Here is a 57671-nt window from a genome sequence, read left to right on the forward strand (position 1 = left end):
CCGCGCTGTGATTGGGTTTTTTACCTCATATACACTTACTTTCTTTTGTAGATATATTTCCAGCGGTGAAGCACACCCTGGCAGGACGTCCGTGGACGTCTTGTCGGGGTGTTTTGTTTTGCCCGGGCGAGGAGGACTGGATTCGGCGGTAAACCCGCTATGTTATAATACGGCTGATCATGCTATCGGAGGTGTCCGACATGCGATGGAATGAGGTTCAAGAGCGCTTCCCCAATGAATGGGTCGTGCTTGAGGCAACGAAGGCCTATTCCAAGGAAGGACAGCGCTATATTGAAGAAATGACCGTTATTGATGTCTTCGAAGACTCAACCAAGGCGCTAAAGCGGTACAGCGAACTTCATCAGGAAGCCCCGCATCGCGAATATTGTTTTTTTCATACCTCTCGTCCGGAGGTTGTGGCGCGAGAGCGATACTTGGGGATTCGTGGTCCAAAATGAAGATAACCGAAAGATACGGACTTCCTTTTGTCAGTATGACGGTTATGTTCAGGGAAAGGCCGTTAACTTTGACCAGGGTATTGCTTGACACCGGCTCCGCCGGTACGCTTTTGAACGCGGATGCCGTGCAACAAATAGGTATGGTTCCTGAAGAAAACGATCTTGTAGATATGATTCGCGGAGTTGGCGGCGTGGAGTATGTTTACACGAAAAGCATTGACGCCGTTAGGGTAGGCGAATCGACAATAAAAGACTTCCAAGTCGAGATCGGGAGCATGGACTACGGTTTGGAATTAGACGGTATTTTAGGCTTTGACTTTTTAAAGCAAGCAGGGGCAGTGCTTAATGTTCGAAAAATGGCGTTATGTGTTAACGACGCGTAAGCAATCTATAACCCAGCGGTGAAGCACACCCTGGCAGGACGTCATTGGACGTCTTGTCGGGGTGTTTTATTTTGCCGAGACATTTTGAGGAGGCGTATTGGCATGAGGCAGGCAAGATTGTACGATCAGCCGGAACAGTTCGCGGAGATGATGAAGCGTCATTTGGCGGAAAGCTTGCAGATCGAAGTGAGGATGACGGAAGGAGAGCCGTTGCTGCTGGAGATGGACGACAAGATCGGGAAGGCACAGGTTAGTCTGCACAATACGTATCAGACGTACATGGCGGGAGGGGATCTGAATGCGGCCGTCGATTATTTGAACGATATCGTTCGCAGTTCTAAGCTTGCATGCGAAAAGAAAGATGAGATATACATTCTCGACTCCGATTATATCTACCCTGCGCTGCGGGACGATGGATACGCCGAGGCGATGCGCAAACAGGCGGGCGGTCTGTCGGCGGAGCGACTGCCGGGACTGCGGGAAGTATATCTGGAAATCAAGGACGGACTCACCAAGATCATCACTACGGAGATGCTGGAGCAGAATCCGGACCTGCGTGAGGACCAACTGAGAAAGATCGCCTACCGGAATCTCCGGCGGCAGGGCTGGCAGGAGCCGAGGATGAGATTGCCGACGCTTTTGGACAGCTGCATGTTCGAGGTGTATATGCACGACACGCATCCGGCGGAGTGCCAGTTTTTGGACCCCGAATTGAATGGGTGGATCGGCCGGAAACCTTATTTGGTCGCGTTCACGAATCGCAAGACGGTAATCGTGCTTCGCGCGGACGAAGCGATGGACACGCTCCGCCAGGCACAACGTCTGGCGGAGGAATCCGGCTTCCGCACGATGGCGAAGCGCAGCGTGGCGCTTATGCCGAGTCCGGTGTCGGACCGCGTATATTGGGTGCGGGACGGCAAAGCGGGTCTGCTGCCTCCGCGCAAGTAAGACGCTTGCTTTGGGCGAGTCAAGAGGCGGACCCGGCATCTCCCGGGGGCTGCGGGGCCGGCTGCGAATCCGGTGTTCCCTCGTATCTGGCCAGTGTCCAGGCCGCCGACTCGCGCATGCGTCGACGCAGCTGTTCGCCTTCGACGATGCGCACCCGGCGTCCCAGGAATCGAATCTTGGACAGCAGGAATTCGCTCTCGTCGGCGAGGCAGGAGACTCGGATCTGATACAAGTCCAGATTCTCGTCGTAGCTGACGGTTTTGTCGAAGCAGGAGAAGGCGTAGAGGATCCGGGAAAGCTCCGCGTTGTACTCGCGGACGATCTCGATCACCGCATGGGTCCGCCGCTCCTCGAGAAGGGCGAATGCCCGGCTTCGCAAATCCTCGAAGCGCTCTGGCGGAAGCGGGAGGGGCTTCGCGGATACGATATGCTGCAGCTTGCTCGACATGAGGCCGCGGGCATTGTACCAGAGAAGGTACCACTCCCGCTTGACCATATTGTATTCCAGCTTGACGGGCAGTCCGTTCTGATTGGCCTGGACGCCGCCGTGCTTGAGCCTTGTCGTGAGCCTGATTCCGCTGCCCTCCTGAATCATGCGGCGCAGCGGACGGAGCAGGGGGTGATAGACCTGCCTTTCCCGGCTTTTGGCTTTTTGTATGATATACGCGCGGCTGTCGATGGAATCCTCGTTCCGCAGCAAATCGCGTAGCTTTGACAACGTTCCCGCCGCGAACGCGTCGTCGGATGCCGGATGCTCGAGCATCGTTTTCAACCAAGAACGCTCGTGTGTCGTGAGGGCGATCGAATCCGCTTCGTCCAGCCGCGACAGAATTTGATAATTAAAGATTTTCTCGAACGGGTTCATAGTAGGCCTGAATCTCCTTCCATTCGGCGATCAGCTCCCGGCGCAGCCAGGCCGGCTCCAGCACTTCGCAGCTCGAGCCGAAGCTGCGCAGCCACGGCTTGATCTCGTAAATGCCGTTGACCTCGATCTCGTAGAGGAAAGTCGTGTCCGACTCGTCCGTCAAGACGCCCCATTGGCCTTGGGCCTCGACGCGTTCGCGTACGAAGTTCGCGCCAGCCCGTCCAGGGTTGTAGAATCGCACCCGGATCTTCACGCGCCGGTGCGAGTCCGTCACCCAGCTGTGTTCGAGCTCCTGTTCGACGGCCTCGAGGCGCCGGCCGAAGGTTTCCGCGTCTACGGCTTCTCCCATCTCGATCTGGGTGATGCCCTCCAGGCGATACTTCATTGTGCCGAGCCGGGGACTATGCCCGATCAGATACCAGCGGCCGTACTGATGGTCGTAAACGACGCGAAGCGGCAGAGCTGTCTCGACGCGTCCCTCCGTCTCGCGCTCGAACAGCGGGTTCGTGTTCTTGGAGGCATAGTTCTTGCCTTTCTTGGGCGACAGATAGAGAAAGGTGAGCTTGCGGTGCTCCCTGATCGCCTCGAATATCGTGTACAGATGCGCCTCGTCGAGAATGCGCGTGTGATAGTGGTATTTGTACAGATGGACGTCGAAGGTCTCGGGTCCGTAGCCGCGTCTCGTCAGCGCCTTCTTCAGCGTGTCTCGCAGCAGATAGCCCTGAACGGCGGGTACCTGCGTGTTCGCCATCACGTCGACGTAATCGTAAAGGTCGAGCAGCTCCTCGTCGGCCAACCGATCGATCAGATCGATATCGGCGCGGTACCTGTACGGCCGACCGCCATCCATGCGGCGGATAACGCCGACCTCTTCCAGATACTTGAGATCCCCGCGAACGGTCTTCTCGTCGGGGCAAGCATAGTCGGAAGGCATGCTGTCGCTGCAGGCGTCCAGCAGTTCTTTGGCGGTCATTGCTTCGCCCTGCATCAAGCCGATAAGAACCGCGAGCCGGACGCTTTCCGAATCCTTCAGCGATTTGGACCTGAAAAGAAATAGCAGCAGCGGGTCCGCGGATTCGTAATGGTTGTATCGCAGACCTTCGGCCAGGTCCTCGGCCGCTTCGGAGGACAGCGCCGTTCGCATGTCCTTGATGTAGCGCAGCGTCTTGTCGTACGTATGCACGGAGATGCCGAGCCGGTCGGCGAATTGCTGCCTGCTGTAGGCGCCGCCCGCCAGCGCGAGCATGCGAAGAAACTGAACCTCTTTATCGAAGCTTTCCCGTGCCATGCGCGCACCTCCTGCCATCTTTGTACCATTGTATCAAGAGAAAAGGCAGGGGAATATGGAAACTTTTTACGCGTTGCCATACTTTCGCCCTGTTCGATCGATGCGATTGCTGTGAAAATCAGGTTGTGAAGCCGAGGGCCGCAAGGCAATCGGGGACACGGCATCATGGAGGCGCACGGAAGGGTTACTTCGCCAAAAGTTATATTAGGCTCGAAACCTAATCGCTTCGATCATAAAGACAGGATTGAAGCGCAGAACCTTTCCAACCCATTTCCTCCATGATATCATTCATACCATTTATGGTTGACAGCGTTAATCGTCCGATGCTAGGATTACCAGCAACATACTGAATTGGAGAAAGGAGTGCGGAACATGCGCGACACGAATTTTATCTATGAACGTCCAGACCATCGCAGCCCGATGTCCCAGATTAAAGGCAGCCAGCGAGAGATAAGCTTATTTAACTCGCATGATCTGTATTTCCAATCTCATATCGGCATTCTTTACAGGCGCAAACCCGCTTCGGTTCGTCGGTTGTTTTCTACAGCCTGACGCCTCCGGCGACGGCATACATATGCGTACCCGTAAAGACTGCTTGTAGCCGAGCGGTCTTTTTCTATGGCTGAATGCAGCCTTAGAGGAAGAGCCGAGGGCGACAGGGGTCTTTTTTCATACCTGAACGGCCCCTGCAAAGTACATACCGCGTCAAGCGATATTAAAACGAGGAAAGGAGGCGGCGCGCTCCTGCCATAAGGCAGGGGCGGGGCCCACGACAACAATCGCAACCTATTATGGAGACCATGGCGAAAAGGCGAACGCAGCGGACTGTGAATCCGCCAGTACCGGTTCGAGTCCGGTTGGTCTCCCCATACGATGCCCGGTAGCCAAGCGGCAAGGCAGATGACTTTGAATCATCCACCGCAGGTTCGAATCCTGCCCGGGCAGCCATTCGATTGACTTTGAACCGCCGCGGCGTGGTGGTGAAACTGGATGAACACACGGGCCTTTCACGTCCGGATCTGCGGGTTCGAGCCCCGTCCACGCCTCTAAATCCATAGGGTTGTAGCTCAGCAGGTAGAGCGCCCGACTGTTAATCGGACGGTCGCAGGTTCGAGCCCTGCCAACCCTGCCAATACGACAAACAAGAAAGGAAGAAGCCGCCTTGCGCTACAGGTGACACTTATGAAAAGACACGTATACCCCATGCTTCACGAGCAAGTCTTCCGCAATCTCTCCGAACAAAATCTATCGCTCGGCGACGTCTTCGAACGCATCCGAAGCTTCATGGCGCGCGATCCGCGCGCTGCGTACCAACTCGTCGTCGGGACGGACGCGCAGGTACACGCTGGACATACGAAGTTCGTGACGTCCGTCGTGATCCTCCGGCCGGGCCGGGGCGCCTGGTTCTGCTACCGCCAGGTGATCGTTCCGCGGGAGCTGCGTTCGCTGCGAGAAAAGCTGAGTCTCGAAACGACTTACAGCCAGGAGATCGCGGCCTACTTCGATGCCGGGAAACGGGCTGCGCTGGAGGATATTCTCCTGCCCCACGCCTACCATGGCGCGAGCCTGGCGATGTTCGTCGATATCGACGCAGGCACGGACGAGAGACGCAACCGGACGTCGGCGATGGTCGCCGAGCTGGTCGGAAGAATCGAAGCGATGGGGCTGTCGGCCCGAGTGAAACCGGAGGCGATCGCGGCTTCGTCCGTTTCCAATCGCTATACGAAAACGCCGTACAGAGGCGCTCCAGCCTCGAAAAGGGCATCGAATTTCGGATAAATTTTACAAGTCGTCATACTTGCGCCATGTTCGCGGCAGCGGATGTGCGCGATGATAGAAGCACAAGCCGACGCTGAAAAGGCGAGGCGCAGACGCAATAAAGTCATACACGTTCGTTGAGGCGCATGGAAGGGCTACTTCGACTTTTAATCGGCCTGTCGTTGGTTCGAGTCCAACTCCCGCTGCGGCGGGATAGCTCAGATGGTAGAGCAGCATGCCTTTCCGACCCTTTTCCTCAACGATGCAGCAAGACAGACGGCGCGAGGCGAACGAGAGGGGTACTTCGATCTAAGCATAAGGGACGGACACGGCCTTACGCAGGCCTTCCGTGAACCTTCTCGGCCATTTCCTCGCTCCGCTCTCTTTTAAGGAGGTCATTTCCCATGAGTTTCGCTAAAAAGCTGTTCTCGGCCGTCAGGCCGACGACATTGAACCAGGAAGGCTATCCGGCTTATGAGCGCTCCCCAGAGGAGCGGTACGTACAGACGCTGGTTACCAATACGATGGGCAATACGTTTTATGCGGACAGTCAGTCGCTGCTGGCCGAAGCCGAAGCGCTTCACCGCGAGATGGCGCAGCGCGATCCGCAGTTCATGGCCAAGGCGCTCGTCTATGCGCGGGGCGAAGGCTACATGCGGCTTCAGCCGCTGTACGGCCTGGCGATCCTGTCGGCCTATCGGCCCGACCTGTTCGCGAAGATCTTTCTCAAGGTCGTGCAGATTCCGTCCGATCTGTCGGACTTCCAGACCATCCTCCAGGGGATGGGCCGGGGCGAGGGCGGCCGGGCCGTGAAGCGGCAGGTGAACCGATTCCTGGCCGGCGTGTCCGAATACTGGGCCGTCAAGTACAACGGCCGGGGCCGCGGCTACAGCCTCGGCGACGCGATCGCGACGGCGCACCCGAAGCCGGCGGACCTGAAGCAGCAGGCGCTCTACCGGTACCTGCGAGGCCAGGAAGCGAATCTGTCGCTGCTGCCGCAGGTCCATGCGCTGGAGCAGCTGAAGCAGGCGACGACCGAGGCCGAGCGGCTGTACTGGATCGAGACGGGCAAGCTGCCGCACGAGGTCGTCACGGGCGCGGTGAAGCCGACCAAGGCGATCTGGGAAGCGCTGATCGCCCAGATGCCGACGTTCGCGCTGCTCCGTCATCTGAACACGCTCGAGCGGGCAGGCGTGTTGGAGGATCGGCACAACCTGCAGGCGGTGACCGAGCGGCTGACTGATCAACGCGCGCTTGCAAAGGTGAGGATCCTGCCGTTCCGGTTCGCCAAGGCGTTCCGGCAGGTGGAGCATCCGGTTCTGCGCGACGCACTGAGGGACGCGACAGAGTATACGTTCGATCATCTGCCGGAACTCGCGGGCCGCACGGCGATTTTCCTCGACATCTCGGGCTCGATGACCGGCGACTACCTGCAGATCGGCTCGGTGTTCGCGCTGGCGCTGTACAAGAAGACCGAAGGCGACTCCCTGTTCTGGCTGTTCGATACCGCCGCCGAAGATGCGAGGCCTTCGCGCAGAGACAGCATCCTGTCGCAGGCGGAGCGCATCCGGACACGAGGCGGCACGGATACAGGCGCGCCGGTGCGCAAGCTGCTGGCAGAGCGGCGCAAGGTCGAGCAGATCGTCATCATCACGGACGAACAGCAAAATGCGGGCAGTCCGTTTTATGAAGCGCTGGCGAAGTACAGGGCAAAGGTGAACCCGGGCGTCAAGGCGTTTATCGTCGACGTCTCGCCTTACCGCGGCGCGATGGTGCCGCAGCAGGATCCCGGTACGTTCTATATTTACGGCTGGAGCGACACGGTGCTGAGCTACATCGCGCAGTCGGCCAAGGGCTATGCGACCGTGGTCGAACGAATCGAAGCGATCGAGATCGATAACTAACAGAAGAGGTGCATCAACATGAAGCTGGCAGAAGCGCTGGTCCGCAGGGCGGACAGCCAGAAAAAAATCGCGCAGCTGCGGCAGCGGCTGGAGCGGGTCGTGAAGGTGCAGGAGGGAGAAACGCCTGCGGAGGATCCGGCCGCGCTGATCGTGGAGCTGGAGCAGACGCTCGCCGAGCAGACGTCTTGGGTGCGCAAGATCAACAAGACGAATGCGGCGACGCCGTTTAACGCGGAGCTGAGCATCTCGGACGCGCTGGCGGAGCGCGACCGGCTCATGCAGCATCGCAAGCTGCTCGCCGAGCTGCTCGAGCAGGCGTCGATCAAGCAGGACCGGTTCAGCCGTTCGGAGGTCAGGTTCGAGCGGACGGTGGACGTCGTACAGCTTCAAGCTCGCGTGGATGCGCTGTCCAAAGCCTACCGGGAGATGGACTTCCGCATTCAGGAGATGAACTGGACAACGGATCTCATCGAGAAGTAGCTGCAAAGGTAGTCCGGATCGGCCGAGGCGTGCACAAACCCGCCAACAGGGAAAGTTGGACTCGCTCGGACACGGGGGCCATGTCCAACCTATCAATCATGAGCCCAGCAATGTGACGAGCGTAACGCGTACCAGTCACTGTAACCACCGCGTGCAGGTCGGCAGAATTCGGGCGAGGGCGGGAATGGGGAATTCGCAGCACAACACGACAGCAGGGCGGCGGGCTTCGGAATAACGGAGCCGCTGTTCTACATAGAGGTGATTTTCAGATGGAAACGATCAGAAAAACGATAAGCGATCAGCTGGAGCGGCTGGAGCGGGAAGAGAACGTCCGCATCCTGTACGCCTGCGAATCGGGCAGCCGGGCGTGGGGTTTCCCGTCGCAGGACAGCGATTACGACGTGCGGTTCGTCTATGTGCGCGAGCCGGACTGGTATTTGTCCATATACGATAAAAGAGATGTCATCGAGCGGCCGATCAGCGATCGATTGGACATCAGCGGTTGGGATCTGCGCAAGGCGCTGAACCTGTACCGCAAGTCCAACCCGCCGCTGCTCGAATGGCTGCAATCGCCGATCCGGTACGCCGAGCGCTACACCGTGGCGGAGCAGCTGCGCGCGATCTCGCCGCTCACCTTTTCGCCGAAGTCCTGCATGTACCACTACCTGAACATGGCCCGCGGTAACTATCGGACATACCTGCAGGGCGACCGGGTGAAGATCAAAAAGTACTTTTACGTCCTGCGCCCCGTGCTGGCGTGCGAGTGGATCGAGCGGTACGGCGGCATGCCGCCGATGGCGTTCGACGTCCTGGCGGACCGCCTGCTCCCGCGGGACGGCGAGCTCTGGCCCACGGTGCAACAGCTGCTGGATCGTAAAAAGGCGGGCGAGGAGCTCGACTACGAGCCGCGGCTCACTATAGTTAACGAGTATTTGGAGGAACGCCTCGATCGTCTGGAGAAAAGCGCAGCGTCGCAAGCCAAGCAGGCCGAACGCCTGGACGACAGGCTGGATGCACTGTTCCGGTCGGCGCTGCGGGAGGTATGGGGCGCCTAGCCGCTGTTCATTATTGCAACATAAAGGAGCGTAACGATACATCATGAGCTATCAAACGATAGACGGCGTGCGTGTCTGGGGCAAGCCCGACGAGAGCGCGCTCTCCCAAGCGATAACCTGCGCGGTGCACGGCAACGTCGTTCAAGTGCTGCTGATGGCCGACCACGACAAACGCTCGAGCCAGCCGATCGGCGGCGTGATCGCGTATGACGGTCAGATATCGCCTTCCGGCGTGGGCTACGACATCGGCTGCGGCAACAAGGCCGTTCGCACGAACCTGATGGCAAGCGATGTGCTGCCTCGCCTCGCCGGCATCATGGATCAAATCGCGCGAAAGGTGTCCTTCGGCGTCGGCCGCATCAACAGCGAGCCGGTCGATCACGAGCTGTTCGACGATCCGGATTGGAGCGTCTATGCGGCGATCGGGCGGCCGGAGCACGACAAGCTGAAGAAGCTTGCCCGCGACCAACTCGGAACGGTCGGCAGCGGCAACCATTACGTCGACTTGTTCGTGGAGCCCGCCACGGGCCGCCTGTGGATCGGCAATCACTTCGGCAGCCGGGGGTTCGGCCACAAGACCGCCAGCGGCTTCCTGAATCTTGCGGCGGGACGCGAATTTCTGGGCAATGCGCCCGGCGAAAAGATGGATCAGCCGCCCGTGCTGTTCGACCTCGACAGCGAGCTCGGAGATCTGTACTACAGAGCGATGAAGCTGGCCGGCCGTTATGCGTATGCCGGGCGCGACTACGTGATCCGGCAGGTGCTGTCGATCGTGGGCGCGGAGGCGGACTTCCAAGTCCATAACCACCATAACTATGCGTGGCGCGAGCCGCACGGCGGCAAGGATACGATCGTCGTACGCAAAGGCGCTACTCCTTCGGCGCCGGGTCAGCTTGGGTTCATCGGCGGCAGCATGGGCGATATCTCGGTCATCGTTCGCGGCAAGGATACGGCGGAAAACCGCGACTCCTTCTACAGCACCGTCCACGGCGCTGGCCGGGTGATGAGCCGCACGCAGGCGGCCGGCAAAATGAACTGGAAGACGCGTACCCGCTCGGGCGGTCAGATCACGCCGGAGCAGATGAAGCGGGCGGTCCGCGAATTCGGCGTCGAGCTGCGGGGCGCGGGGACGGACGAGAGTCCGTTCGTCTATCGCCGGCTGCAGGAGGTGCTGGACGCGCATGCCGGGACGATCGACGTGCTGCACGTGCTGAAGCCGATCGGGGTGTGCATGGCGGGCGCGGACGAGTTCGATCCGTACAAGGATTAGTTGTCCCCCGCCTTATCGCTCGCCACAGAGAGGATGATTTTTTAATGGCCATCGTTCAACTCAAGTCGAGCCATCCGCAGTTTACGTTTCTGATCCGCAAAAATCCGTCTACCGGCATGCAGCTGCGGCAGATCCGCCAAGGCATGGCCTACGGCTGGTACTCGGACGATTCGACGTACAACGTTTACTTTAAGGACGCCGACAACGATATTTCATATAAAAAGCAGGAAGACGAGAGCTTCGAATACTTGAACGTCTCCAGGTACAACACGCCGCTGTTTCCGCTGAGCGCGATCAACGAATTTTTCGCGGCGCCGTTCAAAAAGCATGACGACCGCGACGAGGAAGGCTGCGAGCACGTCTTTTTCATCAACATGATTCACATCGATCGGCTTCGCTACATTGATTTTTTTGAAAAGCACCTGACGGATTATTCCTTCACGCTGGAGCACCGGGCGCACAAAAGCTACGCGCTCACGATCGTCACGAGAAAAAGCCTGTACGGTCTGCTGCATGTTGCCAGTGTGCTGTGCCTGTTTCTGTCGATGTTCGGAGACGAGCAGATCGACATCTCGGATGCCGTGCTCGACAAGTACGTTCCCAGCCTGAACGTCATCGATGCGCCGTTTTTCATTCGCAGCCTGTTTGCGAGAAACTTCCTTCATTCGCGGGAGCGGTTCAAGAAGTACAAGGCGGTCGTGGAGCGGACGGACCGATATGCCATCGAATTGGGGTTCGGCGGTACGGCGATGCAGCGGCGCAGCTTCATTGCGGGCGTGCTGCCTTTCGACAAACCGATCCTCGACATCGGCTGCGGCGAGGGCTTCTATGCGATTCCGTTTGCGAGCAAGCTGGAGAGCGCTTATTACGCGGTGGACATCGACGAAGAGCTGCTGGATACCGTTGCGAGAAAAGCGGCGGCCAGGGAGATTGAGAATATCGCGACGTTCGGCTCGCTCGACCGCTTCCTCGAAACGTATAACGGCGAGCAGGTCGACGTCATCCTCACGGAGGTTGTCGAGCATATGAGCCTGGGAGAGGCAGCGGCGTTTGTCCGGCAAATCGGCACCGAGATCGACTTCGACCGGTTGATCGTGACGACGCCGAACGCGGACTTTAACCGGTATTACGAGCTGGAAGGGTTCCGGCATGACGATCATAAATGGGAATTGGGCCAGGCGGCGTTCCGGCAATGGTTTGCGGATACGGTACAAGGGCTGCCGCTCGATTACGAGTTCGTGGAAATCGGAGATCGGGTGGACGGCGTTCATACGACGCAGGGCGTTATCATCCGGAGAGGGGAGGAGTAGCGCATGGAGATGGCGACGCGCGTGCATACAATATTTATGCTGGTCGGTTCAAGCGAATGCGGCAAGACGACGTTTGCAAAAGAAGTAATGATTCCGCAGCTGCGTCTGACGGATGAGGCTCGGGGCTTGCGGACCAACGTGCAGTATTTGTCGTCGGACGCCATCCGGCAGGAATTGCTCGGCTATGCATACGACAAATACGAGCAGTTGATGCTGGAGTCCAGCTCGCATGCGTTCCAGCTGCTATTTGAGCGCTTGAAGCTGGTCACTTCGTTTCCGATCAATGCCGAGTTCGTCATCGTCGATACGCTCGGGTTGGCCGAAGATTTCCGCGCCAAGGTGCGAGAGATCGCCCGCGACAACCACTACCATATCGAAGTCGTGCTGTTCGATTATCGCAGACGCGGCGACTACTATGCTTCCGAGCGATCGAAGAAGCTGATCACTACACATCTGAATCGGCTTCGCAAGGACGTGCTTCCCGTGCTGTCGCGCGAAGGCTACGACAGGATCCACAAGGTGCGGGCCAAGGATTTCTATTTCCCGGAGGAGCTGCGTGCTAACCCGGAATACCGGATCACGGTGGAAAATGGGGACGAATACGCGGCGTCGGTGCTGCCCAGGGATGCGGAGTATATCGTCATCGGGGACGTCCACGAATGCGCCGCGGACTTGCAGGGACTGCTGGCGGACTTCGGCTATCGTATCGAGGATGGCCGCATGGTGCCGACGGATAAGGTACGGGGAGCGAGGGTGATTCTGGTCGGCGACTGGATCGACAAGGGCAAGCATACACGGGACATCGTCGAGTTCCTGCATCGCAACCGGGATCATTTCTTGTTTGTGCTCGGCAACCATGAGAACTTCGTGCTGAAGTATATCAACGGGGAAATCAAAGGCGCCGACGCGCAGCTGACGGATGCGTATTTCGACTCCATTCCGGCATTGCAGGCTGACGAGGCGTTGTTCGGAAAATTCGCCGAGCTTGTGGAAGCGTCCCGCCCCTTCTACCGCTATGTCGGCGGCGATGGCAGATCCTCCTTTTATGTCACCCATGCACCGTGCCGCAGCGTTCATATCGGCAAGCTCGACGCCGACTCGTTGCGCCGCCAGCGGAATTTCAGGCTCGATCGCGCGCTTCCGGCGGAAGACCAACTGCATTTTCTGCGCGAGGAAGCGACGGGCAACCATCCTTACCATCTGTTCGGGCACGTCGCGGCGAAGCAAGCATTTAGGATCAAAAACAAAATTCATCTCGACACCGGCTGCGCGCACGGCAGTCTGCTGACGGGCGTCCGGATGTCGTATAAGCCGTTTTTCAAGAGCCGCAAATCGCAAACCGCCGCTTTCCACGAGGAGCTGCCGACGCTTTTCCGCGAGGAGCGGAAGGTCAAGCTGCTGGAGCTGGACGCCGAATCCGTTCGCAGGCTGCGCTATTGCGCCCGCCATCGCATCAACTATATCTCGGGCACGATGTCGCCGGCGGACAAGGACCTGGAGACGGGCGAACTCGAATCGCTGCGCAAGGGGCTCGCCTACTTCGCGGAGCGCGGCGTGAGCAAAGTCGTGCTGCAGCCGAAGTACATGGGCTCCAGATGCAACGTTTATTTGCATCGCGATATCGAGCAGTGCCGGGCGGTCAGCCGCAACGGCTATCAGGTCAAGGCCGTGGATATGCAGCCGATCTACGAGGGCTTGCTACGGAAGTTCGGACCGTATATGTCGGAGCGGGGAATCGCCATGCTGGTGCTGGACGGAGAGCTGCTGCCTTGGAAGGCACTGGGCGAAGGGCTGATCGAACGGCAGTTCCGGCCGATCGGGAAGGCGTTGGAGACGGAGCTGGATTTCCTGAAGCGGCACGGGTTCGAAAAGGCGCTGGGCGAGCTGGTGGAGACCTGGGAGAACAGCGGGTTCGAGCAAGATCAGCATCACGCGACCAAGGAAGCGTTGAACGACAAATACGGCACGCATCAGTATCAAACGTACAAGTTCGTCCGCGGCATCCGGGACACGCGCGTGCCTCTGGCGCAGCACGAAGAAGCCTTCGAAGTGTATAGGCTCCAGCTTGAGCTGTATGCGGGGGATGCCGAGATCGATTACAAGCCGTTTGCGCTGCTTAAGGAGGTAGGCGAGAACGGCGACGAGCGACTGCCGGAAGGCAAGACTTCGGACAACTATCGCTTCGTGTCGGACGACGAATATATGGTGCTAGACCTTGAGAGCCCCGACGCCTATGCGGGCGCCGAAGCTTTTTTCTCCAGGCTCACCGTCGAGAACGGCATGGAAGGCATCGTCATCAAGCCCGAGCTCGAGCATCCCGGCACGGTTCCGTATATGAAGGTGCGCAATCCCGGCTATCTGTCGATCATCTACGGCTACGACTACAAGTTTCCGCACAAGTACGGCAAGCTGATCAAGCAGAAGAACATCGCGCCTAAGCTGCGGACCTCTTTGAACGAACATCGGCTGGGCAAGCAGATGTTGGCGATCAAGCTGTCGGACATCGAGCCGGCAAACGAGTCGTTTAATCAGATTGCAGCCAACCTGCTGTTCGAAGTGGCCAGAGAAAAGGATATGGATCCGAGGCTTTAATTTCGCAGCACGATTTTGAAAATCCGGCCCATCTGACGCCGGATTTTTTGCGTTTGCCCGGCGCACGCAGTCCCCAACACCCCACATAACATGATGCATCCGTTATTTTAGAAGGAGCGAAGCGGGCGATGACAACTATCACATTGTCTGCGGTCGGGGACTTGTTGATGAAAAAGAACATGATCGCCTCGGCTGCGCGAGAAGGCGGATTTTCGCCTATATTCTCAAGAGTGAAGCCTTACCTGCGTAAAGCGGACTTCACGATCGGCAATCTGGAGACGACCTTCTCGGGGAACAGGTTCAAAGAAAAGACCGGAAAACTGCTGTTCAGCTCGCCGGACGCCTTCGCTGCCACGCTCCGGAGCCTCGGCTTCGATGTGCTGAGTACGGCCAACAACCATTGCATGGACGGGACATCGGCCGGATTGAAGCGAACGCTGTATGTCCTCGATCGGCACGGCTTGCGGCATACGGGCACGTCCCGTTCCCCGCAGGAATCCCGCCGGAAGCTTATCGTTAACGTAAAAGGAATCAAGATCGGCGTATTGGCTTATACGTACGGAACCAACGGGATACGCGTGCCGGCGTCCTGGATGGTCAACCGTATCGTGCGCAATAAGATTGCGGCGGACGTGCGCAGCTTAAAGCGCGCTGCCGATTTTATCGTCGTATGTCTGCATTTCGGCAAAGAATTCCGCTCGCGGCCCGATCGGGGCCAAGTCCGCCTGATGCATGAATTGTTCCGAAATGGTGTGAATGTCGTACTTGGCGCGCATCCCCACGTGCTGCATCCGGTCAAAATGTACAAGGTGAAAGACCGGGACGGACGGGTCCTGAATCGGGTAGCGGCTTCCTCCTTGGGGAACTTCGTATCGACCGAGCTGCCGCAGCATACGGCCAGATTAAGAGGCGCGATCCTGAAGCTGACCGTTACCAAAAACGCCAAAGGGGTCACGGACGTACGGAAAATGTCCCGCATGCCTACCCGCATTTTGCAAAATGTCGGTCCTAAACGGACGTATCGGGTGGTGCCGGCGAGAAATGGCGGTTAAAACGGTCTACAGCAGGAACGAGAAGATGGCAACGATTAAAAGGCGGAATTTAATTGCAAACCACTTCAATTGAATATTTGTTAAAATAATAGGGTCAAAGGAGGTACTGAACTTGGGCCCTTTTATTACGCCTGCGGGTTTGCGGGCAGTTCCGGAGCTTAGCTATCTGACGGCGACGAACGTCGCGCGTTATCGCGTCATTATGCGGTTCGTTTATGTGGAATATCAGCGACTCCGGTATTGGCTGCGGCCGGAAGAGATCTACGAAGGCGCGAAGTCCTCGGGTGTGCTCGAGAACTATACGCTTGAAATGTGTATGTCCGATCTGGAGAGTCTCAAAGGCTGGGGCAATCTGGCCTCCCGCCACGACGGCGGGCGAGCGCTCTCGCTTGAAGAATATATGCGCAAAAAGAGTCAGTATTTGCTGACGCCATATTCGATAGAAATCGAACGGATGCTGGAGGCGCTGGAAAAGGTCAAGGGGTACGGGGGCTCGCTCGAGACGACGTACTTCGACCAGATCGCGGCCTGCGTCCATGAAATTCGGGAAAAGGCCGATACGTTCGCGCCGGGCGAGGCGCTGGGAAATTGGGAGAAGCTGTACGCGGCTTTCAAGACGATGCACGAAAATGCGGCCGACTTCATCGCGAGTATCCATTCGATTCAAGCCGAAGAGATGATGGCGACCGACGGCTTCTTGATGCTGAAGGATAATCTCGTGAATTACCTTCAGCACTTCGTAAAGGGGCTACAGCGCAGCGCCTACCGGATCGAAGGACAGCTGCTGCGCGTGGGCGACGGGCTGCGTGATGCGTATCTCGCGCTTGCGGCCGCGGACGAACTGGCGCGTCCTCGTCTGGAGGAAGGCAAGTCCGAGGAGGAAATCCGGGAGGAGCTTCGCCAGGGCTGGATCAACCTGAAGCGCTGGTTCGTCGGCAGCGAGGCCGAGCCGAGCGAACTGACGCTGCTGGAGAAGGCGACCAAGGAGGCGATCGCCAAGGTTGTCCGCAGCGCGGTGCGGCTGCAGGAGCGACGGCGCGGCGGGATGAGCCGGCGCGCGGATCTTGAGCGGCTCGGCCGCCGCTTCGCGCAGCTCGACAGCCTGGAGGAGGCGCACAAGCTGGGCGCCTATGTATTCGGCCTGTTCCCGAGCCGTCATCTCCAGGGCGAGGATGCGCGCGAGACGGAGCGCGCCGACGTCTCGACCTGGAGCGAGCCGCCCAACATACGGCTCATTCGAACGCGCAGCCGCAAGCGGGCGGCCCGCTCGGCGACGGAACCGATGCGTACGCATACGGCCAAGCGGGAGGCGTACCGCGAGCAGGTCGAGGCGCAGCTGGCGGAGGAGCGCGAGTTCGTCGAGCGGATGCAGGGCTACGGCGCCGTGCGGATCGGCGAGCTGCCGCTGCTCGGCGCGAAGGAGCGCATGCGCCTGCTGAACTGGATCGGACGCTGCACGGCTGCGAGCTCACGGTCTTTCGTGACGGCGGACGGACATTCGATCGCGGTGCTGATGCCGGATGAGGAAGAGACCGCGCTGCTGCGCAGTGAGGACGGCGAGCTGGTCATGCCGGACTATGTGATCGAGGTCCGGACGGGAGGCATGCAGCATGGCTAGGGGCGGGACGACGTCCTATGCGCTTCGGCGCATGCGGGCCAACAAGCGGGCGGACGCCGAGCAATGGAACGAGCGCCGGCGCATCTGCGCGCATGCGCTGCTGAACCGGCCCTGGATCGCCAAGGAGGAAGATCCGGAGCTTTTCTACTGGGTGAAGGATCAATATACGGAGCTTCGGGACTGGTATGCGGAGCATACCGGCTTTCTGCTGATTCTGACGCGGACGATGGCCAAGCTGGACAAGGCGCCGCTCGTCGCCGAGCCCTGGATGGGCTTTTCCGAGTTTCGCGAGCCGCGGGATTATGCCTTGTTCACTTATGCGCTGTGGTACCTGGAGTCGAAGACGGAGCTGGACCAGTTCGTGCTGACCGATATTGTGGAGCAGGTGACGGAGCAGCTCGCCGCGTCCGGCATCGGCCTGGACTGGGAAAATTATCAGCACCGGCTGTCGATGGTCCGCGCGCTCAAAAAGCTCAGGGAGCTGGGCGTGCTTCGCCATATCGACGGCGAGGAGTCGGATTGGGCCCACGACACGCATAAAAACGTGCTGTACGAATGCGCGCCGTCCTCCCGCTACGTGCTGCGTCATTTTCCAAGAGATATAGGCGCCTACGAGCGGCTGGACGACTTCGCCGAACAGGTCGTGTACCCGGATACGGTGGACGGAGACATGCGGCGCAAGCGTCACGGCGTCTATCGCAGGCTGCTGCTGGAGCCCGCCGTGGCGGACCGGGAATGGAGCAAGGAGGAGCTGCACTACGTCGTGACGCAGCGCAGGGCGATTATGGACCAGCTTCAGTTCATGTTCGGCCTCGCGGGCAGCCGCTACCGGGAAGGCTTGTATTTCTTCTATCCCGAACCGACGGCGGAGTGCGACCTGTTCCCGACGGCGGCCGGCATCTCCGACCTGACGCTGCTGTTCGCGGGGGAGCTGCGGCGGAAGCTCGGCGGGCAGGACTGGCATCTTGAAGAGGACGGTACGCTCGAGCTGACGCGTACGGACGTCGAGGCGCTTCTCCACGGGTTGAAGCTGAGATACGGCGAGTACTGGAGCAAGGAGCACCGTGAGAAAAGCTTGGGCGAGCTGGCCGAAGCGCTGATGGCGCATATGGTCGAATGGAAGCTCGGACAGCGCCGGGCAGAGGGCGAAGAGCGGGAGCGCTTCGTCGTATCGGCGGTCGTATCGCGGTGGAACGCGGACTATGCGCTAGACGAAGGGACAGAGGCGTGAAGAAGGATCGGCAGGAGGCTACGATGGAAAAACAAATGCGCAACCGCTGGCAGATGAACCGGGCCGGCATTCTGAACTTCTGGTTCTACGAGGAGGAGGAGTTCGAGCTTGGAGACGGGCGCCTCGTGCTTCGCGGAACGAACGGCGCGGGCAAGTCCGTCACGATGCAGAGCTTCGTGCCGCTCGTGCTGGACGGCGACAAGCGTCCGCACCGGCTGGACCCGTTCGGCTCGAAGGACCGCAAGATCGAATACTACTTGCTTGGCGACCAGGAGGAGCATACGGACCGGACCGGCTATCTGTGGCTGGAGTTCGTACACCCGGCCAAGGGCTTGTACAAGACGATCGGCATCGGTCTGCGGGCGAGACGAGGCGTGGCGCAAGTCGGCTTCTGGGGATTTCTGCTGGAGGACGGCCGCCGCATCGGCGAGAGCTTCTGGCTGTACGACCGCTTGCTGGAGCAGGAGGGACGGGGCAAGTATCCGCTCGACCGGCGGTCGCTGGAGACGGAGATCGGCGCGGGCGGACAGGTCGTGCAGGAGCAGCGGGCGTACCGGGAGCTCGTCAACCGGGCGCTGTTCGGCTATCACGACAAGGAGGCGTACGCGGACCTGCTGCAGCTCCTCGTCCAGCTGCGAAGCCCCAAGTTGTCCAAGGACGTCAAGCCGACGGCCATCTACGAGATTCTCGTCCAGGCGCTGCCGCCGCTGCACGAGGAGGAGCTGCGTCCGCTGTCCGAGGTGATGGAAGACATGGACCAGTTGGCCGACCGGCTGGACGAGCTCAAGCTGCATCAGGCGGAGCTGGACAAGCTGAGCCGCAGCTATGAGCAGTACAATCGCTATTTGCTCTATCGGAGCGGCGAGCAGCTGCTGGATTCGCATCGGGACCGCGAGGCGTCCCGCCGGCAACTGTCCGCCTTGTCGAAGGAGCTGCAGGAGGCGCAGCGGTCTCAGACGGAGGCGGATGCGGCAGACGAAGCGAATCAGGCGGAGACGGTCGTCGTCGAGACGGAGCTGGAGCTGCTCGGTCGCAGCGAGGCGATGGAGAAGCAGCAGGAGCTGGAAGCGGCGGAGCAAGGGCTGCAGGAGACGGAGCGGTACGCGGACGAGGCGCAGCGGCGGCTGACGGACGCGCTCCGCAGCCGCGAGCGCGCGGAGGCGGACGCCGCGAAGGCGCGCAAGGACCAGGCGGAGCAGCTCAACAATCAGCGCGATACGCTGGCGGAGCTGGACGAGCTGTCTGCCGAGACGGAATTCGCGCATCACGGCGTCTACGCGAGGTACTGGCAGCCGGAGCCGCCGGCGGATACCGCGTTCCTCGGCGCGTGGCGCCGGGATGTCGAGGACCATCGGCGTTCGCTGGCCGAGGCGATCGCCTTGGCGGAGCGCGAGCAGGAGGCCGGCCGCCTCGTCGCGGAGTACGACAGGCAGCTCGGCGAGCTGCGCGCCGAGCGCGATCTGGCGGAGCGCGCCAGCCGGGAGGCGGAGGATGCCTCCGAGGATGCGCTGCGAAGCTGGAAGGAATCGCTGCTGATGTGGAAGCAGGGACTTGCCGCGCTGCGGATCGGCGACGAAGCCGTGCAGGCGATGCTGCGCGCGAGCGCCGAGCTGTCGTACGAGAGGCAGTCGCTCGAGCCGGTGCTTGCTCCTGTCCGCGTCGAAGCGGATCGTCAGCGGCAGGCTTTGGTGGAGGCGAAGCTGGCGCTTGCGCAGGAGGCGAAGCTTGCGCAGGCGGAGCTGGACGGGCTGGCTGCGGAAAAGCAGGCCTGGGAGCGGCAGCGCGAGCCGGAGCCGGCGCGCAGCGAATCGCGGCGGCGGACGCGGAGCGGGTACGCGCCGGGCGAAGGCGCGCCGCTGTACGAGCTGTGCGAGTTCCAGTCGCACATCGGCGAAGACCAGCGCGCGGGCATCGAACGGGCGCTGCTGGACAGCGGCGTGCTGGACGCCTGGCTGCGCGCCGACGGCAGCTATACGCTGGCGGACGCGGCGACAGAGGAAGCGTGGATCGTAGCCCAGCCGCTGGAGTGGGGCTACACACTGGCGGACGTGCTGAGACCGACGCCTTCCGCGGAGTCGGGCCTGACCGAGGCGCAGGTCGAGGCGGCGCTCCGCTCGTTCGCGTGGGGCGAAGCGTTCGCGCCGGAGTCGCTTGACCGTACGCAAAGCGCGGTCGTCGGCCGCGATTATTATCAGCTTGGCCCGATCGTGGGCAAGACGGACGGTTCGGCGCACCGGGCGCAATACATCGGCAAGGAGGCGCGCAGGCAGTTCAAGCTGGCCGAGATCGCCCGGTTGTCGCAGGAGATGGCGCGGTGCGAGGAGACGCTGGCTGCGCTTGGTCTGGCGATCGGTGAAAAAGACGCGGCTATCGCGGCGATCGGGCGTGAGCTCGCGGCCTTCCCGGCGAACGACGAAGCTCGCGGTCCGCTGCTGGCGGCCTGGGCGGTCCAGTACGAAGCGGCCATGCGGTTCAAGCTGCTGCTCGAGCGGGAGCACAAGCTCGCGGACCAGCTGCGTGCCAAGCAGCAGCAGTGGGGAGAGCTGAAGCAGGCGTTTTTGGCGGCGGTGTCGGTCTGGTCGCGCCTGCGCACGCTTCGCGATCTGCGGGAGGCGCTGGGTTCGCTCGCCGTTTACGGCGAGAAGATCTCGCAGCTGCATGCCGACTGGCGGGAGTACCGGCAACGCGGCGCGGAGGCCGAGCGCTGCGAGGAGCAGGCCGCGGCGTACGGCGAGGCGGCGGAGCTTGAAGAGGAGCGGAGGGACGAGCTGCTCGATAAAAAGTTCGCGATGCGGGTCAAGGTCGAGCAGCTGCGCAAGCTGATGGAGGAGCTGGGCATCGCCGATCTGCATGCACGCATCAGCGGACTGAGGGCCAGGCGTCAGACGCTGCTGGCGGATCGGAAGCGGCTGATCGAGGAGGCCAGACAGGCGGCGGCGCGCTTTGCGGTGCTCCGGGAGCGCCAGTCGGTGCTGGCAGGGCAGGAGCAGGAGATGTCGGAGCGGCTCGAGCGGCGACTCGCCGACTTCGTGACCGAATGGCGCTTGGCGCTTGTTCCGGAGACGGAGGGGCTGGAAGCGCCGGCAGCCGGCGAAGAGAGGTTATGGCTGCCGCCGTGCAGGCGGATCGTCGAGCTGCTGGAGAGCCGGGTCGGACGCGCCAATAAGGAGCGGCTGAGCGGCGTGCTCCAGGACCAGTACAACGCGTCGAAGCATCTGCTCGGCGAGTACGCACTGGAGGCGGAGATCGCCGACACGGGACGGATCACGCTGCTGTCGATGCGGGACCGGACGCGGCCGCAGAAGCCTTCGGCGCTGCTTGCGGAGATGGCCGCGATTCTCGCCGAGCAGGAGAGTTTGCTGAGCGACAAGGACCGGGAGCTGTTCGAAGAGATCATCCTGCGCAGCGTCGGCAAGTCGATTCGCAGCCGCATTCAGCGGGCGGAGCTGTGGATGAAGACGATGAACAAGCTGATGGCCGAGCGGGATACGTCGAGCGGCCTCAAGCTGCAGTTGCAGTGGCTGCCGAAGGCGGCGCAATCGGAGAACGAGCTGAACAGCGACGAGCTCGTGGCCCTGCTTCGCAAGGATGCGCATCTGCTGCACGACGACGAGGTGGAGCGGCTCGTCGGACATTTCCGCTCGCGCATCCAGTGGGCCAAGCAAGGCGCCGCCGAGGAGCGCGAGACGCTGCGCAAGCACATCTACGACATGCTTGATTACCGGTCGTGGTTCCAGTTTTCGCTGCGCTACAAAAAAGGCGAGGAATCGCAGTACCGCGAGCTGACGGATTCCCGGTTCAACGTACTGAGCGGGGGTGAGAAGGCGATGTCCATGTATATTCCGCTGTTCGCCGCGACCTATTCGCGCTATGCGGACGCCAGTCCCGACGCGCCCAAGATCATCTCGCTCGACGAGGCTTTCGCGGGCGTCGACGACGAGAATATCCGGGATCTGTTCGGCTTGCTGTCCGAGATGGACTTCGATTATATGATGACATCCCAGGTGCTGTGGGGCTGCTATGACACCGTGTCCGAGCTCGGTATCAGCGAGATTTACCGGCCGAAGGACGCGAACTACGTCACGGTATTCCGATATCGCTGGAACGGCAAGCGTCTCGAGCCGCTCGGAGAGCGGGGAGACGATCCCGGATCATGAGCCTGGAGACGGAAGTTCGCCGATATTTCGGACAGGCGGGTTTTGCGCGATTTCTGACGGAGCTGCGAAGGCAATACCAATCGTCGAAAAACGGAGCGAGAGGCTACGTCGCGCTGAGCGACGTATCGGAGGATGAACGCGAGGCGCTGGATGCATTTTACGAGACTTACAGTCCGCCGCCCGCAGCCGGCGAAACGCGACGCTATTCGATCAAAAAATTTGCCGCCTTGCTGCAACAAAGCCGGTTCGGGCTGACGGTGCCGGAGCTGCTCGCGATGCTGGCCGGCGAATCGGTGCTGACGCTCGGCGAGCGCCAGCAATTGATCGATGCGGAATGGAACCGCATGATTGAAGGCGAGCTTGCGGCGGCGCTCCTGGACGCGGACGGCGACGACCGGGCGATCGCGTGGGCCGAGGGGCTCGCCGCGGAGCGTTCGCCCGGTTCCCGCACGCTGCGGCTAATTTTCGCGAAGTCGCCGCTGGACGCGCAGCCTGCGCTTCGGCATGCGCTGGCTGGACTGCATATGCTGCTGGCTTCGGCGCTGACGATGCGGCCCATACGATTGCCGATTCTCTCGGCTTTGGCGACGGGGGACTCGCATGCGCTGGATTGGAAGCGGCCGGGCGGGCGACTGTTCTGGTGGGGGTTGGCTTCGATCTCGGGTCTTGTGCCGACTTCAATGACCGAAGAGGAGACGGGCGGCGAAGCGGACGGGACGCCGACGGATGCAGGCGTTACGCAAGCGATGCTGCTGCGCGACGTGTACCGCGCCTGCGGCGTCTCCGATGACGATCTGTCCTCGCAGGCGATGCTGTATGCGCCGGAGCTGTACGGCCCCGAGGAGCGAATCTTGACGCTTCGGCAGGTCGAGCGGCTGGACGCGGACCGACTGAGACGCCTTCGTGCGCCGGCCATCCACATGGTCGAGAACCCTGCCGTGTTCGCCGTGCTCGCGGACGCCGACGCGGCACGCGCGGATCGTACGGAGAAGGATGCGATCGCTCCCGTGATCATTTGCGGAAACGGCCAACCGACGCTGGCCGTCGTCGGGCTGCTGGAGCGATTGATCTCGGCGCTTCCCGATATCGCGCTATATTATTCCGGCGATCTGGACTATGCAGGCCTGATGATTGCGCAGAGTTTGCAGAAGCGCTTCGGCAGCCGATTCCGCGCATGGCGGATGAGTCTGGACGTCTATCGTCGGCATGCGCACGTCGGCGTGCCGATTCAGGAGGCCGAGCGCCTGCGGTTGCAGCGAAGCGTCTTCGAGTGGGACCCGGCGCTTGGCCGGGAGATCGCCGAGAAAGGCGTCAAGCTTCATCAGGAATTGTGGACGGACGAGTTGTTGGCAGACCTGACAGGCAGGGGAAGGGATCATGAAGCATAAAGGCTTGACGAGGCCGAAGCGCTTGCCGCTCGGGAAGAGCTGGCTTGAACGATACCAAGGGAAAAAGCCGATTCGTGACTACCGCAAATACTTCGATGTGCCATCGGATTGTGCGGTCCAGGAACTTCAAATGCTGGGATTGGCGCTCACGAAAGAGGAGATTGCCAAGGGGCGCAATGGAGAAAAGGCAAGGGCCAGGAACCGAAAAGCCAAAGAGCAAAAAGCGGCCGCGAAACGACGATCGGCTGCGGCGCCTAAAGAAGTAAACGACGATCTGCCCTGGCAGGATGAAAATTTCTTTTTTATAGTCGGCTATACGGACTGGGGATTCCCGTATGGAATCACCTGGGAGGAGGAGAAGCAGATGAACAACGATGCCAGCCTTTTTGCTACTGCTCCGCCGGAAGACATCATCGTCGATTAGGCGGGAGCGCGCCCAAACTTACGGAGGAACCTATGCCATTTCCCATTGAAGAAAAGTTCGTCGTCGCGGTCGCGTCCAGCGCACTGTTCAATCTGGAGGCATCGGACAAGGTGTTTAAGGAAAAGGGGGAGGAGGAGTATCGTCAGTACCAGCATGCGCACGAGGAAGAGGTGCTGCATACCGGCGTAGCCTTCCCGCTGATCAAGCGGCTGCTCATGATCAACGGCAGTGACCCGGACGATCAGCCGGTCGAGGTCGTGCTGCTGTCGCGCAACGATCCGGATACGGGACTGCGCGTGTTCAAGTCGATCCAGCATTTCGGGCTGCCGATCACGCGCGCGGCATTCGTCGCGGGGCGCAATCCGTTCACGTATATGGATGCCTTCAACGCGTCGCTCTTCCTCTCGGCCGATCCCGACGACGTGCGGTCGGCGATCCGGATGGGACTGCCGGCGGCGCAGGTGTACCCGACCGGGTTCGTCGACGACGACCGGGAGCAGGAGCTACGAATCGCCTTCGACTTCGACGGCATCATCGCGGACGATTCGGCGGAAGGCATTTACCAGTCGCAAGGCATGCAGGGCTTCCACGAAAGCGAGCGAATGAAGGCGGCGGAGGCGCTGCCGCCCGGACCGCTTTTCCGGTTTTTCAGCGAGCTGGCGCGGCTGCAGCAGCGGGAGTGGGACAAGAAGATGAGAGACCCGGACTATTCGCCGCGCGTTCGGATCGCCATCGTGACGGCTCGGAACGCGCCTGCGCACGAGCGCGTCGTGACGACGCTGCGGACGGCCGGCATTCGGGTGGACGACGCCTTTTTCCTCGGCGGCATCGAGAAAGCGCGTGTGCTCAAGGTGTTTCGGCCGCATATTTTTATAGACGATCAGGTGGGCCACATCGAAGGCGTATCGGGTTATTATCCGACGGCGCACGTGCCGTTCGGGGCAATCAACAGCGCGGCATTCTAGTAATTAACGACCTGACGGCCGAAAAAGTCGGCGTGAACCGAACATAGAAGGAGTTTGTGACCTATGAAAATAAACAATCCGATCGTGCCCGGCTGGTACGCGGACCCCGAAGCCAGAACGTATGGAGGAAAGCACTGGATTTTCGCCACACGCTCCTTCACTGAATATACGATGCAGATGAATCTGGACGCGTTCAGCTCCGTCGATCTCATCCATTGGGAAAAACACGAGGGCATCGTAGATATGGCCGATTTTCCATGGATATGGAGAGCGGTCTGGGCGCCGACGCACATCGAGCATCGGGGACGATATTACCTCGTATTCGCCTCGAACGACATTCAATCGGACGATGAGGTCGGGGGCTTGGAGATCGCCGTGGCCGACCGTCCTGAAGGGCCGTACCGGGGCTATCTCGGGAAGCCGCTGGTGGACAAGTTCGTTCATCAAGCTCAGCCGATCGATGCGCATCTGTTCAAGGACGACGACGGAACCGTCTATCTGTATTACGGCGGCTGGGGTCATTGCAACGTCGCGCGGATGAACGAGGAGATGACGGGGTTTGTTCCTTTGACGGACGAAGGCGATGGGGAAGAGGTATTCCGCTCCATTACGCCGGAGGGATACGTGGAAGGCCCTTGCATGATCAAAAAGGACGGGCTTTACTACCTCATGTGGTCGATGGGCGGATGGACCAACGGCACGTATCGCGTAGCGTACGGCGTGAGCGACAGTCCGTTCGGTCCGTTCGAGAACGAGGGCACGATTCTGGAAAGGCAGGAGCCGATCGCGGAAGGGCCGGGCCACCACGGTTACCTGCACCTGCCGGAGACGGACGAATGGCTGATCGTATACCATCGTAGAACGATCGGCGACACGGAGCCGGGGAATCGCCGGTTGTGCATCGATCGCATGCGGATCGGCGGCGGCAGGATCGAGCCTGTCGTTATGACCGATAGTTGGGAGCGCTGAGGTCGCGGCCTTGAGCGAGGCCGGGCGAAGACGGAAGACACCAGGCCTTCCCCTTTATTCGGGGATACCTGGTGTTTATCGATTGTGGGCGGAGATCGGTAGAGGCGATTCAAATTGCTTTTCTCCGGTTGCTATGGTATAGTTGATTTATTGGAATTGTGACCTTAAATTCATCTATTGCAGAGGGTTATTATTTTAATGACTAACCTTGTGCAATATATGAATTTTTTATTTTGTATCTTAAAAATGAGAAGCTCATGTAAAAATTGGAGGTGTTTCTATGCAAGCAGGAACAGTTAAATGGTTTAACGCGGAAAAAGGATTCGGATTTATCGAGGTCGAAGGCGGCGAGGACGTATTCGTACACTTCAGCGCCATCGTCGGCGAAGGCTTCAAGTCGCTGGATGAAGGCCAGCGCGTCGAATTCAACGTCGTCCAAGGCAATCGCGGCCAGCAAGCCGAGAATGTCGTCAAACTGTAAATGAAGAGCGAATCCCCGAACGACTCGTTTTGGGGATTTTTTATTTGAAGGGGGACGATCCATTGAATTATTCCTGGAATAAACCGTTGGAAAATTTGCCCGAAGAAATGACGACGATCTGGTCCTGCACCAAAGACGGCTGCAAAGGCTGGATCCGCGACAACTTTTCGTTCGAGGACGTGCCCACGTGCATGATCTGCAAGTCGGTCATGGTCCGCAGCGAAAAGGTGCTGCCGATTCTGATCTCGTCGGACCACCAGCTTAAGCAGCATCGGAAAAACCAGCGGAAAGCGGCGCTGTAAGCCGTTCTTCGGCGCAAGCAGGCGTTTTTACCCTATATGCGATCCCTGTCCGCAGCCTGCCGAGGTTGTGGATTTTTCTTTTTGCCACTAGAATAGGACCCGCAGGTAAAACGCTTGCTTGCAAGGCGGCAAACCAACCAACCATTAACCGGGAAAAGAAGTGATAAGGTGAGACCGCTTCAGATCAAGGCGCGGACGCACGCTTATCTGGACAGGCGTTTGACCGGGTCGTCCATGGATTACCGCAAGGTGATCGCTTTGTTCATCCCGATCCTGATCGACCAGGCCTTTATCGTAGGTCTCAATCTCGTAAATACCGCCATGATCAGCTCGTCCGGCGTCGCGGCGGTCGGCGCGGTCAGCACCGTCGATTCGCTGAACATTTTTCTGATCAACGTCTTCGTCGCCGTAGCCACCGGAGGCACGGTCGTCGTCGCGCAGTACAAGGGCAGCGGCAACGACGGGATGATCTCCAAAGCCGCCGCGGGCACGGTCGCATCGGTCGCGCTGCTGTCGCTTGGCATCGGCTTGCTGGTGGCGTCGCTGCATGCGCCGGTGCTTCAAGTGCTGTTCGGCAGAGCGTCGCCCGACGTGTTGGACCACGCTCGCGTGTACTTGATCGGCAGCTGCGCTTCCTACCTCGGCATCGGCGTCGTTCAAGCCGTGTGCGGGGCGATGCGGGGCATCGGGCGATCCCGGGTGTCGCTGTTTCTGTCGCTCATTATGAATCTGTTGTATGTGGTGTTGAATTTTGTCTTTATCAACGCGCTCGACATGGGCGTGCTTGGCATGACGATCGCGGTCAATATCGCGCGCTATACGGCGGCGGTCTGTGCGTTGGTGTACATTTTGCGGATCGATACGTCGCTTCGCCTGCGCATCGGGCAACTCGTCCGCGTGCCCTGGGACATGTTAAAGAGGATCATGACGATCGGCGTGCCGTTCGCGGCGGAGCAAATGTTTTTTAACGGCGGCAAAATGCTCACCCAAGTGTTTATCGTCAGCATGGGCACCTACGCGCTCGCTGCGAACGCCATCAGCGGTACGATCGCCATGGTGTATCAAATTCCGGCCGGCGCGATGTCGCTGACGATCGTCACGGTCGTGGGACAGTGCATCGGGGGACGCAACGTCGGGGACGCTCGCAAGTTCATCAAGTCGTTCATCTGGCTGTCCTCCTGCTCGTTCGTGGTGATGACCGCCATCCTGATGCCGCTGTTCCATCCGCTGGTGAGCCTGTTCCATCCGCCGGCCGACATCGTGGACGATATTTTCTGGCTGACGCTCATCAACGCGATCGCGCAGATCCCGCTCTGGTCGATCAGCTTCATCCTGCCCGCGGGACTAAGGGCTGCCGGCGATGCGCGCTTTACCTCGATGGCGTCGATGATGTCCATGTGGCTGTTCCGGATCGTGCTCGGCTACCTGCTTGGGATCACATTCGGATTCGGCATTATCGGGGTTTGGCTCGCAATGAACTGCGAATGGGGCGTGCGAGGCATCCTGTTCCTGAAGCGGTTCCGCGGTGACAAGTGGTATGCGAAAAAGCTGATTTGAGGACTTTGATGGATGCAAAAAGGGATGAGGCAGCGTGGGGCTGCTTCATCCCTTTTTGCAGTGAATCGTATTTTGCGGTGCATCACATGCCCCCACCGTCGTCTCCCGCCATCTAGCGCGCAAAAGTGATACGCGCAAGCTGCGGGCCGGCGTTGTTCCTATCAAGGAACAACCGGGAGCATCGCGCGAGTCGCCAGCCGGAATTGTTCCTATCCAGGAACAACCGGGAGCATCGAGCGAGTCGCCAGCCGGAATTGTTCCTATCCAGGAATATCCTGGTGCTTTGCACAAGCCGCGAGCCGGCGTTGTTCCCAGCCAGGAACAACTATGCGCCTGCCGCGCCGAGGGCTTGTAGCCAGCTGCCGCAGATGCGCCGGTCACGCCCCCGGTTCAAACGCACCAGCCCCGCCTAACCCCGGCGAGCCGCCTCACGTCCCTCGCGCACGAAGCGCTTCGCGGCTTCCATCTGCGGCACCGTGACGGCTTCGAGCGTGACGAAGCCGTGGGGCTTCTGCGCTTCGAGCTTCTCCCAGAAGCGGGCATAGTGCAGCTGCCCGAGTCCGGCAGCGGTCTCCTGGACACCACCGTCCGCGGTGCGCACCAGGTCCTTGGCATGGGCGCTTACGATGCGCGGGCCGAGCAGCCGGAAAGCTTCGTCGACGATCCGGTCCTGATCGTCCAGCGTGCGGCCGCTAAGCAGGTTGCACGGATCGAGGACGACGCCGACGCATGACGAAGGGAAGCGCTCGATCGCGGCCGCGAGCGTCTCGGGCGTGTCGATCAAGTGGCCTTGGGCGGCCTCAAGCCCGATGACGGCCCCCCACCGCTCGGCTTCCTCGACGAGCTCCTCGAGCGCGCGTTCAAGGAGCGCGGAATGCTGCGCGAGGAGGCTGGCGTCCTGGGGCACGCCGACCTCGGTCGCCACGATCGGCGCACCGAAGTGCCGCGCGTGGCGTAGATGTTCCTTGAACCGATCGACGTTATACCGATAGTTGTCCTCATTAAGATCAATGAGGCTGGCGTAGCAGCCGAGCACCGCGATCCGGACGCCGCGGTCTGCGAATGCACCGCCGATCTCGCTTGCGAGTCCGGGGCTGAGCTTGCCGAGGGAAAAGTCGATGTCGGCAATGGCCTTGGACAGCGCCAGCTGCACGTACGGGAACCGATGCTCGGCCACCTTGTCGGCCAACTGCGCGTACGGCAGCGTACCGAGCAAATGCGCTAAAATGCCAACGGTCATGGAATTGCTCCTTTCGTGCGCGTACGATCGCGCTCGCCGTTCTTGGCGTTCATCTCATTCGACTCTTCGACTATTCGACGCCGGACCGTGCCTTCCTTCCACATCCCGCACTCTTCCCGCACTGTTCCACCTTCGCTCTTCCTCCCGCACTCTTCCCGCACTGTTCCACCTTCGCTCTTCCTCCCGCACTCTTCCCGCATTGTTCCACCTTCGCTCATCCCGCCCCACCGTTCCTCCCACCTTCGCTCTTCCTCCCGCACTATTCCCCCTGGCCCTTTGCCTTCCGATCGCTCCCGGAGCATAAGCACCTCCAGGCTGGGGACAATGAGCCAAGCAGACCATCTACAGGATAAAGGAGCGCGAGCCGAGTTGGAAAAGAAATTCGTCAGAGAGACCCGCTGCGTCAAAACCTCCCGCGTATTTCCGACCGACGTCAACAATCACGAGACGCTGTTCGGCGGCAGGCTGATGTCCCATATCGACGACATCGCCTCGATCTCCGCGTCCAAGCTGTGCCGGGTCACGGCGGTCACGGCTTCGACGGACTCGGTCGACTTTTTGCTCCCGATCCGGCAGACGGACTCGGTATCGCTCGAGGCCTTCGTCTCGTGGACGGGCAAGCGGTCGATGGAGGTATTCGTCAAAGTGATCCGCGAGGATCTGCGGACCGGAGAACGGAGGATCGCGGCCACCTCGTTCCTCACCTTCGTGGGGCTCGGCGACGACAATAAGCCGGTCTACGTGCCGCAGGTCGTCCCCGAGACGGACGAGGAGAAGAAGCTGTTCGAGACCGCGGAGCATCGTAAGGAGATGCGGATTATCCGGCGGGAGCAGAGCAAGGCGTTCGCCGATTTTTTGCTCGCCAAATACCCGTGGGAGTAAGGCACGCGCCGGCTTCGGCGCATTTTTTATTTTTCGGCGTATAACAACGCTTGACATTTTTTAATATTGTCATTATGATAATATAAAAATGAGACAATAAAGCGAGGCGATCCCGATGGACTACTATCTGGAGGACGATCATGTCGTATCCCGGCTCGTGGCGGAGTGGCGCAAGTACGGCCGGCTCGTCGTCGCGTACGACTACGACAATACCGTGTTCGATTATCATCGCGCGGGTCTCTCGTTCGAAGACGTGCCGCGACTGCTCAGGGAATGCCGGGAGATAGGCGCCTACCTCATCGTCTTTACCGCCTGCGCAGCGCCGCAATATCCGGCAATCGCGGCCTACCTGACGGACAACGGCATTCCGTTCGACGCCATCAACGAGGATCCGCCGTTCGTGCCTTCTACGGGCGGCAGGAAGATCTATTTCAACATTTTGCTCGACGACCGGGCGGGACTCGGCTCGGCTTACCGGTGCCTCCAGTCGGCGGTGGATATTATGAAGCGGGGAGCGTGAACGAGATGATTCGACTAAACGGACAGACGCTGGACTTCGAGACGTATCCGAACGGGGAGACGCGGGTAAATGGGGAACGAATCCTTGCGCTGGCCCGCGAGACGGAAGGTAATCGGGTCGCCTTCAAGTACGAGACGGACGCGGACCTGATCAAGCTGATGTTCGTAAAAAACTATCTGGACGACCACGGATTCGGGCAACAGACGGTACTGGACATCTATTACATGCCCTACAGCCGGATGGACCGGACGGAGGGGGCCTCGGCATTTACGCTGAAGTACGCGGCGCGAATGATTAACGCCATGAACTTCGCGCGCGTGACCGTCGTGGAGCCGCATTCGGACGTCACGCCGGCGCTGCTCGACCGCAGCGAAGCGGTGTATCCGACGCTTGAACTGCTGAGTCGGGTGACGACGGAGACGGGATTCGATCCGGCGGCGGATTATCTGTTTTTCCCTGACGCGGGAGCGCAGAAGCGATACGGCCAAGTAGACGGCTTCAGGCAACTGGTCGGACACAAGGAAAGAGACTTTCGCACGGGGCGCATTCAGAAGCTGGATGTCGCCGGGCGCGTCGACCGAACGGGGTTCAAGGCGATCATCATCGACGATCTGTGCTCGTACGGCGGCACGTTCCTGCTGAGCGCGGAGCGGCTCCGGGAGCTGGGCGCCGAGCGGATTTATCTGCTCGTGACGCACTGCGAGAACGCGATCCGTCAAGGCAAGCTTCCTGCTTCGGGGCTGATCGAACGCGTCTATACGACGGACACGATCCTGGACGGACCAAGCACGGACTTCATCCAAATTTATCCGATCGGAGGCATGCTGCCATGACCGCGACGAATACGAACAACTACGTTTACCCGGCAACGCTATTGTGCGACTTCTATAAGGTGAGCCACAAAAATCAATACCCGCAAGGCACGGAGCTCGTCTACTCGACCTGGACGGCGCGCGCGAGCCGGATCGCCGAGATCGACAGAATCGTAGCTTTCGGCTTCCAGGCTTTTATCAAGGAATACTTGATCGATTACTTCAACGTTCACTTCTTCGGCCGGACAAAAGCGGAGGTGGCGGACGAGTACAAGCGCGTCATCCGTTATGCGCTCGGCGCGGAGAACCCCGATGCCGCTCACATCGAAGCGCTGCATGACCTCGGCTACCTGCCGATCAAGATTAAGGCCGTTCAAGAAGGCGGCCTCGTGCCCGTCAAGGTGCCGATGCTGACGATCGAGAACACGCAGCCCGCGTTTTTCTGGCTCACCAACTACCTGGAGACGCTCATGTCGTGCCAGCTGTGGGGGCCTGCGACCAGCGCGACGCTTGCCTTCGAATATCGGAAGCTGCTCGAGGACTTCGCACGCAGAACGAACGGCGACGCATCGGGCGTGCCCTTCCAGGGACATGACTTCTCGATGCGGGGCATGGGTTCGCTGGAGGCGGCCAAGGCGAGCGGCGCAGGGCACCTGCTCTCGTTTACCGGCACGGATACGATTCCTGCGATTTTATATCTTGAGGATCACTACGGCGCCGATATGGAAAAAGAGCTGGTCGGCACGTCGATCCCGGCGACCGAGCATAGCGTCATGTGCGCGCACGGACGGGACGAAGCCGCTTCGTACCGCTATCTGATCAAGGAAGTGTATCCGAACGGCTTCGTGTCGATCGTTTCGGATACTTGGGATCTGTGGACCGTGCTCGACGTCGTTATCCGCGGACTGAAGGACGACATTCTGAGCCGGGACGGCAAGGTCGTCATCCGGCCGGACAGCGGAGATCCGGTCAAGATCATCTGCGGCGACCCCGATGCGGAGGAGCCGCTCGCGCGGCGCGGCGTCATCGAGATCCTGTGGGACATCTTCGGCGGCACGACGACCGACCGCGGCTACAAGCAGCTCGACAGCCACATCGGCGCGATCTACGGGGACGCGATCACGATCGCGCGCTGCCGGGAGATCTGCGAGCGGCTCGCGGCCAAAGGCTTTGCGTCGACCAACATGGTGTTCGGCATCGGGTCGTTCACGTACCAGTACAATACGCGCGACACGTTCGGCTACGCGCTCAAGTCGACGTACGCGGTCGTGGACGGCGAGGAACGCAAAATTTACAAAGACCCGAAGACGGACGCGGGCAAGGTCAAAAAGTCGCAAACGGGGCTTGTGCGCGTCGTTCCGCAGGACGGTACGATGATCTGTATTGATAATCTGAACAAGGAAGAATACGATCAATACAGCGGGACCGATCTCTTGGAGGACGTGTTCGTCGACGGGCGCCTTGTGCGCGAGCACACGCTCGGCGACATCAGAGCCAGACTCCTCGGGAACCTGCAGGACTAAGCGACAGGGGTCATATTCCAAATGAACGATAACCACGCAGGATCATACTCGGCCGCCGGATTCCGCACGCCCGACGGCGCGCCGACGGACATCGTCGTATTCACCATCACGAAGACCGAGCGGACGGGCGCGAAAAAGGCGCTGCCCCTCCGCCGACTGGAGGCCATGCTCATCAAGCGGCAGCAGTGGCCCTGCGAAGGCATGTGGGCGCTGCCGGGCGGTTTTACCCGCGAAGGGGAGACGGTGGAGGCGTGCGCGCGGCGGGAGCTGCAGGAGGAGACGGGCGTTGCTGACGTGCACCTGGCGTACTTCAACGTCTACAGCGAGCCCGGCCGCGACCCGCGCGGCTGGATGATCTCCCACGCTTTTTTCGCGCTCGTCGAGGAGCGGTTCGTGGCGAGCCGCAGGACGTCGGACGAAGCGTCGGACGTGCGGCTGTGGCCGGTCGAGGAGGCGCTTGCGATGGAGCTGGCGTTCGACCACCGGGCCATTTTGCGGGATGCCGTAGAGCGGATTCGCCGGGAGATGCTGACGACGACGATCGCCAGGGAATTTCTGCCCGAGACGTTCACGATCGCGGAGCTGTATCAGGTGATCAAGGCCGTCGTGCCGTCGTTCGAGGAGAAAAACTTTATCCGCAAGGTAACCTCCACGCAAAGCCGCAGAGGCATTCTGGAGGAGGTGCGCGACGCGGAAGGCCGGCCGGCGATGTCCAACCGGTACTCGCAGCGGCCGGCGCAGCTGTACCGGTTCACCGATTATGCGCCGGAGCTGTCGATCTACGGCTAGAGAACGTACGCGGACGGAGGCGGAGAAAATGGAACTGGAGGAACGAATAAGAGGCGGGCTGTACGGCGTGGCTGTCGGGGATGCGCTGGGCGGCACGACGGAGTTCATGTCCCCGCGGGAGATCGCGGCGCGTCACGGCTATCTGACGGAGATCGTCGGGGGAGGCGTATGGCGCCTCGAACCCGGCGAGGTGACCGACGACACGATGATGACGCTGTGCGTAGCGGACGGAATATTGACGGCGCCGGACGATCCGATCCGGGCGATCGGCGACCGCTTTTTAAGCTGGTATGCGTCCAAGCCCAAGGATATCGGGAACATTATCCGAACCGTGCTTGCTACGTACGAGGGCAATTGGTTCGAGGCCGCGCTGCTCGCGGATCTGAATCTCGGGCAAAGCGCGGGCAACGGCTCCTTGATGCGATGCCTGCCCGTCGCGCTGTGCTATCCGGATTGGTCCGACGTGTCGCGCGTGTCGCGGATGCAGTCCAAGATGACGCATTACGACGAGCTGTGCAACGAGGCATGCGGGATCTATAACCGGATCGCGTTCGCCATGCTGGACCAAGACGCCGAACTCCGAGAAGCGATCGCCGCCGCCGTTGCGGGCACCGCTTATGAAGAGATGCTCGCCGCGGAGCCGAACTGCGAGTCCAGCGGCTATGTCGTGCATACGTTCCGCTGGGTGCTGCATCTGCTGCTGACGTCGGATTCCTTTGAAGAAGTGGTGCAGCGTGCCGCGAATCAGGGCGGGGACTCCGATACGATCGGCGCGATCGCAGGCGGACTGGCCGGCGTACATTGGGGCTTCGCCGGTATCCCCGAGCGCTATTCCTCGCGCATTTTGATCAAAGAGCGGCTGGATCGGACCGTCGCGGCGATGCTTGCGCTGAGGACGAAGGACGGCTTGGCTCCGCAGCGTTAATAAGCGACGGTCGCCTCGATATCGTGGGCATAGTTGCCGAAGCGGCTTCCGAACAGGCTGACGCCGCCCGGATAGCGGGCGTCTTCGGCCGAAGCGATGCGCAGCCGGATGTCGCTGCCCGCGGTCAGGCCCAGCGTTCCCATCGTGATGTCCGACATTCGTACCCCGTCGATATAGCTGCCCTCCTCGTTCACCAGCAGCGTCTTCAGAACGCCGTGCTGCGAATTGCTGGAGCCCCACCATTCCGGATTGAGCCTGCCGCGCTGGCTTCCGAAGTCGCCGGGACAAGTCCATACGCCGAGCTCGACGCCGTTCACCGAAAAAGCGATGTCCGACGGCCAATCCTCCCTGTAGCCCGGCGCTTCCGAGCCGATCTCCAATGTGACACGGAGCTCTCTGGCCCGCGCATCGCCGACCAGATAGTTGGGCACCCGATACTCCACGTAACCGCTGGCGAACCAGAGATGATGCGCTTCGACGCGCTCGGGCGCATCGAAGTAGCGCGGATCGTCCAGCAGGCCGATGAGTTTGCGCGGCGAGGCGAGCCCGCAGGTCGGCTTGACCTGGTAAGCGGAATAGTGTCCGATCGGAATGGAGACGGCGTAGCTGGACGGATCGCGCGCTTCCGGCTTCCGGGCGTCCGCCTGAAATAGAAGGACAAGCCGTTCCAGGCTGAGCGTGCATATTTTCTGTTTGCCGCGGGTGCCGGCGGCCATATGGGTGGACACGATGCCGGCCTGCTCGAGTTTCTGCATATGCTTGGTTACGATCGCCGACGAGAGCGAGAGCTCGTCCGCGATCTCTTTGACGTACATCGGTTTGTCCCGCAGCATCTCAATGATGCGCACCCGCGTTTCCGACGACAGGCACTCCAGCAGCGGCATATGCCGCGTGCCGACTTCGATCTCCATGTCGTTCCCCTCCGTCTTTATAGTTAATCGTGGAGTTAATTATACTACATAAGAGTTGACAATCAAGCCGGTTCGGGATAAGATTTGATCGAATACGGTTATTTTATTATTAATAATTAACATTACAGTTAACCATTCAGGAGGTAAAACCGATGTCCGAAGTTCAGAAGCAAGCCCCCAGACAGGATTATCCGAGACCGCAGTTCGTTCGGGACAGCTGGGTCAATTTGAATGGAGAATGGGAATTCGAGTTCGACGATGCCGCAGTCGGCATCGGACAGCAGTGGCAAGGCGGCGCTCGCGAATTCAGCCGTCGCATCCAGGTGCCGTTTGCCTTTCAAAGCAAGCTGAGCGGCATCGGCGAGCCGGACTTCCACGATATCGTCTGGTACCGCCGCGCGCTCTCTCTGCCGGCAGACTTTAAGGGCAAGCGCGTCATATTGCACTTCGGGGCCGTCGACTATGAAGCCTCCGTATGGATCAACGGCACGCTCGTCGCCACGCACGAGGGCGGGCATACACCGTTTTGCGCCGACATCACGGACGCGTTGCGCCCGGAAGGCGAAGGCGATACGCTCGTCGTCCGCGCCGTCGACTACAGCCGCGACGTTACGCTGCCGCGGGGCAAGCAGTACTGGCTGTCCGACTCCGCGAGCATTTTCTACACCCGTACGACGGGCATCTGGCAGACCGTATGGGCGGAGGCTGTGTCGTCCGCGCATCTGGCTTCGGTTCGCTGGACGCCGGATATCGACCGCAACGACATCGGCCTGCAGCTGGCGGTGGCGGGATGGGCCGGTCAGACCGACCTGAAGGTCAAGGTCGACATCACTTTTGAAGGCGAGCCGGTATCGAGCGATATCTACACAATCCGTTCCGCGAACGAAGCCCGCACGATTCAGCTGCAGGGGCTGAACGACCATGGCCAAGGACGCTGGTGGTCGCCGGAGAAGCCAAACCTGTATGACGTCAGCCTGACCTTGTACGAGGGGGAAACGAAGATCGACGAGGTGTCCAGTTATTTTGGGATGCGCAAGGTGTCGATCGAAGACGGCAGGTTCAATCTCAACAACCGCCCTTATTTTCAGAAGCTGGTGCTTGACCAGGGCTACTTTCCAGACGGCAACCTGACGCCGCCGAGCGACGAGGCAATCCGCAGGGATGTCGAGCTGACGAAGGAGATGGGCTTCAACGGCGCGCGCAAGCACCAGAAGCTGGAGGATCCGCGCTATCTTTATTGGTGCGACCGGCTCGGGCTCCTCTTGTGGAGCGAAGCGGCCAACGCCTACCAGTACTCGAACGACTATGTACGCCGCTTCGTCGGCGAATGGCAGGCTTCGATCGCGCGCGACTACAACCACCCTTGCATCGTCGTCTGGGTACCGCTCAACGAGAGCTGGGGCGTGCCGAACATTCAGATCGACGAGCAGCAGCAGCACCATGCGCTCACGATGTACCACTTGACCAAGTCGCTGGACGCGACGCGTCTGGTCGTCTCGAACGACGGCTGGGAAATGGTAAAGACGGACCTGCTCAACATCCACGACTACGAGTATCGGCGCGAGGTGCTGGAGACGCGCTACGCCGAAGCGGATCGCGCGGCGAACGGCATGCCGTCCGGCCGACGCCTGACCGTCGGCGGTTATGAGTACGAGGGTCAGCCGATTCTCGTCACCGAGTTCGGCGGCATCGCCTACAAGAAGAGCGACTGGGAAGGCTGGGGCTATTCCGGCGCGGAGGACGACGAGGACTTCGCGGCGAGGCTGCGCGCGGTCATTCAGCCGCTGCTCGGCTCGGGCGTCGTCCAGGGCTATTGCTATACGCAATTGACCGACGTCGAGCAGGAGATCAACGGATTGCTGACGTACGACCGCGTGCCGAAGCTGCCTGTCGAGGCGATTAAAGCGATCAACGAGGGGAAGTAAAGGCAACGGTAGCTTCGCTTGGTACGCCACGTGCGACTTCGGCCTATCAAACTCGCAAGAAAATAGGTTCCAAAAATAGACGGTCTCATAGTTAAACGGACAATCCCTCGGGTGCTCGTCTCCATAGATTGGAGTATCACCGATCAAGGAGGGATTTGTAGATGATCAACAAAAGAAAGCCGGTCGCGAAGGCGGCTCCCAAACGTGCAAAAGCCAAGGTGCTCAACCCGTTGCTGGAGGTATATTCGGGCACCAACTTTTCCGGCACGTCCAAACGCTTCCGCGGCAACATCGGCGTGCAGCGCCTGTCGTCGGTCAACCTGAACGATACGCTCGAAAGCCTGAAGTTTTCTTCGCCGACCGGCAGCGGCACCGTGGTGCTGTTCGAGAACAACAATTATAAGGGCGAGTACGTGAAGTTCAGCGCCGGCAACGTCGACGATCTCGCGGATTTCAACTTCGCCGACCGGGCATCCTCGCTCGTGGCGACGTCGCTCACGCTGTCCGATGCCGACATTCTGGAGATTCAGCAGAACGGTCTTAAGAACAACTTCGGCGAAATTTTGAGAATCGTGCTGGCCGCGAGAATCCGGCGTGCAGCCAAGCGCAGAAGCGGCAAAAAATAATCGGCTCCAAACCGCGTCCGGTCCCGGACGCGGTTTTTTGGCACGGACAAAGCTGGCAAACCTCCAATCGATGGGCAAAACGAAATTTGAAGGCGAATGATCGCTAATTTCGAAGGGTTTTGGACAAGCAAGCGCTTACCCAGGATGAAAAATCACTCATTTTTAAATTTTTCCTTTTTAATGTCTGTATAATAGCGAACAGTGCTGATCATGGATTTCATTTCGTAAAAGGGAGATGAAGCTCATTCAACGGCTGACCAGAATCGCGATCCTGGCGCTTGCGCTTTTCGTGGCGCTTGGCACAGGCGCGGCATTCGCAAGCGCGAGTAGCACGAACAGCAAGATTAGTACCCTATACATAGCAGACGTTAAAGTTGAACTGAACCTGAGCTTATGGACGGTCGGCGGGTGGACATATGCGCCGGTCAAGGAGCTTGCGGACCTCATGCGCTGGACGCTCGAGTACGACGGCGAGTCCGGACGCACGACGATCCGCAACGATCTCGGCGACGTGCTCGCCTTCAAGGCGGGATCGTCCGACGTCGCGCTGAACGGACGCACCTACGACATCGGCGGCACGGTCCGGCTGAAGGACGGCGTCACGTACGCGCCGCTGCGCGTCGTCGCCGAGTCGATGCATGCCAGCGTCGGCTGGAAGGATCAAGAGAAGGTCGCAGTCCTCCAGCAAGAAGAGCTGTATACGGTCGCCGCCGGCGACACGCTCTGGCGCATCGCCGAAGCGCACGATACGACCGCGGCCGCGCTGAAGGCACGCAACGGGCTGCCCGACGAAGCGCTGTCCGTCGGACAGCAGCTCAAGGTCGTCGCGCCAGAATTCCTCGATCCGGACGTCTCCGAGCAGAAGGCGACCGCCGCCGCGGCGGAAGCGATCGATCCCGACGAGCTGACGCTGCTCGCGAAGCTGGTGGAGGCCGAAGCGGGCAGCGAGCCGTACGCGGGCAAGCTCGCCGTCGCGAGCGTCGTCATGAACCGTCTGCACAACGACAGGTACCCCGACACACTGCGCGGCGTGATTTACGCGCCGGGGCAGTTTTCCCCGGCCGGCAACGGCAGCCTGGAGCGCGAGACGCCTTCCAAGGACAGCCTCAAGGCGGCCAAGGCTGCCTTGTCCGGGGAGAACAACGTTCCCGGCGCCTTGTCTTTCTTTAATCCGCAGCTCGAGCCCGGCAAGGCCAAACGCGTCAAGGCGATCAAGAAGATCGGCCATCATGTGTTCGTCTAGCGGCATAGCCGGATTGTTCGGCCGGCCGGCATAGGCTGATTACAAGCCAGAGCGGGACCTTCGGTCCCGCTCTTTGTTTTGGCACATACGCCAAGCGCACATCGTCCGGCCAAGCCCGTTTCAGACGTTGCCTTCATTCTTGTCTCCTCGTCAACTGCTTTCTCCACGTTGCGGGACTTTGTCCGTACGCTTGCTTGAACACTTTTCCGAAGTAATGAACGCTTTGAAATCCTGTTTGTTCCGCGATCGTTTGAATAGTCATTTCGCTGCCGGACAAGTAGCTGACGGCTGCCTTTAGGCGCAAGTTGCGCAAATATTCGAAGGGGGTAATTCCTCTTTGTTTTTTAAACAAGCGGATCAGGTAGGAAGGATTCAGATGGACCAGTTGGGCGAGTGTATCTAACATAATATCCTCTTTGTACCGCCAATCCATATAATCCAGGACGATATCGATCGCCTCCCGCTCGTTCCACTTGCGCTGTTCCGCCGCATTTAATGACGGCTTGGCGGTTCCGTCCAGCAAATGGGCGATAAGCTGGAACGCTTTTTGAATTTCAAGCAGACATACTTGCTCAAGATGGACTTTGGCTTGCGCGGCTTCCGCCGTGTAGAGATGATAAGCTGCATCGAGCGCTTTGAGAATGAGATCGGCCAGCAGCGACTTGGCATAGAAATCGTTCCGTTGCTGCCGTTCATTCCATCTGTCCATGTGATCGTCGCGCAGCGGCGGTTCAACGTTAAAGGTGAGCTCCCAGAACCGGTATCTGGACTCTGGCGACAGGCTTTTGACTTCGTGCGGCGTGGAAGGCGTCAGGAAAAATACCGCCGGCGCTTCGGCCAGGCAGGTCTGGCCTCTCCAATGAAAGGACACTTTGCCTTCGGTAATATACAACACCTCGTAACTGAGCAGATGGACTCCCCCGCTGAAAGCCTCGTCTCCTTGCACGAGTAATCCCGCGCTGCATGTCCGTATATGCATCCGTTTTCACCCCTTGTACAAAAAGTCAATAAAGTGCAATAGGGATTAAAGATATTCTTTTATAATAGCTATAAAATCGTGATTGCTTAATGGCAATAAAGTATATCAAGTACAAATACATTTTGGTAGGCCTCCTGTACACTCAAGCGTGTGACGACGAACAGAACACACGTTGAAGGGTGGATAATCGGATGAAGGCGCTTCAAATCACTGGAAAAAACCAATATGAGATTGTCGAGACTGAGCTGGCTCCTCCCGCGGACGATCAGGTGACCGTGCAGATTGAGATCGTATCGACTTGTCCCCGATGGGATATGAACATGATGGCGGGCAAGGATATGTTCGATCCGGCCGTTCAGCCCGATTATCCGCTGTTGCCGGGATTTCCCGGGCATGAGATGGCAGGAACGGTCGTGGCGGCGGGGGCGGGCGTCTCGGGCTTAAAAGTAGGCGACCGTGTAGCCGCTTTAGAGCACTTGATCGGTCCGGGGGCTTATTCAGAATACTTGAATTACAGAGCGCACGAGCTGATTAAGCTGCCGGACGATGTGACCTGGAAGCAAGCCGTTTCCTTTGAACTGCTCAAATGCGTGTTGATCGGACTGCTTCAATTCGGCGATATCCAAGGCAAATCGATGCTCGTATCCGGGCTGGGACCGGCGGGCATGCTCGCTCTGCAGGCCGCAAGCCTGATGGGAGCGGCTCGCGTGACGGCAGTCGATATCAATGCGGAGCGTGTCGCCTACGTGAACAGTCTCGGCATCGGGGAAGCCAGGCTTGCCGGCGAGCTGGGAGACGAACGCTTCGATCTGGGTTATGACTGCGTAGGCGCTGCCGCGTCCGTACAAGGGCTGCTGGAGCGTATCGATTCCCATCTGGTGATCTTCGGCGTGCTGAAGGGCGATGTGCGCTACGGCGAGCATCTGTGGCTGAAGGGCATCAAGCTCGAATCATATAAATATCGCAGCTTCGGCGCGGAGGACCAGGCGCTGCTGCTGGATCTTGTAGCGAAGAGGGGCCTTAATACCGAGTGTCTGCAGACCCATCACGTCCCGCTTAGCCGTTATGAAGACACGGTCGCGCTGCTTAACCGGCAGGAGGCCATCAAAGTGTATTCGTATCCGAAGACGGATTTTACGTCCTAGTGGAAGGAGGGCTTTCGATGAAAGCGGAAGCGGTTGTATTTACCGACGTCAGACAAGTTCGTTATATGGAGGTCGAGGTTCCCGAGCTTGGACCCGAGGACGTATGCGTAGAGCTGGAATACTCGTGGATCAGCAACGGCACCGAATCGTCCTTTCTGTACGGGGAGCGAATCAGCGGAGAGCAGGTGACGCGACCGGGCGATCCGCTGCCGTTCCCGCAGGTCGCAGGCTATCAGAAGGTGGGCATTGTGCGCGGCATAGGCGACAAGGTCGAGGGTCTTGGCATAGGCGACCGCGTATTCGCTTCGATTAGCCAAGTCGAAGGGATGAAGTTCTCGACGGGCGGCCATATCAACCCGTCGATCACCCATCGGAGCCAGGTTTGGAAGCTGCCGGAGGGGGAGGACCCGCTCGCATACAGCGGGCTCGTCCTGGCTCAGGTCGGCTACAACTGCGGAATTCGGCCGGCGGTCTCGGCAGGAGATACGGCCGTCGTCATCGGCGACGGGATGGTGGGACAATGGGCGGCCCAGACGCTGGCTCATCGCGGCGCCAAGGTAACCGTACTCGGCCGGCATGAGGAGCGTCTCCGGCTGCTGCCTGCGGACATCTCCGCGTTTAATTTGAAGGAAAACCGGATAGAGGATTGGCTCGGCGAACGTTCGGACATCGCCGTCGTCGTCGATTCCGTAGGCGCGATGGACACCTTCTGGAAGCTGAAGCCGGCCATGAAGCTGAACAGCCATCTCGTATCCGCCGGCTTCCTGGGCAGCAGCGGCACGATCGATATTCAGGAGCTCAGGGCCCAAGAGATAACGCTGCACTGCCCGTCCGGCTGGACGAAGGAGCGGATGGATGCGACGCTGGAGGGGATACGCGAAGGCTGGCTGCAGACGCTGCCGCTTATTACGCACCGATACCCCGCGCAGCGGGCGGAGGAAGCCTGGGCGCTCATCATGGAGAAGAAGGAATTTTTCCTCGGCGTTGTGTTGGACTGGAGGGCGCAGGCCTAAGAGGGCAAGACAGAGCAAGGAAAGACAAGAGATGCATGTAGTACGCCGCTCTGCGCCGCTCTTATAATAAGGGCATAAACGGGCTTGCGGACCGGAGGGGCATCGATATGAAGCGGCAGACGAAGCTGGAGATCGGCTTGTGGGTAAGTCCGCCCGTGGAGGAGATTACGGACGAGAGGTACCGCGAAATTCGCGAGGCCGGCTTCACGTTCGTGATCGGGCTGCTCGAGATGGAAACAGGCGGAGATCGGGCGGTTGAACGGGCACTGGACGCGGCGGCGGCCAACGGCCTGCAATATATCGTTCACGATCCCGGTTTGAAGGCGATGCCGCTGGACGAACGGAAGCGTATTCGAGCGCGGATCAGGCAGTTTGCATCCCATCCCGCCTATATGGGGCATCTGCTGAAGGATGAGCCTTCGGCAAGCCAAATCGCCGGTCTGGCAGCCTTGAAGGAGCAGTACGAGCTGGCAGCGCCGAACGGCATGGCCTACGTTAATCTATATCCCAGCCACGCGGCCGCGGAGCTGCTTGGCGACGCCTATCCGAACTATGTGGAACGCTATTTGAGCCTGGCGAAGCCGGACATCTTGACCTACGACCACTATCCGTTCCTGACGGACAACTCGATCTTCAAGGGCGATCGGGAGACAGCGGATTATTACTATAATCTGGAGCTCATGCGAGAGGCTTCGCTGCGCTATGAGGTGCCCTTCTGGCTGTTTATTCAGACGCTGGCCTTTAACGGCACGCATCGCGACCCCGTATATGCGGAGATTCGCTGGCAGGTGTACACGAGTCTTGCATTCGGAGTAAAAGGCATTCAATATTTTACGTATTGGACGCCGCCCGACAGTCACGAAACGTTCGGCGATGCGATGATCGACCGCAAAGGCCGGCGCACCAGGCACTACGACGAAGTTAAAGCCGTGAACGAAGAGATTGCGGCGCTTGGACCCGTCCTCATGCGACTTCGTTCCGTCGGCGTCGTCGCAAGCGGCGAGAGCCTTCCGAGGCTGCCTCCTTCCAGCGACGGGCAGGGTCCGGTCGCGCGGCTGTCGGGCGATCCTGCTCTTATGGGCTGCTTTGTGGACGAAGCAGGGGATTACGCTTATATGCTCGTCAACCGAAGCTACGAGGAGGATGCGGAAGCGAGGCTGGCGATCGAAACGGACGCGCCGTGCAACATCGAAATTTGGGAGGACGGGGAGACGTCGACGCAGGCGCTTGCCGCTGGCTCGGCAACCCTTCGTATCCGCCTTCAGCCCGGACAAGGCAAGCTGCTTCAATTCAAAGGGTCGGGGAGGCCGTCATCGCGTGACGAAGAGACAAACGTTTGAAGCCTTTGTATGGACCAATGAGGACCCGCTGCCTTTCAGATACCGGCCGTTGCCCCATGAGAGCGTGATCGTGAGCAGCCATGCCGACAGCGGGCATCCCGATCGTACGGTCTATCGGAAGGGCATCGATTATACCGTCGATTACGAGAAGGGTTTGATTCGACGTACGAAGGACAGCCGAATTGCCGACTGGGCCCGGCATCCGCTGTACGGCATCGCGGGCTTCAATCACAACCTGTTCGACGATTACAGCAATCGGGACTATACGGCGTATGCAGCTTACAGCTATGCCGGGGAGGAGGCGGAGCGGCCGCCTGTCTCCGAGCGCCCCGAAGGCGCGTTGGAGCGCTGGCTGAACAAGCTGCGGCAGGGCGAGCCGACCCTGTATGTCGTCTACGGCGACAGCATCAGCGTGGGCGGAGAAGCGAGCAGCGAGCGATTTGCTTATTTCCACCGTTTCGCAGAGCGAGCCCGGGACTTGTATCCCCAAGGGGAAATAAAGGTCGTTAATCGTGCGATCGGCGGGGAGACGAGCGAGGGCGGCTTGGAGCGGATCGAAGCGGATGTCGTTCGGCTGCAGCCGGATCTGGTCACGATCGGCTACGGGATGAACGATCAGAATAAGTATGAGACGGGAAACGGCGTGCCGCTGGACGATTACGAGCGCAACATGCGCAGCATGATCCGGGCGATCAGGCAGGGGACGTCAAGCGATATTGTGCTGGTGACGCCGTGCGAGCCGAATCCGCTGTGGCAGCATACAAGCGGCACGATTCACGAATACGCCGACGCGATTCGGCGATTGGGCGCCGAATACGGGCTGTCCGTGGCGGACGCCCACGCCTTGTGGGTCGCAGAGCTGGCGGCGGGCAAGACCCCGGAAAGTCTTCTTCTTAACAATATTAATCATCCGAACGATTATGGGCACGACATCTATTACAGGGCTTTTGCCGAGCTGCTCCAATCGCCGGGAAGCGAATGAACGGGAATAAGAAAATAGGAAAAATTGGGAGCCTACAACAGGTTCCCTGTTTGCGTTTTACGAAGAGAAGGGCGGCAGCTGGCGATGAGAATACGAAGATTTATTCGAAGCAGCTCTATTTTCCCTAAGCTGGTGCTCACCTTTATAGCAGTGATTACCCCCTTGTTCACCTTGAGCCTGATCTTCAACGAGTTGGCTAAGCAGGAGGTGAAGACCCAAGTGTCTGAAGTGATGAAGGCGCGAATCCATTACGAGATGAAAGGCCTGGAGCAAGAATTCGAACGCATGAGCACGACACAGCAGCAAATGATTAACGATCGGGACTTGCTCGAGATCAGCGGACAGACGAATATTATGTCCGACTATCAGCGAACCGAGACGATTAATCGGATCGTGGAGAAGCTGAAGATCATGAAGGATTCAAGCGGCCTGATCGGGGAAGTCGGCGTCTATATTCCCGCGATACAGCGGGTCATATCGACCAGAGCCGTAGAACAGGACGCTGCGGCGATTAAAGAGAAGAAAGAAATTGCGGAAGCCATCTATGAGGGCGGCTACCCGCTTACGATATGGAAGGACAGAATGTTCATCACGCTTTCCTTTCCGCATACGAGCAGCTTTCAGACAAGCCCTCCGCTGTTCGTGCATCAAATCGAGATTTCGATAGCGGGCCTGTCGCGCCGTCTCGGCCAAATATCCGAGGAGGGCGGAGCGTCGTTGTTCGTCGGGCGCTGGAAGATCGACACGGACAAGGACACACCCTTGGCGGACCGAATTCAGGCGGCATGGGAATCCCCGGCGGAAGCGGGCGTCGCTTCTTCGCGCACGGTGCCGATCGACGGGGTTACCTATATGGCCTTTTACGAAAAGTCGCAGCAGCTCGACCTTGCGCTCACGACCTACATACCGGAAAATGTTCTGCTTGGCAAATTCGAGACTTATCGGATGTGGTTCTGGCTGCTTATCGCCTGCTCGCTGATCGTGATCCTCGCTTTTTCATATGGGCTCTACTTGTTGATCCAACGGCCGCTGTCGCAGCTTGTCCGACAGTTCCGAAGCGTCGAGGACGGCCATTTCCATACGACGGTGAAGCGGGAGCGCAACGACGAATTCGGCTATTTGTTCAACCGATTCGATCGAACGGTCAAGCGATTGAAGCAGCTGATCGACGAGTTGTATGTTCAGAAGATCAGGCTTCAGCAATCCGAGCTCAAGCAACTGCAGGCGCAAATCTCCCCTCATTTCCTTTACAACAGCTTTTTCACGCTGCATCAACTAATCAAATCGTACGACAACGACAAAGCCGAGCTCGTAGCCCGCAATCTGGGCGAATACTTTCAATACATTACGCGCAGCGGCATGGACGAGGTGCCCTTGGAATCGGAGGTCAACCACGTACGTGCCTACATGGAAATCCAAAATCTGCGATTTTCCAACCGGATTGAGATTCAAATGGACCCGCTGCCCGACGGTTTCAAGCAAATATGCGTTCCCCGCCTTATTTTGCAGCCTATCATAGAGAACGCTTACCACTACGGAGTTGGAAATGCCGTATCCGACGGGCAGCTTCATGTGCGGTTCACAAGCGAAGCGGAGAGGATCGCCATTAAGGTCGAGGACAACGGTCCCGGGATGGATGCCGCCTCGCTGCAAAATATTCAGACAAGACTGGCGGGCCATGGAGAAGGCGAATATACAGGCATGCTTAACGTTCACAGGCGCCTTCAGCTAAAGTTCGGGCCGTCCGCCGGCATTGAACTGTTCCCCACGGCTCCGCACGGGCTGACGGTCGTTATTCATATTCCGCATCGAAAGGAGCAGGACCATGCATAGACTGCTGATCGTCGACGATGAACCGATTATCGTGAACAGTATCTTTCAATTGCTGCAGCAAGCTGCTCACCTGGAGCTGGAGTTCTATCGCGCTTATAACGCCTTTGAGGCGCTGGAACAGCTGCGGAAAACGAGAATCGATCTGGTTCTGTCGGATATTCGGATGCCTGGCATGGACGGCCTGGAGCTGCAGAAGCGAATTGCAGCGACATGGCCTTACTGCAAGCTGATCTTCTTGACGGGCTTCAATGAAGTGTCGTATATGCAGGAAGCCATTCGGGCCGGGGGCATCGTCGATTACTTGTTGAAAAACGAGGACGACACGTTGATCGTCAAAGCCGTGGAGAGGGCGATTGCCGCCATCGAGCGGCAGGAAGGGCTGATGGACCGCGTCCAGGCTGCGAATGCGAAGTATGAAGCGGCCCTCTCCCTCTTGCAGCGGAACGCTTTGTTCGAGACGGAGGGAGTCACGCCGGCACGGCGGCAGCATGCCCTGCGGCAGGCGGATATCCCGCTGCGTGCGGACGCTCCGATCTGGGTGATGACGGGCCGCATTGACGAGTGGAAGCATGAGCGGAATGAATCGGACAAAGAGCTGCTTCGGTACGCTTGCAAAAATATGATGAAGGAATATCTGGACCCTACTGCCTGTTGGGCGGCGGTCGAATACAAGCCGGACTGTCTGGCCTGGATCGTTCAACCCAGAGAGATCGGGGAGATCGGGGAGCGAGCCTCGGAGGCAACGATGAGGCAGGCGTGGACTTATCTGCTCGCCAGAATGTCCAGCATTGCCGAAGCGGCCCAGGAGGCATGCCGCAAGTGGCTGCAGCTGCCGATATCTTTTGCGCTAAGCCGCTCCGCTTGCGAGTGGGGGGAACTGAAGGAGCGCGTGGCACGATTGGACGGGCTTCTTGGACGCAAGGAGTTCAGCGGAGCCGAGTGGTTGATCCAGGAACCGGAGAGCGGCAGCGGGAGGGACGAGCGAGAGCAGGAAGGCATTCCGGCGGAGGATGCCGGGGGGCAAGCCCCCCGCATGATCCGCATCGTTCAGCGCTATATCCACGAACACCTGGATCAGGAGCTGTCCCTGACGTCGCTCGCGGCGCTTGTCCACCACAGCCCTACTTATCTGTCGAGATTGTACAAGCGGCTGACTGGCATCACGCTGTTCGAATATATCACGGAGCAAAAAATGACGCTTGCCAGGCGGCTGCTCACAGAGAGCGCGCTGAAAATCCATGAGATCGCATCGGCCGTCGGCTATGAATCGGCACCTCATTTTACGAGATCGTTCAAGAAATACGAGGGTTGCACGCCGCAGGAATACAGAGAGCGCGGCTAGCCGCGGGCCGCTGCCGGAAGAAGGCAACAGAGCGCAACGAAAGGCAACATATGCGCGTAGTGGGGCCGGAAACGCCCAATCTATAATGAAGGAGCAGCATCAGAATGAGCCGGGGAGGACTTGCATTTATGATGAAAAAAAGCAATCGTTCGTTGTCCATGGCATCGCTGGCTATCTTATTGTTTGCGCTTGCAGCCTGCGGCAACGACGACAATTCGGGCGCAGCGACGCCTGCGGCGACGACGCTGTCGGCGACGGGCAGCGAAGCACCCGCTTCCAGCGAGGCAGCGGCCGACCCGATGGGGAAGTATGACCCGCCGATCGAAGTAACGGCGGTTCGTTCCGTGCTGTCCACCTTCAAGTTCGAGAACGGAGACACGATCGAGAACAACGGCTGGACGAAGCTGTACGAGAAGGAGCTCGGCATCAAGCTGAAGTATTTGTGGGCGGTCGATGCGAGCCAGTACGATCAGAAGCTGAATGTCATGATGACGACGGGGAAACTGCCGGATATTATGCCGGTATCCGGCTCGAAGTTGAAGCAACTGTATGATGCGGGACAGCTGGAGGACTTGACGGGTGTGCTCGAAAAGTACGGCTCCGAGAAAACGAAGGAGCTGCTGAACAAGGATGGCGGCCAGGCGCTTAGCTCGGCGACCTTCAAGGGCCAACTGGTCGGACTTCCGCTCAATCCCGGCTCGACGGATACGGCATCGCTGCTGTGGATTCGGGCGGATTGGCTGAAAAAGCTGAATCTCGCGGAGCCGAAGACGATGGACGATGTGCTGAAAATTGCAGAAGCCTTTGCGAAGCGGGACCCGGCCGGCAACGGCAAGAACGACACCTACGGACTTGGGCTGTCCAAAGATCTGTACGGCCTGTTCGCCGGCATGGAGGGCTTTTTCAACGGATTCCACGCGTACCCGACGAGCTGGGTCAAAGACACTTCGGGCAAATTGGCGTACGGCAGCATTCAGCCTGAGATGAAGCCGGCGCTCGTTAAGCTGCAGGAGCTGTATAAAAATGGCGGAATCGATGTCGAGTTCGGCGTCAAAAGCGCCGATCAATTGATTCAGGATGTCAACTCCGGCAAGCTGGGCATGCTTTACGGGGCTCACTACATGCCTCTGCTGTTCCAGGAGGGCAAGAACAACAATCCGGACATGGACCTGCGTCCGTATCGGCTGCCGTCCTTCGACGACCAGCCGGCGGCGCCGCAAACGTCCTTCAGCGTCACCGAGTATTATGTCGTCCGCAAGGGCGCCGAGCATCCGGAGGCTGCGGTTAAGCTGCTGAATGCCTTCAATACGGTATGGCCGAAGGAGCAATATCCGTCCGAAGAGATCGGCGTCAACGGTTCGATCGAGAAGTGGCAATATGCGCTTCTTAGAGGCACGAATCCGACGGCAAACCTGGACAGCTATAAGCGTCTGAAGGAAGCGCTCGAGAAGAAGGACGACTCGGTGCTCGATCACACGACGGGACAGCCGTTTATTTACAAGACGATCAACGAGTACCAGGCGGGCGACAAGGCGGGCTGGGGCTATGCGCTCGTGTTCGGGCCGGGAGGCTCTCAAGAGCTGCTGGCGGCGTATAACGCGAACAACGGCTTCAAGCCGACGGAGTTCCAGTCGACGCCGACCGAGGTGATGTCCCAGAAACTGGCCACGCTGAACAAGCTGGAGCTGGAGACTTTGACCAAGATTATTATGGGCTCGGCTCCCGTCGATTCTTTCGACGAGTTTGTAGCCAACTGGAAGAAGCTCGGCGGAGATGTCATTACGGATGAAGTGGCGAACTGGAGCGCGAGCAAGCAATAGCGGCTATGACGGAGAACCGAGCTTGCTCGGTTCTTTCTCCTCTAAGCCCGAGCAAGCCACTCGAAAGGAGAAGTCGGGAGATGAAAAGTGTCAAACGCGAATTCCCGCTGCATCTCATGCTGTTTCCCGGCATCGTCATCGTTTTTATCTACTGCTATATCCCGATGGCGGGTATTACGATCGCCTTCCAGCAGTTTATCCCAGTCAAAGGGCTGTTCGGCTCCGAGTGGATCGGCTGGGACAACTTCAAATATATGCTGGACATGCCGGACATTCGCGATATCGTCGGCAACACGCTGCAAATCTCGGTCATGAAAATTATGGCTGGCCTGACCGTGCCGATCGTCATCGCCTTGCTGCTGAACGAGGTTCGCAGCCTGTTTTTCAAAAAAAGTTTTCAAACGTTGATCTATCTGCCGCATTTTTTATCCTGGATTATTTTGAGCGGTATTCTGATCGATATTTTATCGCCGTCGGAAGGGATCGTGAATCAGTTTCTCTCGTTATTCGGGATCAAGCCGATTTTCTTCCTGGGCAGCAACGCCTGGTTTCCCTTTACGCTGGTCGCGTCGGACGTATGGAAGGAATTCGGCTTCAGCACCATTGTCTACTTGGCGGCCATCACAGGCATTAATCCGACGCTCTACGAGGCGGCGGTTATGGATGGCGCGAATCGCTGGCGGCAAACCTGGCATGTCACCTTACCCGGCATGGCGCCTGTCATCGTACTGCTGGCCACCTTGAGCTTGGGCAACGTTCTGAATGCAGGCTTCGAGCAAGTCTTTAATCTATACAGCCCGTCGGTCTATGAAAGCGGAGACATCCTGGATACACTGATCTATCGAATCGGCATTCAGGACGCGCAATACGGCGTGGCGACCGCCATCGGCCTGTTGAAGTCTCTCGTCTCGCTGGTCCTCATATCGACCTCTTATTTCCTGGCCTATCGGCTGGCCAATTACCGAATCTTTTAAGGAAGGGAGGAAGGGCATGAACCTCGCCGCAACAAGGGGCGCGAGATGGTTTGCCGTCGGCAATTATACCTTTCTTGTGCTGCTGTCATTGCTGTGCCTGTTCCCGATCATCCATGTATTGGCCATATCCTTAAGCTCGAGCACCGCCGCTTCGGCCGGTCGCGTCACGGCTTGGCCCGTCGATTTTACCTTCGCTTCCTATGATTATATTTTGCGGAAGCCGGAATTTCTGCGTGCGTTCGCCATTACGCTGGAGCGGGTCGCGCTCGGTTTTGCGATGAATATGCTGCTGACGGTGTTGTGCGCTTATCCGCTGTCCAAGCAGACTTACGAATTTAGACTTAGAACGGTATATGCCTGGTTTTTCGTGGTCACGATCCTGTTCAGCGGAGGACTTATTCCTTGGTTTCTGACGATCAACGCGACGGGGCTCGTCGATTCCATCTGGGCGCTCGTCGTACCGGGCGCGGTTCCCGTCTTCAATGTCATTCTTGTGCTTAATTTTTTTAGAGGATTGCCCAAGGAAGTCGAGGAATCGGCATTCATCGACGGAGCGGGCTATTGGAAGGTACTTTGGGCGATCGTCGTTCCGCTGTCGATGCCCGTGCTGGCTGCGGTCGGCTTGTTCACGCTGGTCAGTCATTGGAATTCCTGGTTCGATGCGCTGATTCTGATGAACTTTCCGAAGGACTATCCGCTGTCGACCTACCTGCAGCTCATCGTGATCAACAGCAATCCGCTCGCGCTGAGCGGTCAGAGCCTGACGGAGATCGTCGAGATCTCGCAGCGAACGACCCGGGCGGCGCAGATTTTTCTGGGGGCTCTGCCGATCTTGCTGGTATATCCGTTTTTGCAGAAGTATTTTGTCAAAGGAATCGTGCTCGGCAGCGTGAAGGGATAAGCCCATAACGAGGAGGAAATGGAATGAGAAATTTTAGAGCCGGAAAGCTTGCAGCTCGTTCTGTCGTTGCTATGCTGGTTGCCTTCGGTTTGCTGTTGTCGGCGCTCCCGACGAAGGCCGGCGCCAGCGGAGGGACTTTTCCGATCGGCATCTTTTTTCCTCCGGGCGCGCAGGCGACGACACAGGCCAAATATGCCGAGATCGCCGGGATGAATGCGAACTTCATCGTCGGCGCAGGCGTGCTGGTCACCCCGGAGGCCAACGGACCGGCACTGGATATGGCACAGGCGAACGGACTGAAGCTGCTGGCATCCGATTTTCGCCTGCACTGGAGAGACGAGCATCTCGCGCAGTCTGCGAACGGAGCGGGTCTGTGGGTCAGCAGCGGCAATTCTCTGGGGCAGACCTTCAAGTCGCCGGTCGCCGGCACGCAGTGGTACATCACCGGAGTCAAGCTGAATATCGATATCGGCAATTGGCCGGCCGGGGTCAAGCTGACGCTGAGCATATACGACAGTCCGGCCAAAGGGACGCTGCTCGGCAGCAGCTCCATTACCGGTCCGGCGAGTACGTATTTTCCGTCCTTTAGCCTGAGCAAGCCGGTCGTGACCAACACCACTTATTATATGGAGCTGACCAGCGACAGCACGACCGCGATCGGCTGGGTGGCGACGAGCACCGGGGACGCCTACGGCAACGGCACCGCCTACCAGCAGGGAGCCGCGCTCGGCAGGGACTTGTGGTTCGACGTGTCCTTTGCGCAATTAGCTTACAACGACGGGCATCGGCCCAGCGACAGCGATATCGATGCGATAGTCGGGCAATACGGCGCACATCCCGCGCTGCTCGGCTACCACTTGTACGATGAGCCTTCCGCGGATTTGCTGAGCCGGCTGCAATCGGTTCAACGAAGAATCGAGCAGCAGCAGCCGGGCGCCTTTACCTTCCTGAATCTGCTGCCGATCTACGCCACTCCGGCACAGTGGAACGTAGGCAGCGTATCCGGCGACTTTGCAAGGCCGAACCGGGTGCTTGGACAGAAGTTCCGCACGGCCCCCGGACAGAACGCCATCTCCACGCTGCAGCTGTGGATCGATCATCTGACATGGGGCGCGGGGGAGGCGTTGACCTTAAAGCTATGGAATTCCCCGGCCAAGCAGTCCCTGATCGCCCAAAGCACGTTGACCTCCTCTACAACGGACTGGCCCGTCTTTACGCTGAACGCGGCCGTTGCGCCATCGACCGATTATTACTGGGAGCTCACGCACAACGGAGGCGGCGACAGCTCGGTAGGCTGGGTGATTCAATCCAACTCGAGCGACAATTGGGTGAACGACGGCACGGCCTACGTGAACGGGCAGTCGATCGATGCGGATTTCTGGTTCGTTCTCAACCAGGCCATTCAGGGCGGCACGTACGAAGACTATGTCTACCGCTGGGCAAGCAAGCAGCCCGATGTGCTGGCATTCGATCACTATCCCTTCATGAGCGACGGCAGCTTTAAGTCGGACTACTATGCCAATCTGGAGATCGTCCGCCGTCAAGCGCGATATGCGGGAATCGATTTTTGGTCCTATATTCAATCCGTGGGCATCACTAATTATATGAAGCAGCCGACCCTTGAGGAAATGAGATATCAAATCTACACCAATCTGGCCTATGGAGCCAAGGGATATATCTACTTCACGTATACGACTCCCGGCCCCGAGGCGAGCGGCGAGCCGTTCTACGGCGGCTTGATTCTGCCGGACGGATCGCGCAATGTCACCTACGACTACGCCAAAACGATCAATGCCGAAGTCGAGCGGCTGGGCTCCGTGCTGTCGGGTCTGTCCTCCCAGGAGGTCTATCATACGGGCACTCTGCCGTCCGGGGCCAGGAGCTTGCCCGCAAGCTTCTTCTGGCAGCTTGAAGATGCCGGCCAGCCTGCCGTCATCGGCTATTTCAAGAATGCGGCCAATCGCAAATATATCATGGTCGTCAATCGCGATTACGCGAACGCCAGAACGTTAAGCTTCTCGTTGCCGTCCAAGCCGTCCGCCGTGACGGAATGGTCCAAGACGACGGGCGCGGAGACCGCGACGAACTACAACGCAGCGACAGGCAAGCTGTCGGCATCCTTCGCTCCGGGCGAAGGCAGATTGTATGCGCTGCCGGCAGGCTATTAAGCCGCCCTTTGATAAAAGCCCTATCCGAGGCGCTTTACGGCGTCTTGGATAGGGCTTTTGCTGCAGGTCGCGGAACCTCAACAAGTTTGGGTAAACTGATTATAGATTCTATGAGAAGAGGCGAATATTCATGGAAAAAAGGGCGTACGGGAAGACGGGCATGCAAGTGAGCGTACTGGGGTTCGGCGGCGCGGAGATCGGGTTCAGCGGCGCCGATCAGCGGGATGTCGATCGGCTGCTGGGCAGCGCGCTGGACGCGGGGCTCAACCTGATCGATACGGCGGAGTGCTATAAAAACAGCGAAGAACTCATCGGCCGAGCCGTGTCGGGCAGGCGCGACGACTATTTTCTTTTTACCAAATGCGGACATGCGGCAGGCCTCGATCTGCCCGACTGGGATCCCCGCATGCTGGCGCAAAGCATCGACCGCAGCCTCGAACGGCTCCGGACGGACTATGTCGACGTGATCCATCTCCACAGCTGCTCTGAGGATGTGCTGAGGCAAGGCGACGTAATCGACGTGCTGAAGCGCGCCAAGGAGCAAGGCAAGACGCGGTTCATCGGCTATAGCGGAGACCATACGAACGCGCTGTATGCCGTTCGCACGGGAGCGTTCGACTCGCTCATGACGTCCTTGAACATCGCGGATCAGGAGGCGGTCGATCTCACGCTAACAGAAGCGGCCGAGCGCGGCATGGGCGTCGTCATCAAGCGTCCCGTCGCCAACGTGGCGTGGCGGCATACCGAAGCGCCGGATGCGAAGGCTTACGAATACCCGTACTGGCAGCGGCTGCAGAAGCTGAAGTACGACTTCCTGCAAAACGGCCTGGAGGAAACGGTCGGCAAGGCGCTCCGCTTCACGCTGTCGACGCCCGGCGTGCATTCGGCGATCGTCGGCACGGCGAATCCGGATCGCTGGACGACCAACGCGAGACTGCTGGAGCAAGGCGCGCTGCCGGCAGACGAGTATGAAGCCATTCGCGAGCGCTGGCGTCAGGCGGCGGAGAGCGATTGGATCGGCTTGGAATAAAAATTTACGAACATGTATTCCCTTTTAGCTGAGATTGTGGTTTAATAAAGGCATTACGTTAGCGGTGAAGCACACCCCGACGGTCGTCCATGACGGCTTGGTCGGGGTTTTTGCTTTTTCGGAGCGGAGGGAAGCATTGATGAACGGGCGCATGCTTTTACGGCGGAGGGCCGTGCATTATAATAGACGTATGACATGGGGGGAGCGCGCGTGAGCGGCGGAAAGAAGACCGCAAGCTATTCGTTTCCCCACGATACGTCTTACCGCTACTTGTTATCGAGCAAAAAGCTGTTCGTCGAGCTGATTCGCTCCTTCGTCGCCCGCGAATGGGCCGAGTCGATCGACGAGTCCGAGCTGGAAGCGATCGATCACTCCTTTGTTTTGCCGGATTTCGGCCGAAGAGAAGCAGATTTGGTGTATCGGCTCCGTATGAAGGGCAGGGACATTATTTTTTATGTTCTGCTGGAGCTTCAATCGACGGTCGATATGTCCATGCCCTATCGCCTGCTTCAGTACCAGACGGAGATCTGGCGTTATCTGCTCCGCAATCGGCCGTTCAAGGAAGGCGGCAGTTTTATGCTCCCCGCGATCGTACCGATCGTGCTGTACAACGGCCAGCGTCCATGGACGGCGCCGAGGCAGCTTCGCGCATTGGTGGAGGGGCAGGCTGCCTTCGGTTCCGAGCTGCTCGACTTCGAATACGTGCTTATCGATGTCGAACGTTATACCGAGCGAGAGCTGCTGGAGCTGTCGAATACGATCGGCGCCGTATTCCTGCTCGATCAGTCGGCGGACCGCCGGCAGCTGCACGATCGGCTTGCGAAGCTGATGGGGACCGTACGGGCGATGCCGGAAGAGCTGAAGAGCCAGTTTCTCAACTGGCTGGCGAACATGGTCGCCAGGCAGCTGCCGGACCCGAGCAAGGCGATCGACGATATGATGAACCAGTTTAAGAAGGAGGAAGAGGTCGCTATGGGATTGCAGCAGAACCTGGAGGCGATTCGGAACAGCGGCGTGGAGGAAGGGCGCGAGCGGGGCTTGAGAGAAGGACTTGAACAAGGTCTCGAACAAGGTCTTGAGCAAGGTTTGGAGCAAGCCGCGCTTCGCATGCTCCGGCTGGGGCTCGATCTCGAAGTCATCGGCGAAGCGACGGGCTTTTCCAAGGACCGGCTCCAGAGGCTCCGCGACCGGAAGAGATAGGTTCATTTCATTGCCCTCTGTGGCGCAGGGCATCCTTTTGAGATACGATGACTTCCAGCCGTTAAGTTCCCGATTTAGCCTTGTCGCACTTCAGGCAGTACCGTCTGCCGTACCTGCGGCCATACCGGACGATTCGGCGTATCGCCGTCCGGTCCTCAAGCTTGACGAACGGGCAAGGGTCCGGCCGGGTGTTCACCTCCAGAATCCAGGGCTTTAGTCCACGGTCGACGGCGATGTCGATGCCCAGCTCGTTCATGGCCGGGTATTCGCGTCCGAGGCGATCGGCGGCCTGCAGCGTCAACCTTCGCATGGCGCCGATCGTGCGGGCGGCTCCCGCGCGACCCGCCGCGGGTCCGAGCAGCCGCGCCGCTTCGAAGATCGTGCCGCCCTGGCTGCCGTTCGAGACGATCTTGCCCGGATGCGCGACGCGGCCCGCGATACCGGTGACGGCCCATCGGCCCGCCGCGTTTTTCTGCACCATGACGCGAAAATCGAATGGCCGGCCTTCGAACCGCAGCACGCGCACGCCCTGTTGAGCCAGGTGAAGCCTTTTTCCCATTTTGCGCCGCACGGACCGGTACATCCCCGCATAAGTATCGAAGTCCAACCGCTCCAAGCCGATTTGATATCGATAACGTCCCTTCGCCATCCGCTCGACCCGCATGATACCAATGCCTTGCGAACCGGTGTCCGGCTTTACATATACGATCCCGTATTTCCCCAACATCTCCTTCAGTCCTATACCTGAGAACGGTACGGTGGACGGCACATGAATCGCCAGTCTGCCGCCGAGCAGCAGCTTCGTTTTGATGAGCTTGCTGGACACGGTCTGTACATTACGATTTTTCACGTCGTTTCCCCCTGGCTTTTGCTTATATATCATACGAACGCGGAGGGCTTTTTGCGATACGCCTCCGGTACGTCGTTGACTGTGTCGCGTGTAGATTTTGAACGTCGGCCCGCCCGGCGACATATGTTGATAGCATCCCGGATTAGGCTTCAACCTCGACGGGCAAGGAGTGAATCGAATGTCCGAACCTGCGGGCAGCAATGCTCTCGCCGAACGGACGGCGCAGCGATTTCCGTGGTATCG

50 protein-coding genes and 4 tRNA genes (1 of these 54 running past the window's edge) are annotated in these 57671 nt (G+C 59.2%); 48 read left to right on the top strand and 6 right to left on the bottom strand.

Annotation, left to right across the window (positions count from 1 at the left end; translation table 11 throughout):
- Positions 1-200 precede the first annotated feature (200 nt).
- The 3 genes from KVT38_RS12805 (at position 201) to KVT38_RS12815 (ending at position 1789) form a co-directional block, all read left to right on the top strand.
- Positions 201-458, top strand: coding sequence for a hypothetical protein (locus KVT38_RS12805; protein WP_217594119.1), 258 nt, complete (start codon positions 201-203; stop codon positions 456-458).
- The gene (locus tag KVT38_RS12810; RefSeq protein WP_217594120.1) at positions 455-841 is read left to right on the top strand and encodes a retropepsin-like aspartic protease; all 387 of its coding nucleotides are present in this window, start codon (positions 455-457) and stop codon (positions 839-841) included. The genes KVT38_RS12805 and KVT38_RS12810 overlap by 4 nt, the downstream gene beginning before the upstream one ends.
- A 102-nt stretch (positions 842-943) precedes the next feature.
- Entirely contained in the window at positions 944-1789 is an 846-nt protein-coding gene (locus KVT38_RS12815; protein WP_217594121.1) for a hypothetical protein, read from the top strand.
- Between the two features lie 19 nt (positions 1790-1808).
- Here the strand turns inward: KVT38_RS12815 and KVT38_RS12820 are convergent, their stop codons facing one another.
- Together KVT38_RS12820 and KVT38_RS12825 are read right to left on the bottom strand one after the other, a co-directional pair.
- A complete protein-coding gene (locus KVT38_RS12820) occupies positions 1809-2654 on the bottom strand; it encodes a WYL domain-containing protein (RefSeq protein WP_217594122.1) in 846 nt (281 codons plus the stop codon).
- Positions 2629-3942, bottom strand: coding sequence for a helix-turn-helix transcriptional regulator (locus tag KVT38_RS12825; RefSeq protein WP_217594123.1), 1314 nt, complete (start codon positions 3940-3942; stop codon positions 2629-2631). The genes KVT38_RS12820 and KVT38_RS12825 overlap by 26 nt, the downstream gene beginning before the upstream one ends.
- A gap of 372 nt (positions 3943-4314) precedes the next feature.
- Here KVT38_RS12825 and KVT38_RS12830 point away from each other — a divergent pair, with 372 nt between their 5' ends.
- From KVT38_RS12830 to KVT38_RS12940, 23 genes are all read left to right on the top strand, one after another.
- Positions 4315-4494 carry a hypothetical protein gene (locus tag KVT38_RS12830; protein WP_217594124.1) on the top strand — a complete coding sequence of 60 codons (180 nt, stop codon included), beginning with the start codon at positions 4315-4317 and terminating at the stop codon, positions 4492-4494.
- Positions 4495-4736: 242 nt separating this feature from the next.
- A tRNA-His gene (locus KVT38_RS12835) sits at positions 4737-4811 on the top strand.
- Positions 4812-4816: 5 nt separating this feature from the next.
- Positions 4817-4890, top strand: a tRNA-Gln gene (locus tag KVT38_RS12840).
- A gap of 23 nt (positions 4891-4913) precedes the next feature.
- A tRNA-Glu gene (locus KVT38_RS12845) sits at positions 4914-4988 on the top strand.
- 10 nt (positions 4989-4998) lie between these two features.
- Positions 4999-5074, top strand: a tRNA-Asn gene (locus KVT38_RS12850).
- A 50-nt stretch (positions 5075-5124) separates the two neighbouring features.
- Positions 5125-5721, top strand: a complete 597-nt coding sequence (locus tag KVT38_RS12855) for a ribonuclease H-like YkuK family protein (RefSeq protein ID WP_217594125.1) — start codon at positions 5125-5127, stop codon at positions 5719-5721.
- Between the two features lie 383 nt (positions 5722-6104).
- On the top strand, positions 6105-7604 hold the full coding sequence (locus tag KVT38_RS12860; RefSeq protein WP_217594126.1) for a TROVE domain-containing protein: 1500 nt from the start codon (positions 6105-6107) through the stop codon (positions 7602-7604).
- A gap of 18 nt (positions 7605-7622) precedes the next feature.
- Positions 7623-8084, top strand: coding sequence for a DIP1984 family protein (locus KVT38_RS12865; protein WP_217594127.1), 462 nt, complete (start codon positions 7623-7625; stop codon positions 8082-8084).
- Between the two features lie 269 nt (positions 8085-8353).
- Positions 8354-9139 carry a nucleotidyltransferase domain-containing protein gene (locus tag KVT38_RS12870; RefSeq protein WP_217594128.1) on the top strand — a complete coding sequence of 262 codons (786 nt, stop codon included), beginning with the start codon at positions 8354-8356 and terminating at the stop codon, positions 9137-9139.
- A 43-nt stretch (positions 9140-9182) separates the two neighbouring features.
- Positions 9183-10409, top strand: a complete 1227-nt coding sequence (locus tag KVT38_RS12875) for an RtcB family protein (protein ID WP_217594129.1) — start codon at positions 9183-9185, stop codon at positions 10407-10409.
- Between the two features lie 44 nt (positions 10410-10453).
- Positions 10454-11719 (top strand): class I SAM-dependent methyltransferase, encoded by a 1266-nt coding sequence (locus KVT38_RS12880; RefSeq protein WP_217594130.1) that lies wholly within the window; start codon positions 10454-10456, stop codon positions 11717-11719.
- A gap of 3 nt (positions 11720-11722) precedes the next feature.
- On the top strand, positions 11723-14311 hold the full coding sequence (locus KVT38_RS12885) for a metallophosphoesterase (protein ID WP_217594131.1): 2589 nt from the start codon (positions 11723-11725) through the stop codon (positions 14309-14311).
- 128 nt (positions 14312-14439) lie between these two features.
- Positions 14440-15363, top strand: a complete 924-nt coding sequence (locus KVT38_RS12890; protein ID WP_217594132.1) for a CapA family protein — start codon at positions 14440-14442, stop codon at positions 15361-15363.
- Between the two features lie 112 nt (positions 15364-15475).
- On the top strand, positions 15476-16981 hold the full coding sequence (locus KVT38_RS12895; protein WP_217594133.1) for a TIGR02677 family protein: 1506 nt from the start codon (positions 15476-15478) through the stop codon (positions 16979-16981).
- Positions 16974-18212 carry a TIGR02678 family protein gene (locus KVT38_RS12900; RefSeq protein WP_217594134.1) on the top strand — a complete coding sequence of 413 codons (1239 nt, stop codon included), beginning with the start codon at positions 16974-16976 and terminating at the stop codon, positions 18210-18212. The genes KVT38_RS12895 and KVT38_RS12900 overlap by 8 nt, the downstream gene beginning before the upstream one ends.
- Before the next feature lie 23 nt (positions 18213-18235).
- Complete coding sequence (locus tag KVT38_RS12905; protein ID WP_217594135.1) at positions 18236-22369, top strand: TIGR02680 family protein; 4134 nt, start codon at positions 18236-18238, stop codon at positions 22367-22369.
- Complete coding sequence (locus KVT38_RS12910; RefSeq protein WP_217594136.1) at positions 22366-23757, top strand: DUF2399 domain-containing protein; 1392 nt, start codon at positions 22366-22368, stop codon at positions 23755-23757. The genes KVT38_RS12905 and KVT38_RS12910 overlap by 4 nt, the downstream gene beginning before the upstream one ends.
- Entirely contained in the window at positions 23747-24181 is a 435-nt protein-coding gene (locus tag KVT38_RS12915) for a hypothetical protein (protein WP_217594217.1), read from the top strand. The genes KVT38_RS12910 and KVT38_RS12915 overlap by 11 nt, the downstream gene beginning before the upstream one ends.
- Before the next feature lie 32 nt (positions 24182-24213).
- The gene (locus KVT38_RS12920; RefSeq protein WP_217594137.1) at positions 24214-25146 is read left to right on the top strand and encodes a 5'-nucleotidase; all 933 of its coding nucleotides are present in this window, start codon (positions 24214-24216) and stop codon (positions 25144-25146) included.
- Positions 25147-25209: 63 nt separating this feature from the next.
- Positions 25210-26115 carry a glycoside hydrolase family 43 protein gene (locus KVT38_RS12925; protein WP_217594138.1) on the top strand — a complete coding sequence of 302 codons (906 nt, stop codon included), beginning with the start codon at positions 25210-25212 and terminating at the stop codon, positions 26113-26115.
- 280 nt (positions 26116-26395) lie between these two features.
- Positions 26396-26596: a cold-shock protein gene (locus KVT38_RS12930; RefSeq protein WP_217594139.1), complete on the top strand. Its 201-nt coding sequence runs from the start codon at positions 26396-26398 to the stop codon at positions 26594-26596.
- Positions 26597-26658: 62 nt separating this feature from the next.
- Complete coding sequence (locus KVT38_RS12935) at positions 26659-26898, top strand: cold-shock protein (RefSeq protein ID WP_217594140.1); 240 nt, start codon at positions 26659-26661, stop codon at positions 26896-26898.
- Positions 26899-27066: 168 nt separating this feature from the next.
- Entirely contained in the window at positions 27067-28455 is a 1389-nt protein-coding gene (locus KVT38_RS12940) for an MATE family efflux transporter (RefSeq protein WP_217594141.1), read from the top strand.
- A gap of 409 nt (positions 28456-28864) precedes the next feature.
- Here the strand turns inward: KVT38_RS12940 and KVT38_RS12945 are convergent, their stop codons facing one another.
- Positions 28865-29695, bottom strand: a complete 831-nt coding sequence (locus KVT38_RS12945; protein WP_217594142.1) for a sugar phosphate isomerase/epimerase family protein — start codon at positions 29693-29695, stop codon at positions 28865-28867.
- A gap of 369 nt (positions 29696-30064) precedes the next feature.
- Here KVT38_RS12945 and KVT38_RS12950 point away from each other — a divergent pair, with 369 nt between their 5' ends.
- The 6 genes from KVT38_RS12950 to KVT38_RS12975 all read left to right on the top strand — a co-directional run bounded on the left by KVT38_RS12950 (position 30065) and on the right by KVT38_RS12975 (position 35146).
- Positions 30065-30577 carry an acyl-CoA thioesterase gene (locus tag KVT38_RS12950; protein ID WP_217594143.1) on the top strand — a complete coding sequence of 171 codons (513 nt, stop codon included), beginning with the start codon at positions 30065-30067 and terminating at the stop codon, positions 30575-30577.
- 115 nt (positions 30578-30692) lie between these two features.
- Positions 30693-31097, top strand: coding sequence for a hypothetical protein (locus tag KVT38_RS12955; RefSeq protein ID WP_217594144.1), 405 nt, complete (start codon positions 30693-30695; stop codon positions 31095-31097).
- A 5-nt stretch (positions 31098-31102) separates the two neighbouring features.
- The gene (locus tag KVT38_RS12960; RefSeq protein ID WP_217594145.1) at positions 31103-31930 is read left to right on the top strand and encodes a ribose-phosphate pyrophosphokinase; all 828 of its coding nucleotides are present in this window, start codon (positions 31103-31105) and stop codon (positions 31928-31930) included.
- Positions 31927-33432 (top strand): nicotinate phosphoribosyltransferase, encoded by a 1506-nt coding sequence (locus tag KVT38_RS12965; RefSeq protein ID WP_217594146.1) that lies wholly within the window; start codon positions 31927-31929, stop codon positions 33430-33432. Before KVT38_RS12960 ends, KVT38_RS12965 begins: the two co-directional genes overlap by 4 nt.
- Positions 33433-33453: 21 nt before the next feature.
- A complete protein-coding gene (locus KVT38_RS12970; protein ID WP_217594147.1) occupies positions 33454-34221 on the top strand; it encodes an NUDIX hydrolase in 768 nt (255 codons plus the stop codon).
- A 28-nt stretch (positions 34222-34249) separates the two neighbouring features.
- On the top strand, positions 34250-35146 hold the full coding sequence (locus tag KVT38_RS12975; protein ID WP_217594148.1) for an ADP-ribosylglycohydrolase family protein: 897 nt from the start codon (positions 34250-34252) through the stop codon (positions 35144-35146).
- On the opposite strand, the gene KVT38_RS12980 is transcribed toward KVT38_RS12975, so the two are convergent.
- Complete coding sequence (locus KVT38_RS12980; RefSeq protein WP_217594149.1) at positions 35143-36057, bottom strand: ArsR/SmtB family transcription factor; 915 nt, start codon at positions 36055-36057, stop codon at positions 35143-35145. The genes KVT38_RS12975 and KVT38_RS12980 overlap by 4 nt on opposite strands.
- Positions 36058-36209: 152 nt before the next feature.
- On the opposite strand from KVT38_RS12980, the gene KVT38_RS12985 reads away from it, so the two are divergent.
- The 3 genes from KVT38_RS12985 to KVT38_RS12995 all read left to right on the top strand — a co-directional run bounded on the left by KVT38_RS12985 (position 36210) and on the right by KVT38_RS12995 (position 39851).
- A complete protein-coding gene (locus KVT38_RS12985; protein WP_217594150.1) occupies positions 36210-37982 on the top strand; it encodes a glycoside hydrolase family 2 protein in 1773 nt (590 codons plus the stop codon).
- Between the two features lie 161 nt (positions 37983-38143).
- Positions 38144-38608: a hypothetical protein gene (locus KVT38_RS12990; protein ID WP_217594151.1), complete on the top strand. Its 465-nt coding sequence runs from the start codon at positions 38144-38146 to the stop codon at positions 38606-38608.
- Between the two features lie 235 nt (positions 38609-38843).
- Positions 38844-39851: a cell wall hydrolase gene (locus tag KVT38_RS12995; RefSeq protein WP_217594152.1), complete on the top strand. Its 1008-nt coding sequence runs from the start codon at positions 38844-38846 to the stop codon at positions 39849-39851.
- Between the two features lie 133 nt (positions 39852-39984).
- Here KVT38_RS12995 and KVT38_RS13000 read toward each other — a convergent pair whose 3' ends face one another.
- Positions 39985-40830, bottom strand: coding sequence for an AraC family transcriptional regulator (locus KVT38_RS13000; RefSeq protein ID WP_217594153.1), 846 nt, complete (start codon positions 40828-40830; stop codon positions 39985-39987).
- 191 nt (positions 40831-41021) lie between these two features.
- Between KVT38_RS13000 and KVT38_RS13005 the strand changes: the two genes are divergently transcribed.
- From KVT38_RS13005 to KVT38_RS13060, 12 genes are all read left to right on the top strand, one after another.
- Positions 41022-41975, top strand: coding sequence for a zinc-dependent alcohol dehydrogenase (locus KVT38_RS13005; protein WP_217594154.1), 954 nt, complete (start codon positions 41022-41024; stop codon positions 41973-41975).
- Positions 41976-41992: 17 nt separating this feature from the next.
- Positions 41993-42988, top strand: a complete 996-nt coding sequence (locus KVT38_RS13010) for an NAD-binding protein (protein WP_217594155.1) — start codon at positions 41993-41995, stop codon at positions 42986-42988.
- A 107-nt stretch (positions 42989-43095) separates the two neighbouring features.
- Positions 43096-44328, top strand: coding sequence for a beta-galactosidase (locus KVT38_RS13015; RefSeq protein WP_217594156.1), 1233 nt, complete (start codon positions 43096-43098; stop codon positions 44326-44328).
- The gene (locus KVT38_RS35550) at positions 44306-45310 is read left to right on the top strand and encodes an SGNH/GDSL hydrolase family protein (protein ID WP_217594157.1); all 1005 of its coding nucleotides are present in this window, start codon (positions 44306-44308) and stop codon (positions 45308-45310) included. Before KVT38_RS13015 ends, KVT38_RS35550 begins: the two co-directional genes overlap by 23 nt.
- A gap of 84 nt (positions 45311-45394) precedes the next feature.
- Positions 45395-47143 carry a histidine kinase gene (locus KVT38_RS13025; RefSeq protein WP_217594158.1) on the top strand — a complete coding sequence of 583 codons (1749 nt, stop codon included), beginning with the start codon at positions 45395-45397 and terminating at the stop codon, positions 47141-47143.
- Positions 47136-48485, top strand: coding sequence for a response regulator transcription factor (locus KVT38_RS13030; protein WP_217594159.1), 1350 nt, complete (start codon positions 47136-47138; stop codon positions 48483-48485). The genes KVT38_RS13025 and KVT38_RS13030 overlap by 8 nt, the downstream gene beginning before the upstream one ends.
- A 128-nt stretch (positions 48486-48613) precedes the next feature.
- Positions 48614-50305, top strand: a complete 1692-nt coding sequence (locus KVT38_RS13035; protein ID WP_217594160.1) for an extracellular solute-binding protein — start codon at positions 48614-48616, stop codon at positions 50303-50305.
- A gap of 80 nt (positions 50306-50385) precedes the next feature.
- On the top strand, positions 50386-51279 hold the full coding sequence (locus KVT38_RS13040) for an ABC transporter permease (protein ID WP_217594161.1): 894 nt from the start codon (positions 50386-50388) through the stop codon (positions 51277-51279).
- A 16-nt stretch (positions 51280-51295) separates the two neighbouring features.
- Positions 51296-52180: a carbohydrate ABC transporter permease gene (locus KVT38_RS13045; protein ID WP_217594162.1), complete on the top strand. Its 885-nt coding sequence runs from the start codon at positions 51296-51298 to the stop codon at positions 52178-52180.
- A 23-nt stretch (positions 52181-52203) separates the two neighbouring features.
- A complete protein-coding gene (locus KVT38_RS13050) occupies positions 52204-54348 on the top strand; it encodes a hypothetical protein (RefSeq protein ID WP_217594163.1) in 2145 nt (714 codons plus the stop codon).
- A gap of 130 nt (positions 54349-54478) precedes the next feature.
- Complete coding sequence (locus tag KVT38_RS13055; protein ID WP_217594164.1) at positions 54479-55378, top strand: aldo/keto reductase; 900 nt, start codon at positions 54479-54481, stop codon at positions 55376-55378.
- A gap of 210 nt (positions 55379-55588) precedes the next feature.
- Positions 55589-56578, top strand: a complete 990-nt coding sequence (locus KVT38_RS13060; RefSeq protein ID WP_368859091.1) for an Rpn family recombination-promoting nuclease/putative transposase — start codon at positions 55589-55591, stop codon at positions 56576-56578.
- 61 nt (positions 56579-56639) lie between these two features.
- Here the strand turns inward: KVT38_RS13060 and KVT38_RS13065 are convergent, their stop codons facing one another.
- Positions 56640-57428, bottom strand: coding sequence for a YheC/YheD family protein (locus KVT38_RS13065; protein ID WP_368859092.1), 789 nt, complete (start codon positions 57426-57428; stop codon positions 56640-56642).
- Positions 57429-57606: 178 nt separating this feature from the next.
- Here KVT38_RS13065 and KVT38_RS13070 point away from each other — a divergent pair, with 178 nt between their 5' ends.
- Positions 57607-57671, top strand: the start of a protein-coding gene (locus tag KVT38_RS13070; RefSeq protein WP_254639197.1) for a phenylacetate--CoA ligase family protein. Its footprint extends 1150 nt past the window's final position; 65 of the gene's 1215 nt are visible here — the first part of the coding sequence; it begins with the start codon at positions 57607-57609; the stop codon falls past the right edge of the window.

Origin of the sequence: Cohnella sp. GbtcB17 (assembly GCF_019091135.1) — a bacterium.
Classification (GTDB): domain Bacteria; phylum Bacillota; class Bacilli; order Paenibacillales; family Paenibacillaceae; genus Cohnella.

What these genes read in the sequence shown, in the direction of transcription:
- KVT38_RS12820 (WP_217594122.1), bottom strand. Translation starts at nt 2,654, where the DNA reads ATGAACCCGTTCGAGAAAATCTTTAATTATCAAATTCTGTCGCGGCTG.
- KVT38_RS12995 (WP_217594152.1), top strand. Translation starts at nt 38,844, where the DNA reads ATGAAGCTCATTCAACGGCTGACCAGAATCGCGATCCTGGCGCTTGCG.
- KVT38_RS12985 (WP_217594150.1), top strand. Translation starts at nt 36,210, where the DNA reads ATGTCCGAAGTTCAGAAGCAAGCCCCCAGACAGGATTATCCGAGACCG.
- KVT38_RS12970 (WP_217594147.1), top strand. Translation starts at nt 33,454, where the DNA reads ATGAACGATAACCACGCAGGATCATACTCGGCCGCCGGATTCCGCACG.
- KVT38_RS12825 (WP_217594123.1), bottom strand. Translation starts at nt 3,942, where the DNA reads ATGGCACGGGAAAGCTTCGATAAAGAGGTTCAGTTTCTTCGCATGCTC.
- KVT38_RS12920 (WP_217594137.1), top strand. Translation starts at nt 24,214, where the DNA reads ATGCCATTTCCCATTGAAGAAAAGTTCGTCGTCGCGGTCGCGTCCAGC.
- KVT38_RS13050 (WP_217594163.1), top strand. Translation starts at nt 52,204, where the DNA reads ATGAGAAATTTTAGAGCCGGAAAGCTTGCAGCTCGTTCTGTCGTTGCT.
- KVT38_RS12830 (WP_217594124.1), top strand. Translation starts at nt 4,315, where the DNA reads ATGCGCGACACGAATTTTATCTATGAACGTCCAGACCATCGCAGCCCG.
- KVT38_RS13025 (WP_217594158.1), top strand. Translation starts at nt 45,395, where the DNA reads ATGAGAATACGAAGATTTATTCGAAGCAGCTCTATTTTCCCTAAGCTG.
- KVT38_RS12955 (WP_217594144.1), top strand. Translation starts at nt 30,693, where the DNA reads ATGGACTACTATCTGGAGGACGATCATGTCGTATCCCGGCTCGTGGCG.
- KVT38_RS12880 (WP_217594130.1), top strand. Translation starts at nt 10,454, where the DNA reads ATGGCCATCGTTCAACTCAAGTCGAGCCATCCGCAGTTTACGTTTCTG.
- KVT38_RS12915 (WP_217594217.1), top strand. Translation starts at nt 23,747, where the DNA reads ATGAAGCATAAAGGCTTGACGAGGCCGAAGCGCTTGCCGCTCGGGAAG.
- KVT38_RS12965 (WP_217594146.1), top strand. Translation starts at nt 31,927, where the DNA reads ATGACCGCGACGAATACGAACAACTACGTTTACCCGGCAACGCTATTG.
- KVT38_RS12860 (WP_217594126.1), top strand. Translation starts at nt 6,105, where the DNA reads ATGAGTTTCGCTAAAAAGCTGTTCTCGGCCGTCAGGCCGACGACATTG.
- KVT38_RS12975 (WP_217594148.1), top strand. Translation starts at nt 34,250, where the DNA reads ATGGAACTGGAGGAACGAATAAGAGGCGGGCTGTACGGCGTGGCTGTC.
- KVT38_RS12930 (WP_217594139.1), top strand. Translation starts at nt 26,396, where the DNA reads ATGCAAGCAGGAACAGTTAAATGGTTTAACGCGGAAAAAGGATTCGGA.
- KVT38_RS12990 (WP_217594151.1), top strand. Translation starts at nt 38,144, where the DNA reads ATGATCAACAAAAGAAAGCCGGTCGCGAAGGCGGCTCCCAAACGTGCA.
- KVT38_RS12855 (WP_217594125.1), top strand. Translation starts at nt 5,125, where the DNA reads ATGAAAAGACACGTATACCCCATGCTTCACGAGCAAGTCTTCCGCAAT.
- KVT38_RS13000 (WP_217594153.1), bottom strand. Translation starts at nt 40,830, where the DNA reads ATGCATATACGGACATGCAGCGCGGGATTACTCGTGCAAGGAGACGAG.
- KVT38_RS12885 (WP_217594131.1), top strand. Translation starts at nt 11,723, where the DNA reads ATGGAGATGGCGACGCGCGTGCATACAATATTTATGCTGGTCGGTTCA.
- KVT38_RS12900 (WP_217594134.1), top strand. Translation starts at nt 16,974, where the DNA reads ATGGCTAGGGGCGGGACGACGTCCTATGCGCTTCGGCGCATGCGGGCC.
- KVT38_RS12960 (WP_217594145.1), top strand. Translation starts at nt 31,103, where the DNA reads ATGATTCGACTAAACGGACAGACGCTGGACTTCGAGACGTATCCGAAC.
- KVT38_RS12925 (WP_217594138.1), top strand. Translation starts at nt 25,210, where the DNA reads ATGAAAATAAACAATCCGATCGTGCCCGGCTGGTACGCGGACCCCGAA.
- KVT38_RS12910 (WP_217594136.1), top strand. Translation starts at nt 22,366, where the DNA reads ATGAGCCTGGAGACGGAAGTTCGCCGATATTTCGGACAGGCGGGTTTT.
- KVT38_RS13055 (WP_217594164.1), top strand. Translation starts at nt 54,479, where the DNA reads ATGGAAAAAAGGGCGTACGGGAAGACGGGCATGCAAGTGAGCGTACTG.
- KVT38_RS13035 (WP_217594160.1), top strand. Translation starts at nt 48,614, where the DNA reads ATGATGAAAAAAAGCAATCGTTCGTTGTCCATGGCATCGCTGGCTATC.
- KVT38_RS13040 (WP_217594161.1), top strand. Translation starts at nt 50,386, where the DNA reads ATGAAAAGTGTCAAACGCGAATTCCCGCTGCATCTCATGCTGTTTCCC.
- KVT38_RS13030 (WP_217594159.1), top strand. Translation starts at nt 47,136, where the DNA reads ATGCATAGACTGCTGATCGTCGACGATGAACCGATTATCGTGAACAGT.
- KVT38_RS13010 (WP_217594155.1), top strand. Translation starts at nt 41,993, where the DNA reads ATGAAAGCGGAAGCGGTTGTATTTACCGACGTCAGACAAGTTCGTTAT.
- KVT38_RS12870 (WP_217594128.1), top strand. Translation starts at nt 8,354, where the DNA reads ATGGAAACGATCAGAAAAACGATAAGCGATCAGCTGGAGCGGCTGGAG.
- KVT38_RS12875 (WP_217594129.1), top strand. Translation starts at nt 9,183, where the DNA reads ATGAGCTATCAAACGATAGACGGCGTGCGTGTCTGGGGCAAGCCCGAC.
- KVT38_RS12865 (WP_217594127.1), top strand. Translation starts at nt 7,623, where the DNA reads ATGAAGCTGGCAGAAGCGCTGGTCCGCAGGGCGGACAGCCAGAAAAAA.
- KVT38_RS12810 (WP_217594120.1), top strand. Translation starts at nt 455, where the DNA reads ATGAAGATAACCGAAAGATACGGACTTCCTTTTGTCAGTATGACGGTT.
- KVT38_RS13015 (WP_217594156.1), top strand. Translation starts at nt 43,096, where the DNA reads ATGAAGCGGCAGACGAAGCTGGAGATCGGCTTGTGGGTAAGTCCGCCC.
- KVT38_RS12945 (WP_217594142.1), bottom strand. Translation starts at nt 29,695, where the DNA reads ATGACCGTTGGCATTTTAGCGCATTTGCTCGGTACGCTGCCGTACGCG.
- KVT38_RS13045 (WP_217594162.1), top strand. Translation starts at nt 51,296, where the DNA reads ATGAACCTCGCCGCAACAAGGGGCGCGAGATGGTTTGCCGTCGGCAAT.
- KVT38_RS12905 (WP_217594135.1), top strand. Translation starts at nt 18,236, where the DNA reads ATGGAAAAACAAATGCGCAACCGCTGGCAGATGAACCGGGCCGGCATT.
- KVT38_RS12815 (WP_217594121.1), top strand. Translation starts at nt 944, where the DNA reads ATGAGGCAGGCAAGATTGTACGATCAGCCGGAACAGTTCGCGGAGATG.
- KVT38_RS13005 (WP_217594154.1), top strand. Translation starts at nt 41,022, where the DNA reads ATGAAGGCGCTTCAAATCACTGGAAAAAACCAATATGAGATTGTCGAG.
- KVT38_RS12980 (WP_217594149.1), bottom strand. Translation starts at nt 36,057, where the DNA reads ATGGAGATCGAAGTCGGCACGCGGCATATGCCGCTGCTGGAGTGCCTG.
- KVT38_RS12805 (WP_217594119.1), top strand. Translation starts at nt 201, where the DNA reads ATGCGATGGAATGAGGTTCAAGAGCGCTTCCCCAATGAATGGGTCGTG.
- KVT38_RS12890 (WP_217594132.1), top strand. Translation starts at nt 14,440, where the DNA reads ATGACAACTATCACATTGTCTGCGGTCGGGGACTTGTTGATGAAAAAG.